Annotated in this window: 37 protein-coding genes (2 of these 37 cut by a window edge); 17 read left to right on the top strand and 20 right to left on the bottom strand. The window is 40.0% G+C overall.

Going from position 1 to position 57671, the window contains the following annotated elements; all coding sequences use genetic code 11:
• A protein-coding gene (locus tag IFO69_RS14630; protein ID WP_192010874.1) for a UvrD-helicase domain-containing protein crosses the window boundary here: on the top strand, positions 1-2785 show its 3' portion. The gene continues 440 nt to the left of window position 1, outside the view; the window shows 2785 of its 3225 coding nt (coding positions 441-3225); its start codon lies off the left edge, out of view; its stop codon occupies positions 2783-2785.
• A 1-nt stretch (position 2786) separates the two neighbouring features.
• The gene (locus IFO69_RS14625) at positions 2787-5648 is read left to right on the top strand and encodes a PD-(D/E)XK nuclease family protein (protein WP_192010873.1); all 2862 of its coding nucleotides are present in this window, start codon (positions 2787-2789) and stop codon (positions 5646-5648) included.
• Between the two features lie 46 nt (positions 5649-5694).
• Here IFO69_RS14625 and IFO69_RS14620 read toward each other — a convergent pair whose 3' ends face one another.
• Positions 5695-6147 carry a YciI family protein gene (locus IFO69_RS14620; RefSeq protein ID WP_192010872.1) on the bottom strand — a complete coding sequence of 151 codons (453 nt, stop codon included), beginning with the start codon at positions 6145-6147 and terminating at the stop codon, positions 5695-5697.
• Between the two features lie 714 nt (positions 6148-6861).
• On the opposite strand from IFO69_RS14620, the gene IFO69_RS14615 reads away from it, so the two are divergent.
• The 4 genes from IFO69_RS14615 to IFO69_RS14600 all read left to right on the top strand — a co-directional run bounded on the left by IFO69_RS14615 (position 6862) and on the right by IFO69_RS14600 (position 10652).
• Positions 6862-8040, top strand: a complete 1179-nt coding sequence (locus IFO69_RS14615; RefSeq protein WP_192010871.1) for a response regulator — start codon at positions 6862-6864, stop codon at positions 8038-8040.
• A gap of 69 nt (positions 8041-8109) precedes the next feature.
• A complete protein-coding gene (locus tag IFO69_RS14610; RefSeq protein ID WP_192010870.1) occupies positions 8110-8907 on the top strand; it encodes an MlaE family ABC transporter permease in 798 nt (265 codons plus the stop codon).
• A gap of 3 nt (positions 8908-8910) precedes the next feature.
• Entirely contained in the window at positions 8911-9660 is a 750-nt protein-coding gene (locus IFO69_RS14605; RefSeq protein WP_192010869.1) for an ABC transporter ATP-binding protein, read from the top strand.
• A complete protein-coding gene (locus tag IFO69_RS14600) occupies positions 9660-10652 on the top strand; it encodes an MlaD family protein (protein ID WP_192010868.1) in 993 nt (330 codons plus the stop codon). Before IFO69_RS14605 ends, IFO69_RS14600 begins: the two co-directional genes overlap by 1 nt.
• A gap of 135 nt (positions 10653-10787) precedes the next feature.
• On the opposite strand, the gene IFO69_RS14595 is transcribed toward IFO69_RS14600, so the two are convergent.
• Positions 10788-11783, bottom strand: a complete 996-nt coding sequence (locus IFO69_RS14595; protein ID WP_225444154.1) for an endonuclease/exonuclease/phosphatase family protein — start codon at positions 11781-11783, stop codon at positions 10788-10790.
• A 208-nt stretch (positions 11784-11991) separates the two neighbouring features.
• Between IFO69_RS14595 and acnA the strand changes: the two genes are divergently transcribed.
• A complete protein-coding gene (gene acnA, locus IFO69_RS14590) occupies positions 11992-14769 on the top strand; it encodes an aconitate hydratase AcnA (protein ID WP_192010866.1) in 2778 nt (925 codons plus the stop codon).
• Between the two features lie 110 nt (positions 14770-14879).
• Here acnA and IFO69_RS14585 read toward each other — a convergent pair whose 3' ends face one another.
• Positions 14880-17741, bottom strand: coding sequence for a TIM-barrel domain-containing protein (locus IFO69_RS14585; RefSeq protein ID WP_192010865.1), 2862 nt, complete (start codon positions 17739-17741; stop codon positions 14880-14882).
• A 212-nt stretch (positions 17742-17953) separates the two neighbouring features.
• On the bottom strand, positions 17954-18685 hold the full coding sequence (locus IFO69_RS14580; protein ID WP_192010864.1) for an energy transducer TonB: 732 nt from the start codon (positions 18683-18685) through the stop codon (positions 17954-17956).
• Between the two features lie 268 nt (positions 18686-18953).
• Here IFO69_RS14580 and pgi point away from each other — a divergent pair, with 268 nt between their 5' ends.
• Entirely contained in the window at positions 18954-20597 is a 1644-nt protein-coding gene (pgi, locus tag IFO69_RS14575; RefSeq protein WP_192010863.1) for a glucose-6-phosphate isomerase, read from the top strand.
• Positions 20598-20702: 105 nt separating this feature from the next.
• Here pgi and IFO69_RS14570 read toward each other — a convergent pair whose 3' ends face one another.
• The 7 genes from IFO69_RS14570 to IFO69_RS14540 form a co-directional block, all read right to left on the bottom strand.
• Positions 20703-20978: a hypothetical protein gene (locus IFO69_RS14570; protein WP_192010862.1), complete on the bottom strand. Its 276-nt coding sequence runs from the start codon at positions 20976-20978 to the stop codon at positions 20703-20705.
• 536 nt (positions 20979-21514) lie between these two features.
• On the bottom strand, positions 21515-22579 hold the full coding sequence (locus IFO69_RS14565) for a beta/gamma crystallin-related protein (protein ID WP_192010861.1): 1065 nt from the start codon (positions 22577-22579) through the stop codon (positions 21515-21517).
• A 276-nt stretch (positions 22580-22855) separates the two neighbouring features.
• On the bottom strand, positions 22856-23191 hold the full coding sequence (locus tag IFO69_RS14560; RefSeq protein WP_192010860.1) for a hypothetical protein: 336 nt from the start codon (positions 23189-23191) through the stop codon (positions 22856-22858).
• A 122-nt stretch (positions 23192-23313) separates the two neighbouring features.
• On the bottom strand, positions 23314-24984 hold the full coding sequence (locus tag IFO69_RS14555; RefSeq protein WP_192010859.1) for an alpha/beta fold hydrolase: 1671 nt from the start codon (positions 24982-24984) through the stop codon (positions 23314-23316).
• 208 nt (positions 24985-25192) lie between these two features.
• Positions 25193-26077: a TraB/GumN family protein gene (locus IFO69_RS14550; RefSeq protein ID WP_192010858.1), complete on the bottom strand. Its 885-nt coding sequence runs from the start codon at positions 26075-26077 to the stop codon at positions 25193-25195.
• A 35-nt stretch (positions 26078-26112) separates the two neighbouring features.
• Positions 26113-26562 (bottom strand): SRPBCC family protein, encoded by a 450-nt coding sequence (locus tag IFO69_RS14545; RefSeq protein ID WP_192010857.1) that lies wholly within the window; start codon positions 26560-26562, stop codon positions 26113-26115.
• A 261-nt stretch (positions 26563-26823) separates the two neighbouring features.
• Entirely contained in the window at positions 26824-27270 is a 447-nt protein-coding gene (locus IFO69_RS14540; RefSeq protein WP_192010856.1) for a DUF4174 domain-containing protein, read from the bottom strand.
• A gap of 636 nt (positions 27271-27906) precedes the next feature.
• On the opposite strand from IFO69_RS14540, the gene IFO69_RS14535 reads away from it, so the two are divergent.
• Positions 27907-32394, top strand: a complete 4488-nt coding sequence (locus IFO69_RS14535) for an ATP-binding cassette domain-containing protein (protein WP_192010855.1) — start codon at positions 27907-27909, stop codon at positions 32392-32394.
• 201 nt (positions 32395-32595) lie between these two features.
• Here IFO69_RS14535 and IFO69_RS14530 read toward each other — a convergent pair whose 3' ends face one another.
• The 3 genes from IFO69_RS14530 to proB all read right to left on the bottom strand — a co-directional run bounded on the left by IFO69_RS14530 (position 32596) and on the right by proB (position 36381).
• The gene (locus tag IFO69_RS14530; protein WP_225444153.1) at positions 32596-33522 is read right to left on the bottom strand and encodes a sugar phosphate isomerase family; all 927 of its coding nucleotides are present in this window, start codon (positions 33520-33522) and stop codon (positions 32596-32598) included.
• A 517-nt stretch (positions 33523-34039) separates the two neighbouring features.
• Positions 34040-35287, bottom strand: a complete 1248-nt coding sequence (locus IFO69_RS14525) for a glutamate-5-semialdehyde dehydrogenase (RefSeq protein WP_192010854.1) — start codon at positions 35285-35287, stop codon at positions 34040-34042.
• A 2-nt stretch (positions 35288-35289) separates the two neighbouring features.
• Positions 35290-36381, bottom strand: coding sequence for a glutamate 5-kinase (gene proB, locus IFO69_RS14520; RefSeq protein WP_192010853.1), 1092 nt, complete (start codon positions 36379-36381; stop codon positions 35290-35292).
• A 310-nt stretch (positions 36382-36691) separates the two neighbouring features.
• On the opposite strand from proB, the gene IFO69_RS14515 reads away from it, so the two are divergent.
• Positions 36692-38047: an alanine/glycine:cation symporter family protein gene (locus tag IFO69_RS14515; RefSeq protein ID WP_192010852.1), complete on the top strand. Its 1356-nt coding sequence runs from the start codon at positions 36692-36694 to the stop codon at positions 38045-38047.
• Positions 38044-39156 (top strand): glycerate kinase family protein, encoded by a 1113-nt coding sequence (locus IFO69_RS14510; protein ID WP_192010851.1) that lies wholly within the window; start codon positions 38044-38046, stop codon positions 39154-39156. The genes IFO69_RS14515 and IFO69_RS14510 overlap by 4 nt, the downstream gene beginning before the upstream one ends.
• 33 nt (positions 39157-39189) lie before the next feature.
• On the opposite strand, the gene IFO69_RS14505 is transcribed toward IFO69_RS14510, so the two are convergent.
• From IFO69_RS14505 to IFO69_RS14495, 3 genes are all read right to left on the bottom strand, one after another.
• Positions 39190-40209 carry a pirin family protein gene (locus tag IFO69_RS14505; protein ID WP_192010850.1) on the bottom strand — a complete coding sequence of 340 codons (1020 nt, stop codon included), beginning with the start codon at positions 40207-40209 and terminating at the stop codon, positions 39190-39192.
• 117 nt (positions 40210-40326) lie between these two features.
• Positions 40327-41730 carry an amidohydrolase family protein gene (locus IFO69_RS14500; RefSeq protein ID WP_192010849.1) on the bottom strand — a complete coding sequence of 468 codons (1404 nt, stop codon included), beginning with the start codon at positions 41728-41730 and terminating at the stop codon, positions 40327-40329.
• Between the two features lie 99 nt (positions 41731-41829).
• Positions 41830-42819 (bottom strand): NAD(P)H-quinone oxidoreductase, encoded by a 990-nt coding sequence (locus IFO69_RS14495; RefSeq protein WP_192010848.1) that lies wholly within the window; start codon positions 42817-42819, stop codon positions 41830-41832.
• 322 nt (positions 42820-43141) lie between these two features.
• Between IFO69_RS14495 and IFO69_RS14490 the strand changes: the two genes are divergently transcribed.
• From IFO69_RS14490 to IFO69_RS14470, 5 genes are all read left to right on the top strand, one after another.
• A complete protein-coding gene (locus IFO69_RS14490) occupies positions 43142-45364 on the top strand; it encodes a sodium-translocating pyrophosphatase (protein ID WP_192010847.1) in 2223 nt (740 codons plus the stop codon).
• Positions 45365-45660: 296 nt separating this feature from the next.
• Positions 45661-48855 carry a SusC/RagA family TonB-linked outer membrane protein gene (locus tag IFO69_RS14485; RefSeq protein ID WP_192010846.1) on the top strand — a complete coding sequence of 1065 codons (3195 nt, stop codon included), beginning with the start codon at positions 45661-45663 and terminating at the stop codon, positions 48853-48855.
• 12 nt (positions 48856-48867) lie between these two features.
• The gene (locus tag IFO69_RS14480; RefSeq protein WP_192010845.1) at positions 48868-50265 is read left to right on the top strand and encodes a SusD/RagB family nutrient-binding outer membrane lipoprotein; all 1398 of its coding nucleotides are present in this window, start codon (positions 48868-48870) and stop codon (positions 50263-50265) included.
• 67 nt (positions 50266-50332) lie between these two features.
• Positions 50333-51628: a D-alanyl-D-alanine carboxypeptidase gene (locus IFO69_RS14475; RefSeq protein ID WP_192010844.1), complete on the top strand. Its 1296-nt coding sequence runs from the start codon at positions 50333-50335 to the stop codon at positions 51626-51628.
• Positions 51629-51739: 111 nt separating this feature from the next.
• The gene (locus tag IFO69_RS14470) at positions 51740-52351 is read left to right on the top strand and encodes a hypothetical protein (protein WP_192010843.1); all 612 of its coding nucleotides are present in this window, start codon (positions 51740-51742) and stop codon (positions 52349-52351) included.
• 2 nt (positions 52352-52353) lie between these two features.
• Here the strand turns inward: IFO69_RS14470 and IFO69_RS14465 are convergent, their stop codons facing one another.
• Complete coding sequence (locus tag IFO69_RS14465) at positions 52354-52833, bottom strand: thioredoxin family protein (RefSeq protein ID WP_225444152.1); 480 nt, start codon at positions 52831-52833, stop codon at positions 52354-52356.
• A 17-nt stretch (positions 52834-52850) separates the two neighbouring features.
• Positions 52851-55220, bottom strand: a complete 2370-nt coding sequence (locus IFO69_RS14460) for a TonB-dependent receptor (RefSeq protein ID WP_192010842.1) — start codon at positions 55218-55220, stop codon at positions 52851-52853.
• Between the two features lie 375 nt (positions 55221-55595).
• On the opposite strand from IFO69_RS14460, the gene IFO69_RS14455 reads away from it, so the two are divergent.
• Positions 55596-56930, top strand: coding sequence for a hypothetical protein (locus IFO69_RS14455; RefSeq protein ID WP_192010841.1), 1335 nt, complete (start codon positions 55596-55598; stop codon positions 56928-56930).
• Between the two features lie 84 nt (positions 56931-57014).
• Here the strand turns inward: IFO69_RS14455 and IFO69_RS14450 are convergent, their stop codons facing one another.
• Positions 57015-57671, bottom strand: the 3' portion of a protein-coding gene (locus IFO69_RS14450) for an MbnP family protein (protein WP_192010840.1). 141 nt of this gene lie beyond the right edge of the window; only the last 657 of its 798 coding nucleotides appear in the window; its start codon lies off the right edge, out of view — the gene reads right to left on this strand; it ends in the stop codon at positions 57015-57017.

Here is a 57671-nt window from a genome sequence, read left to right as displayed (position 1 = left end):
CCGTGTGGTGCAGCATGTATTAGAAGATCCATATTTGCATAAATGGCTGGTAGATTTTGCTTTGACCCAGATTCAAAATGGTAAGTCTTGGGATATCCGAAGTAATATCAAAAGTCTTGGAAGTGAGATTTTCACCGAAAACTTTAAACAGTACCAGCAATTTATCCGTGAGTTTTTGTCAGATGAAGAGCACGTAGAGGGATTTAAATCCTATTTAAAAGGAAAGCAGAAAGAACTTGAATCAGAAGTATTGAGTTTGAAAAAAAGGGCAAATGAGATTCGGGAAAAACAGGGATTAAACTGGACAGATTTTAAAGGTGGAGCAAGAGGTATCTGGGTGGTATTTGACAAATTGGGTAATAAAGATGAGTTAATTCCAGAATTGTCACCTGCAAGAAAAAAGGCTATCATTGACGAAAGCGAATGGTTTACCAAAACCAGTAAAGTGAAAGAGCAAATCATTTCAGCTTATCATGATGGACTGGGAGATACCTTGGGTCAGTTTGAGGCTTTACGGAGGGAATGGTTGACTTACAAAGCCATTGGCAAGAATTTTTATGCCTACGGGGTTTTTAGAAACCTTTTAGATGAACTTAGGGATCTCAAAGATGAGGAAAACCTGTTGATGATATCTGATGCCAATGATTTCTTGAAGGAAATCACCAAAGAAAATGATGCTCCATTTATCTATGAAAAAGTCGGTAACCAGTACAAACACTTTCTGATTGATGAATTTCAAGATACTTCCGGCTTTCAATGGGAAAGTTTTAAGCCATTATTGGAGAACTCTTTGGCCACCAATAACAAAAACTTATTGGTGGGAGATGTTAAACAGTCTATTTATCGGTGGAGAGGGGGAGATATGAAGTTATTATTGGAGCAGGTAGAAGAGGATATAGGAAAGCAGAAAATTGATGTGAAGAATTTAGACACTAATTATAGGAGTCTACCCAATATCATTGGTTTCAACAATGCCTTATTCAATGCACTTCCACTTCAGCTTCAAAACAGTTTTGAGCAAGAAACAGGTCTAGAAAGTTCGGATATTTTGACCAAAGCCTATCAGGATGTCAGCCAAAAAGTATCTTCCAAAAAGCAAGGCAGTGGCTATCAAGGTCGGGTAAGGATGGAGTTCTTTGAGGATAGCAGCGAGGAGGATCTGGTATTTAATGAAAAGGTTCTTGAAAGAATTCCCGAGATGGTGATGGAATTACAAGATCATGGCTATGTACCCAAGGATATTGCTTTTTTGGTTAGGACCAAACACCAAGGAGCCTTGATCAATGATGCTTTGATGGCATATAAAAACGAACATCCGGATTTGGGATACAACTTTGATGTGGTGTCTGACGAATCCATGTTTTTGGATCGTGCGGCTACTGTGAGAGCTTTAATTGCAGGTTTGCAATACCTTTCAGACCCAAATGACCAAGTGCCGTTTCAAACGATGTGGTTTTACTGGAGTAGCCTTCACGGTAGAGAAATATCTCATGAAATATTTTCCTCTGTTTCCAAACCAGATTGGTTGGAGACAAAGATCGCAGGCTTTTTGGAGAAACAACCGCATCTAACAAAACTGCCCTTAATGGAGCTTGTGGAGGAGTTAGTGGTGTTGCTGGATTTTTATACTTTAAAACTAGAACTGGCCTACATATCTGGATTTAAGGAAGCTGTTTTTGATTATATTTCCAATAATAGGGCGGATTTGGTTGGTTTTCTCAATTGGTGGGAGGAAAACAGCCTTAAAAGAACGGTAAAAATTCCAGAAGGTCATGATGCAATGAAAATCATGACTATCCATAAATCCAAGGGATTGCAGTTCAAGGTGGTTTTGATCCCTTTTTTAAGCTGGAAAATTATAGATTTTAAAAAGGATAACATCATTTGGTCCCCGTTTCGTGATGTTGAAAAAGGTGTTGAGGCTATTATTCCCTTGAGCTTGGGAAAAGAACTGGCAGATTCAGTTTTTCAGCCTGTTCATCAGGAAGAAATTACGATGGCCTATCTGGATACTTTGAATATGGTCTATGTAGCCCTGACGAGGGCAGAAGAATTTCTTTGGACACTAAGTCCATACAAAGTCACCAAAAGTAAATCGTCTTCCCTGAATCCTGTGGAGAAAAATATTTATGATATTTTAGAAAATGGCCTTCTAAAGTCTGCTGTTGAGGACTTAGGTCAATATTATGACCACGAGTCAAAAATTTTTGATTGGGGTAATTGGCCTATCAAGCCTTCCATTGCTGTTCGCGAGAAACCTACCGACTCCCAATTTTCCTGGACATATAGAAATTGGGGGGATTTACTCCAAGTTAAGAAATATGCTGTAGATTTTAGTGAAGAAGGCTTAGCCCAAAGACAGAAGAGGAATTTTGGTGTTTTGATCCATGAATTATTGGAACGATCATCTACTCAACAACAGGCTGAAGATTATCTACAGGCTTTTTATTTTGAAGGTCGCTTGGATGCAGATGAAAAAGAAGTGGTCAAGCAGCAATTGGACAAATTATTTGCCAATACCATGTTCAATTCTTGGTTTGAGGGGGAAGGAATCATGCTCTCAGAACAAGGGATCTTAATTCCAGGAGGTAAGCAAAAAAGACCGGACAGAGTAATTATAAGAGGAAATGAGGCAATTGTTGTGGATTTTAAGACTGGAGATGAACAAGAGAAGTACATACAGCAAGTGAGAGAGTATATGGCTTTGGTGGCTGGTTTAGGGAGTTATTTGGTGAAAGGATATCTATGTTATTTGGAGACAGGTAAAATTATAGAAGTAGACTGAGATGAATGGATTTTTAAGAGAGACAGCGGCAGACTTGTTGGATCGCTACGGGGATTTAAGAGGGTTAACCGTAATTTTGCCAAATAGGCGTGCAGGATTGTTTTTTGTGCAGCATTTGGGGCAATTGATTGATAAAGCACAGTGGATGCCGGCCGTGAGGACCATAGAAGATCTTTTCTTTGAGCTTTCAGGTCAGCGCCCCACAGATCAGCTTACTTTGATATTTGAACTTTACAAAGTTTATCAAGAGCTACAGCCCGATCCAGAGCCATTTGATCGGTTTTACTACTGGGGTGAAATGATCTTGAAAGATTTTAACGATGTAGATCAGTTTCTTGTAAACCCCAATAAGATTTATCAACTGCTCTCTGAGATAAAAGAGATAGAATCCGATCTTAGCTTTTTGACTAGTGGTCAAATTGAATTGATCAAACAGTTCTGGAAAGCTTTTGAGAAAGAGGGTAGAGGCCATCAGGATAAATTTTTAAGGTTTTGGCAGCTGCTATTGCCACTATATGAACGATTCAACAAGGAGTTGGATGTACTGGGGATGGCGTATTCGGGTAGACTCTACAGGAAAGTGGCAGAGCGACTTAACGAATTGGAGAAACCCAATAAGCGATATATTTTTGTTGGCTTTAATGCTTTTACAGGAACTGAAGAGCAATTAATCAAACACTTTATCAGTGAATTTGAGGCTGAAATTTATTGGGACTTGGATGCCTATTATACACAGAATAAGCAACAGGAAGCAGGTTTGTTTTTTAGGGATTACCGTAAGGATAAGGTGCTTGGGCCTACTTTTCCGAAAGAACTACCACAATATATCCAAGCTAAGCCGCCTAAGATAAAAGTATATGTCACTCCATTAAAGGTTAATCAGGCCAACTTGATAGGCAAGGTACTGGATGAGATGCCTTCGAATGAAGCACTGGAAGAAACAGTGGTTATTCTACCAGACGAGCAACTGCTATTTCCTGTAATGCACCAATTGCCAGAGCAAATAGATAAGGTCAATGTTACAATGGGTTACCCTGTAAGAAATGCACCTGTTTATGCTTTTTTAGAGGCAGTTTTGGAGTTACAAAGGTATGTGAAGATAGATGATGGAAAGGTATCATTTTATCATCAAGCTATCAAGGAACTGCTTTCTTCCTCTTACCTTAAGGCAGGAAAGGAGGAGTTCTCAGCATCTCTTCTATCCAGTATCCAAGAGCAAAACCAAGTATATATTCCGGCAAGCAAACTAGCTGAAGGAGGTCCGTTGTTTGAATTGATCTTTAAAAAATTAGCTTCAGAGGATATCTTTCCTTATCTCGAGCAGTTGATGATGTCATTGGTTGAAAGATTGGGTGATGACAAACTGCAGCGAAGCTATTTGTATCAATGTCACAAACAACTGGTGAGGTTAAAGGAGATTTTTCAGTCCCGAGGACATGTAAAAATCAGCTTGGAATTCTTTATTAGACTTTTTCGGCAAATTTTTAGAGAAGTTCGCTTACCTTTTGAAGGAGAGCCTTTGGCTGGTCTTCAGGTAATGGGCGTTTTGGAGTCTAGGAATCTGGATTTTAGAAGAGTGATCATCGCCAATATGAACGAGGGGAGTTTTCCTCCCTCTGGAGCAATGAATTCCCTGATTCCTTTCAATGTTAGAAAGGCCTTTGGATTACCCGTTCAGGAGCAAAATGATGCGATCTATGCTTATACTTTTTATAGGTTGCTTCATAGGGCAGAAGAGGTGCATTTGATCTATTCTACCTCATCAGACCAAGGAAAAGTAGGTGAAAAGAGTCGTTATATACAACAGTTGATAGCAGAGTTGGATAAGGGGATAGAGGAGGAAGTGGTGTTTGTTCCTGTTGATGTAAAACCTGCAGATCCAATTACTATCCAAAAAACACCCGAAATAAGTCATTTGCTTTCTAAATATGTTCTCCAGGAGAATGGTACATCCGTGACTGCGTTTTCGCCGTCTGCATTGAGTGTTTGGTTGGATTGCCGACTGAAGTTTTATTTTCAGTATCTGGCCAATATCCGTGAGAAGGACAAAGTAGAGGAGGAAATCAGTGCAGCCGTATTTGGGAATCTGGCACATTACAGCTTAGAATACCTTTACAAGGGATTTATGGAGAGGAAACAGCGGAATGTGATCATTGAGGGTGATTTCAAAGATTTGGAAAACTACGTTTCTCCTTCTATTGAAAAAGCCATTAGGGATTTTTATCATTTAGAGGAAGATGCAGACACGAGCTTGAGTGGTCAACTGGCCATAGTAAGAGATGTTTTGCAAAAGTACATCTTTGAGCTGTTGGAATTGGATCAGTCAAGCGCTCCTATTGAGTTGATTTCATTGGAAAAGGATATGACATATCGTTCTGCAGTGACCATTGAGGTCAATGGAGATCATCATGCGGTAGCTTTGAGAGGAATTATTGACCGGGTTGATAAACAAAATGGAGTGGTCAGGCTGATTGATTATAAGTCAGGAAAGGATATTAAGAGCTTCCCATCTATTAGCTCTTTATTTGATCGGGAAGATAAAAAGAGGAACAAGGCCGCTATGCAAACCTTGATCTACGGTTTGTTGTATCAAGCCAAATTTCCAGAAAATAAACACGCCTTAAAGCCAGCGATTTTCAATCTTCGTGAAATATTCAATGAAGATTTCAATCCTTATTTGCAACTTAAAGAAGGTAGGTCGAAAGGAGAGGAGCTGGAAAATTACCTAGATTACAAAGAAGAATTTGAGGAAAACTTGAAAAAGCTATTGGGAGAGATATTCGATCAGACAGTTCCATTTGATCAAACGGATGATCTCGAAAAGTGCAAATACTGTCCATACAAAGAAATTTGTGGTAGGTGATTTCATCAACAAAAAGGCTGTCCAAAAACAGCCTTTTTGTTGATGTTTAAAAATCTACTTTTTGTATTTTTTTATGAATTTCTGGGATTGCCATAACAGCAGCAGAACCATACCATTCTTTGAGGTCCATGATCAAAACTCCAGCTTTAATGGCGGGATCTTCGGCGGTTAGTTGCTGAGCTTCCTCAATATTATCTACATCAAAAACGAAGATTCCTCTGAGTTCACCATCACCAAAAAAGGGACCAGCTAATACCAGTTTTTCTTTTTCTACCATCTTGCCAATATGGTTCATATGACCTTGTTGAATTTTGCCTCTTTCTTCTTCAGAATAGTTTGCAACATCAGGTCCTCTCTTAAGAAAAGCAATGACATATTTTTTCATACCATAGTCATCGGCTTTGTATTTTTTAGCCAATTCTGGATCGTATTTTTCTTGAGAAAACACTTGAAATGAAACGACGAAAAGTAGATAGAAAATAGTGAGAATTTTATTCATTTTATAAGTTGTTTTGGATGGGGAAATATGCAAGTTCTCTTAATCATTTTTGAAAGAAGATTTCAACTAAATCATTGCGAATTTTAATGGCTATACTCTGGGTAAATGAAAATTTTTAAAGGCTTCAAAACCATAGAAAATTACTGTTTTTTGGTGAAATATAATTTACTCATTAAGGTAATAATCGAGAAGTGTTTTAACATTTATTTGAATTGAAAGAATCCATAGTTGACATGGTCTGACTCTTAATATCGTTTCAAAAAACAGTTACTTATTTAAGGTTTTTTAAAAGGGATTGACTTTTAAAAGAGGAGTGGACCTGCTTGTGTTTTATAGGATTTATAAGGCATGATAATACTAAAAATGGTGTAAAGAAGAAGCCATGATGGAGCAAGTTTTTAAAGGGAATGAAGTAAAGACATACTTTGATTTTGCTTGTTAAAGTGGGGTAAAAGGTAAGTTATTCAATTTTTAGCCATCTATTTTTCCTAATAGTGAGTAGTTTGATTTCTATAAATATTTAACTAAAATAAACTTTAATTAATATTAATTAAATATTTGAAATATAATTATTTATATGTTTTTTAGTTTAATCTAATTTAGTTATAGCTAAATAATTTAGTTCAAGCTTAATCAAAATTGTTTAGCCTATTCGAGCTTTAGGACGCGTTTGTTAAGATATTTTTTTAACTTGTGTATTTAGCTGCATTCTAAATGAAATCAAGTTTAAAAATTACTTTAGTTTACATTGTAATAGGAAGCTGTTGGGTAGCCTTTTCTTCCTTATATTTGGAGCAACTTCAATCATGGTTAAATATTGATAACTCGACTGAACTGGAAATTTTCAAAGCAGTCTTGTTTGTGTTTCTTTCAGGACTTTTGATTTATGTCTTAGTAGACAAATCGATTAAAACTGATTTGCTTGTTTGGAGAAGTTATTCTACGGTGTTTGAAAACATCCCAATGTGCATGTGGATTGTAGACGAGGAGAAGCAAAAAATCGTCTCGGCAAATAAAATGGCTGAGGAGTTTTTTACCACTAGATTGAATGGTGATACAGAGCCGCTTTTACTGGATTTTTTTTCAATGAAAGAAGCTGATGTAAGGATGGTTTTTTCAGGTCGAAATCATGAGATTAGAAACCTGAAAATAAAAGATAAAAAGGGAGAGCTTCGGAGGGTGGATTTATACACTGTGCCTTTTAAAAGGAGAGGCAAAAATAAGGTGATGGTTACGGCTGTTGATAATACGGAATTGCATCAAAACTTGATGGATAAAGTTGAGCTTAATGATAATCTTAAAAAGCAGAATAATCAGCTTAGAATGTTTTCTCAAATGAATTCACACAATATAAGAAGACCTCTTTCTAATATTTTAGGAATTATTCATTTGTTTGAATCGGGCATAAAAGCAAAGGAAGAAGTTATTGATATGTTGAAGAAGTCCTCAGAAGATTTGGACGAGGAAGTAAATAGGATGAATGAGGTATTAAGAGAAGAGAATTTGTCTATGGAAATGTTTAACGGAAGCTTCTCAAAGAGCGCAAAATCGATTTTGATTGTGGACGATGATAAAGTTCAACACTTGATTAATAAGCGGGTTTTACTAGGAGAGAACCCTGATCTAAAATTGTATTTTTTTCAGAATCCTTTGGATGCACTAAGTTGGTTGAGCGATCATTCTGTAGACCTGCTTTTGTTGGACATTAATATGCCTGAAATGAAGGGATGGGAATTTTTGGATAAAATGATAGAATTGGGTTTGAACTTAGAAGTTAAGATGCTTTCTTCCTCAATTGATCCACGAGATGAAGAAAAGAGTAAACAATATGACATGGTAAGTGGTTTTTTGGTAAAACCGTTGAAAAAAGAAGCCTTGGCAGATATTTTGTAGTGGAATAATCTCTTTTATATAAGTCTTATCGGGCTAAAATTATTAGTTTCGCACTTTCATCTAAATTTTATGGCTGACAAATCAACTAACAAAGAGCATTTTCTAAGCCCCAAGATAGATAAAATGATGCTAGGTCTTGCAGACGCTTTTTCGTTTGTGAGGCGCTTCTTTAAAGAGGTGTGGTTTCCACCTTATGAATTTAAGGAAGTTATCAGGCAGTGCTATCAGATCGGATATAATTCATTGCCATTGATTTCTTTGACGGGCTTCATCGTGGGTATAGTTTTTACCAATCAATCAAGACCTTCACTATCGGAATTTGGGGCCACTTCTTGGTTACCAGCATTGATTTCTATTGCTATTGTGCGGGCAATGGGTCCCTTAGTGACTGCACTGATTGCTGCTGGTAAGGTGGGATCCAGTATAGGGGCAGAAATAGGATCTATGAAGGTAACAGAACAGATTGATGCCATGGAGGTCTCAGCCACCAATCCTTTTAAGTTTTTAGTGGTGACGCGAGTATTGGCAACGACCTTTATGATTCCTATTTTGGTGATGTATACGGATTTTGTGGCACTGATGGGAGCATTCCTTTCTGTCAATAGCAATGAAAGTGTGAGTTTCTCCACCTATTTTGTACAGGTATTTGAGGCCATATCCTTTTTAGATATATTTTCTTCTATATTAAAATCATTGGTATTTGGTTTTACCATTGGCATAGTTGGATGCTATAAAGGTTATCATTCTTCAAAGGGTACAGAAGGGGTAGGTAAAGCAGCCAATGCTTCCGTGGTCTTGGCGATGTTTTTGATCTTCATTGAAGAGTTGTTGGCCTTACAGATTGTTAACTTCATTAGATTGTCCTAAGCCATGAGAGAAAAGGTAGTAGAAGTAAGAGGGTTAATGAAGTCTTTTGGGGACCTTGATGTGCTCATGGGCGTTGACCTGGATTTGTACAAAGGTGAGAATGTTGTAGTATTAGGTAAATCTGGAACCGGTAAATCGGTTTTGATAAAGATCATGGTAGGTCTTTTGACACAGGATGAAGGCACGATGCAGGTTTTAGGTAGAGAGGTGTCCAAATTATCTTCAAAGGAATTAAACGATTTAAGGTTAAAGATTGGGTTTTCTTTTCAAGCTAGCGCACTGTATGATAGCATGACAGTAAGGGAAAATTTGGAATTTCCCTTGGTTAGGAATGTAAAAGGTCTTTCCAAAGGAGAAAAAAATAAAATGGTGGAAGAGGTGTTAGATGCCGTGGGACTGTCCCAAACCATCAACCAGATGCCCTCAGAATTGTCAGGTGGACAAAGAAAAAGAATCGGTATTGCCAGGACCCTGATCTTAAAGCCAGAGATTATGCTTTATGATGAACCAACAGCCGGCTTGGATCCAATTACCTGTAGCGATATCAATAATCTAATTAATGAAGTAAGGGAAAACTACAATACTTCGTCAATCATCATTACCCATGACTTGACCTGTGCCAGGGACACTGGCGATAGGGTGGCGGTACTTCTGGATGGAGTTTTTGGTTCAGAAGGCAAGTTTGAGGATGTTTTTGGAAATCCATCCGATCAAAGAGTGAAATCATTTTATGACTATAATTTCATTAAATAATGAGAAATGATAATAAGAAATCAGTAGTTGTCGGGATCTTCGTACTGATAGGGATCATTATTGCAGTATCCGGAATTTTGACTTTAGGTGCTCAACAGAAAATTTTTGTAAAGAGTGTAAAACTGAAGGCGGTTTTTGACGATGTAGAAGGTCTGCAGCCAGGAAATAATGTATGGTTTTCTGGGGTGAAAATAGGCACGGTAACTTCCATTAAGTTTTATGGAGATTCCCAAGTGGAAATCGAAATGAATGTGGATGCCGATACCAAGGAATTTATTAGGAAGGACTCTAAGGCAACCATTAGCTCAGATGGTTTGATCGGTAACAAAATCATTGTGATTTATGGAGGAACCACCCAAGCACCTGCCATTGAGGATGGGGATAGGTTACAGGCCGTGATGCCGTTGGATACGGATAACATGATGGAGACCTTACAAGAGAATAATCAAAATCTGGTTTCCATTACCAATGACCTAAAGGTGCTGACAGGTAAAATAGCCAATGGGGAAGGTATTGTTGGTGCAGTATTGACAGATAGCCTATTGGCTGAAAATTTCAAGAATATCATGACGAACTTGGAACAAACAGCCAGCAACAGTAACAGAATGACTGCCAATTTGAGGAATTTTTCATCAGGGCTGAATAAAGAAGGTACTTTGCTTTATGAGCTATCAACGGATACAACCGTATTCAATAGCTTGAGAAAAACAGCAAATGAATTTGAAAAGACCAGTGAAGAGGCTTCAGAGGCTGCAGCCAATTTCAAAGATGCCAGTGGGAAGCTTACCACAACTGACAATGCAATCGGCATGCTTTTGAATGATGAGGAATTTGCAGAATTCATTAAAAGCTCCTTGGAAAATACTGAAACCACTACTGAGTTGTTAAATGAAAATTTGGAAGCATTGAAATATGCTTGGATCATGAGAAAGGCTCATAAGAGAAAAGAAAAAGCCGAAGCCAAAGCAGCCAAAGAAGCAGCTCAGGAGTAGCATTATTTGTGAAAATACAAAAACAAAAAGGTGTCAAAAGATGCCTTTTTGTTTTTGTATTAAAATGAAAAAGATAAAAGTATTTACAATTAGTAATCTATATTCATCAGTTTAAATTTAAAATTGACGGGTTAATTAAAATTCAATGCCGCTGATTATTTTCTCTTTTGCCTCTATTTTCTCTTCCTGATCAGCTTTTAGTTCTTCATTTTCTACTGTTTTGTCCAATACCAATTCGATGCTAATTGGAAAGTGGTCAGAACCTATTCCAGGTTGTACCTTCAGTTTTTTTACTTTGAAATGGTTACTGACAAAAATATGGTCCAAGGGCCACCTAAGCATAGGGTATTTTGCATGGAAAGTATTGTACATGCCTCTTCCTCTTCTGGGGTCCCCCATTCCGCTAATTTTTAGAAAGAGTTCTGTCGTATAACTCCAGGCGACATCATTGAGGTCTCCCATAATGATACATGGTTTTCCGTAAGCTTTTGCCTTTTCACCTACCAAAAGGATTTCTGCATCGCGTTCGGTGCTGTGGGTGTTTTCTCCAGGCACAGGAGGTGTAGGGTGAATGCCGTAAATCCTAACGACTTGATCACCTAGGTCCAAATCTGTAAAAATGGAAGGAATATCTTCATTAATCAAGTAATTGATAGAGGTGTTTTTTAATGGTATTTTGGAATAAAACAGCAAGCCATATGTATTGTCCAGAGGTAACTCAATATGATAATCATAATCTTTCTTAAGCTTAGCCACTTCATCAGCCCAAGCTTGATCGGTTTCAACGAGCATAAAAACATCCGGTGAAATTTTTTCGATTAAGCCCAAGCATTTAGCATAATCCCTATTGTATTGATAGACATTTCCCGTGAGAAGGGACAAAGTGGGTTTATCCTTCTTATAGGCAGATTTTACCATTTTGGTACTGAAGGGAGAGTAGGGGATGATTTGCTTTAAAAGGTAAAAAAAGAGTAAAATAAGTATTGTTAGGATGGCAAAATCTACTTTTTGTAATTCATTGTAATCTTCAAAAAACCAAAGAATTATCAATGTCGATATCAATATTAGCTTTTGGAAGCGTGGATAATCAAAAACCCTAAAGGTCCAATAGTCTTTTTTTACTAATGGCATGAGAGTTGCTCCAATAATTAATATTGAAAAAACATATAAAGCTACTTTCATTTATTTGATGAATTCAGGTGGTTCTTTGATGATTTGTGGAAGAATTTCCGCTTGTTAAAGTAATGACAATTAATTTAAAAAACACCTTTAAAGGAATCAATCTGATTTAAAGGTAGTTATTAATATGCAATTCTTTTTAACCAATAACATCTAACATATGTCACTCGATCCGTACAACATCAAAAAACAACTTGAGTCAGCAAAGGGTACCTTGAATTATTGGAGTCTGGAAGCATTGGAGAACCAAGGTCATGAGGTCAAAAAACTTCCATTTTCAGTGAGAATTCTGCTGGAAAATGCCCTCAGAAACTACGATGATTTTGCGATTACCAAGGAACATACTGAAACACTTTTAAACTGGAAACCTGAGCGGTCAGACAAGGATATTCCTTACAAACCGGCAAGAGTGCTGATGCAGGACTTTACTGGTGTACCGGCTGTTGTCGATATTGCTTCCTTAAGGGCTGAGGCAGTCAGAAAAGGGAAAGATCCACAGAAAATCAATCCGCTTATTCCTGTAGATTTGGTGGTGGATCATTCTGTTCAGGTGGATTATTTTGGTACAAATTATTCCTACAAGAGAAATGTAGATGTCGAGTACGAGCGAAATGGAGAACGCTATGAGTTTTTAAAGTGGGCCCAAAAGTCATTTGATAATTTCTCGGTGGTTCCACCAGGCATGGGAATTTGTCACCAAGTAAATTTGGAATATTTGGCACAAGGTGTAATAGAACGCGATGGAAATGTTTTTCCGGATACTTTGGTAGGAACAGACTCACATACCCCAATGGTCAATGGAATAGGTGTCGTAGGTTGGGGAGTAGGAGGTATTGAAGCTGAAGCGGCACTTCTGGGCCAACCCATCTATTTTATCATGCCTGAAGTAGTGGGTTTAAAGTTGACGGGGAAACTGCCTTTAGGAACCACCGCAACAGACATGGTATTAACCATTACCGAATTGCTTAGAAAACATGGAGTGGTAGGTAAGTTTGTAGAGGTATTTGGGCCTGGATTAGATAACCTGACTGTGCCGGATAGGGCAACCATTTCAAATATGTCTCCTGAGTTTGGCTGTACAGTGACTTATTTTCCAATTGATGACCGCACCTTGGATTACATGGAGAAGACCAACCGCCCCAAAGACCAGATCAAACTGGTGGAGGATTATGCCAAAGCCAATATGCTATGGAGAAAGGATGAAGAGTTAATTAATTATAGCAGTTTGGTTGAGCTGGATTTAGGTACCGTAGAGCCAACTGTTTCTGGCCCTAAGCGCCCTCAGGATAAGATTTTGGTCAGGAATTTTAAAGAAAAGTTTGGCGAACTTCTTCAGGAGGTTCATGGAAGAAAATATATTCCAATCGATAAAAGAGATAAAAGTAGGTGGTTCAGTGAAGGAGGTGGCCAGCCAGTGGATGAGCCTGGTGATTTACCAGATGATGTAGAAATTGCCACCAAGACCAAAAAGGGGCTCAAAACGGTAGAAGTAAAAATCAATAATGAAGAATTTGCATTATCGGATGGAAGCATTGTCATAGCAGCCATTACTTCCTGTACCAATACTTCCAATCCAAGTGTAATGATCGGAGCTGGCCTGGTCGCTCAAAAAGCCCGTGAGAGAGGTTTGGATGTTAAACCATGGGTCAAGACTTCTTTAGCTCCCGGCTCAAAAGTGGTTACAGATTATTTAGAGACTTCGGGCCTTTTAGATGATTTGGAGGCCTTGCGGTTCCATGTGGTTGGTTATGGTTGTACATCCTGTATAGGGAATTCAGGACCATTGCCAAAACACATAGCTCATGCAGTTGAGGAAAATGACTTAGTAGTGGCCTCAGTCTTATCTGGGAATAGAAACTTTGAGGCGAGAGTTCACCCACAGGTAAAAATGAACTACTTGATGTCTCCCATGCTGGTGGTAGCCTATGCTTTGGCCGGAAGGGTGGATGTGGACCTCAATAACGAGCCATTGGGTTATGACCCTAATTTAGAGCCTGTTTATTTGAAAGATATTTGGCCAAGTAATGATGAGATTTTTGAGGTGATGGGCAAAGTGCTCAGCCCAGGTGATTTTGAAAAGAATTACGGAGAAATCTTTGAAGGAAATGAACAGTGGAAAAGCCTGGAAGCACCCAGTGATAAAGTATACAAATGGTCAGATAAATCGACTTACATCAAGGAAGCTCCATTTTTCAAGGGGATTTCCAGTGAAGTACCAATTCCTCAAAACATTGTGAATGGTCATGTGTTACTGAAGTTGGGAGATTCCATTACCACGGACCACATTTCTCCAGCAGGTGCTTTTGCGGAGTCCTCTCCAGCAGGTCAGTATTTAGTAGGAAGAGGGGTGGAGAAGAAAAATTTTAATTCATATGGCTCTAGGCGTGGTAATGATGAGGTGATGGTCAGAGGAACTTTTGCCAATGTTCGGATAAAAAATCAATTGGCAACCCGCGAAGGAGGTTACACAACCCACATCCCTTCTGGTGAAGAAATGACCATTTTTGAAGCTGCAGAAAAATATATAGCAACAAATACGCCGTTGGTGGTGTTGGCAGGAAAAGAATATGGCAGTGGCTCCTCAAGGGATTGGGCAGCCAAAGGGACTAATCTTTTGGGAATTAAAGCGGTCATTGCTGAAAGCTATGAGCGTATTCACCGCTCTAACTTAGTTGGAATGGGCGTATTGCCATTACAATATCAAGACGGGCAGTCTGCTGCTAGCTTGGGTCTAGAAGGAAATGAAAAGATCAGTATAGGGGGGATAAGTGATGGATTGAGTCCATTAAAAAAACTGGAAGTGACAGCAGAAAAAGACGGGGATACCAAAGTAAATTTTGAAGTAATTTGTCGATTGGATTCAGAAGTGGAAGTGGCTTACTATAAAAATGGAGGCATCCTCCATTATGTATTGAGACAATTCCTAAAACAAGATTAAATAATAGTTTAACTTCTTACAATCCATAAAAAAAAGGGCCTATTTCTCAGATGGGCCCTTTTTAATAAACATAAAACCCAAAATTAACTTTTATTTAAATAAATTGAATATTATTCAATTCCAATAGTCTTAGCTTCTCCACTATAGTCAACAATCACTCCTTCCATATGATCAAAACTTAATGGAACAGGATGGTCATGAGTGACTAAAACAATTTTGAACCTTCTTTGCTCAAGCATCCCAGGAAAATCACCTTCCCTGCTACCAATTGTTAATGTCTTGTTTTGGTCATTGTATCGGATTGGAATGATAGTGTATTGTCCTTTTTCATAATTATAGTTAGTGTTTTCATCCTCATATAAATCAAATTCCCCATCCTTTCCAGCATATACCATCAAGGTGATTTCATCAGCAGGTTTTTCTCCAGTATACTGGATGGAAGGGCCAAATGGAATAATACTACCCTCCTTAACAAATAATGGAATCTTTTCATATGGCGCTGACACTGTTTTAGTTTCACCACCAACGTAATGTTTGCTAGTAAGCAAGTCATACCAACCGCTTTCTTTTGGAAAATAGATTTGACGGCTATCTGCCTGATATTTGTAAACAGGATTTACCATGAGAGCTGGTCCAAACATAAATTGATCTTTAATTTCTAAGGTTGCAGGGTCATAATTAAAATCCATAACCAAAGGCCTCATGATCGTATAATCCTCATGATAAACTTTTCCAGCAACTGAATAAATATAAGGCATCAATCTGTACCTCAGTTTATTATAAAAAATAATCGATTCGTATGCAGGATGTCCTTCTGAGGCAATATTAAACACTTCTCGATAGGGATATTGACCATGTGATCGATAGAGCGGTGTAAAAGTCCCATACTGATACCAACGGGTGTTGAGCTCCCGCCATTCTTCCAAATCCGCCCCTTGAGGATCTGGTCTGTCATATTTGTCCTCCACAAAGAAACCTCCAATATCCGTCGTCCAATAGGGAAGGCCCGAAAGGGAGAAGTTGAGTCCGGCTGGGATTTGCTGCTCCAACTCATCAAACCGCGATGCAATGTCTCCACTCCAGGTGGCAGCACCATAGCGTTGGATGCCAGAGAAGGCAGATCTGGTGAGGATAAATACCCTTTTATCTGGGTTGGTGCTGCGTTGCCCTTCATAAATACCCTTAGCATTTACCAAAGGGTAGCCATTGAAAAACTCAGTAGCTGACCCTTCGGCTGTGGGGTTCATTAATGTCTTTCGGTGTTTGATGGAAGCATTGGAAAGGATGTCAGGTTCTGTAGCATCCAGCCACCAGGCATCGATTCCCTTACTGTACAATTTATCATTGATTTGTTCCCAGAACATTTTTCTGGCTTCAGGGTTGTAAGCATCATAAAATGTACTGATATAACCTTCTCCGATCCAATCCCGTTGTTGGTTTTCTATATTTTGTTTATAAAGCCAACCATGCTCTTCAAATTGTTTATAGTGCTCAATACCTTCATAAAACTTTGGCCAGACAGAAATCATCACATGGGTATGGTAATTCTTGTGAAGTATATCGATCATTTTATCAGGATCTGGAAACCTGATGCTGTCAAAATCATGACTTCCCCAAGCTTTTTCAGGCCAATAAGACCAATCTTGAACGATGTTATCGAGGGGGATTTTCCTTTTACGGTATTCGGCCACCGTATTTAATACCTCTTCTTGTGTCTTATACCGTTCCCGGCTTTGCCAGAAGCCAAATGCCCATTTAGGCATGATTTGAGCTTTTCCCGTCAATTGGCGGTAACCTGAGATAATGGCATCCATATCTTTCCCAGCTATAAAATAATAATCCAGTTTTTTTCCTGCATCTGATTTAAATGTAAAAGTATCATTGGTTTTTATAGGCGAAGGTGGCAAATATTTAAGACTGATAAATGATTGGTTGGATTCAGGAATCCACTCGATTTTAAAATCAATAGGTTCTGCATTAAGTTCATGGCCAAAAACAACTGGACCTGGATTCCAACTTTCTCTCCATCGGTCTACCAACAGCTTTCCATCGAGCCATACTTTCAAGTATCCAGAGTAGGTCATATAGAATTGATGTACACCTTTTTGATGCCCTTGGATTTTTCCTTTCCAGGTAACCACTCCATTGGCCATATCAAAGGCTTCTGGAATTTTATCCATATCATCTAGGAATTGGTAAGCAATATTACCTTCCTTTTCTACCAAACCCTTTTCTGAAGCATTGCGGTCACTGGCATAAATCGCAGTCAAAAATCCCTCTTTTCCTGACTGGTCAAATAACCTCAACTCGGACAAGGGAACTGGCTCCCGGTCATCTCCGAATTTGGTAATGGAGTAATTGTCCCATAGAATTCCATAATTTTTGCTGGACAACATAAAGGGAACGGCAACTACAGAGTTGTACTGAGTCAGATCAACATGGTAACCTTTATAGTTGAAAAGTCCCGTTTGCTGCTGGCCAAGGCCATAAAAAGCTTCCTCATCTGAGCTATCAAAACTTTGGGAAAAGGTATAAATATTTCCATTAGGAACTTCAGAGTTAATAGAAAATGATTTTCCGTGTTTGGCTTCCCTAAGGAGGGTTTTGCCCGTGGAGTCTTTAAAATTTACTTCTCCAGTAGTTTTTGATACCGAGGTTTGGAGGTAAGTTGTTTGGATAATCAAAGAATCTGCACTTTCCGTTAGCTCCCATTTTGGAGTTTGGGGAAGCTTGTTAGTGATCATTAGGCTTTCATCTGCTGCTATTTCATAGCCTTTGGCAGCGGATACCCTGATGATTTTTTCACTAATGACTTCCAGTCTTATGATTTCGGGCGCCGAATCATCATCTGATGGCGGAAGGGTGAGGATAATTCCTTTTTCTGTCTGATGATACAGGTTTTGCTCTGGAGTAGAACATGCCTCAATAAGGACCAAACAGCAAATGGCCATCAACAACTTTTTGGTATTCATATTCAGGTCTATTGCTTTAATTCATAGACCTAAGTTATCAATTGCCCAAGTCATAATCGGGCTGAAATGTTTTTAAAGGAGGGCTAAAATGTTAACAGCATCTATCTTTCTGTATTTTCAAATTAAAAGTTAAGTGTAAATGGATTGAAAGAAGTCTGAGATTCATTTTGAATTAGCTTGAATTTGTAAAATAAAAATAGTGGAGATAAAATTTAACTCAACTTAAACCTAGTAGGAACGATGAAATAAGACTCAATAGGGTTTCCTTCCAAGTCATAAGCTGGGTAAAATTTCCCCTTGTACTTACTCCATATTCTAATAACTTCATTTTGAAGCTTTACAGAAACTTCTTCTGGGTTGGCTATTACTATTTTGTTAAGTTTACCTTCTTTGGATATATGTAGTGCTGCTTTGACCGTACCCATTTCTCTATGATACCTGGCATTGGCGGGATACCTAAGGTTGTCTTGAACGTGTTTCATAGCTTGTTTACTATCTTCAAAACTACATTCTTCAAGGATTCTGTTTAATTCTGTGATTGCGTCTCCTTCGAGTTTTTGTCCTGTGACAATGGTTCCTTTGATGAAATATTTCCGAACTATTTCATTGTTTTCATAATAGTGTATTTCATTTACCTTATTGATTCTATCGGTATGGACTGTTTTTGATTTCTGACCAAGACTATCATATTCAGTCCTGATGGTAAGGTAATTTCCTTTTTCGGGATCTTTTAGGTTGATTACCATGGCAGTTATTTTAAGATCATGATTAAAATAATGGTTGATCGATTTTTCATTATCTTCAAAAAAATGTTTCCTGTATTTCTCAGGATGGAATTTTATGGTATCTGTGATTTTTTCACCGTATTGGTTTAGCGGAATTAGGTGTTGCCCAAACGATGCATTGCTCAAAAAAAGAAGGATGCCAATTATTAGATGTTTCATGAAGTTTTTTAAAAAAGGTTCATTGCGTATAAAAGGTATCGATCACTGAAAAAAAACAATGAAAATGTACCTAAATTTAGCATAATGTTAATGTAAACAAATATTGATTAATTTTATGGGGTAAATATAAATCTTATTTTTGCTCAGCAAACCTTGATAAAGGTAGATTTTAGTAAAGCCTATTTAGAAGAAGTATCATTAAACTTTTATCGTGATTTCTTTCTGAACGGGTTCCAAATGACGACCAATTAAAATAATCCATAAACACATGAAAAACATTAATCCAACCCAAACAACAGCTTGGAAAAAATTAAAGGCTCTCTCTGAGGAGAAAAAGGAGCAGACTATCCAGTCACTTTTTACAGACGATGCACGATTTGACAAATACTCCCTTCGTTTTGAAGATATTTTGGTAGACTATTCCAAAAATAGAATAGATGAAGATGTTTTAAATGTACTTTTTGAGTTAGCGGAAGAGACTGGTTTGAAAGCTGCTATAGAAGCCATGTTCACCGGCGGTCATATCAACCAAACAGAAGACCGAGCAGTTTTGCACACTGCACTAAGAAATAGAAGTAATTCGCCTATAGAAGTTGACGGAAAGGATGTTATGCCCGATGTTAATGCAGTTTTGGCACAAATGAAGGGCTTTGCCGATCAGATCAACGCAGGTGAATGGAAAGGCTATACGGGGAAGCCTATCAAATCTTTGGTCAATATCGGGATTGGTGGGAGTGACCTTGGTCCAGTAATGGTGACTGAGGCGTTGAAGCCTTATCAAAATGAAGCATTAGAGATTTACTTCGTTTCCAATGTGGATGGGACCCATATCGCTGAAACCTTGAAAAAAGTGGATCCGGAAACCACTTTGTTTTTTATTGCTTCTAAGACTTTCACCACACAAGAGACTATGACCAATGCGCATTCCGCAAGATCATGGTTCCTGGAGGCTGCAAAAGATGAATCAGCTATTGCCAAGCATTTTGTGGCCTTGTCTACCAATGCTGAAGCTGTAGCTGTTTTTGGTATTGATACCAAAAACATGTTTGCTTTCTGGGATTGGGTAGGGGGAAGGTATTCCCTTTGGTCAGCTATTGGATTGCCTATTGCCTGTGCCATTGGTTTTGACAACTTTGAAAAGTTATTGGAAGGAGCACATGCCATGGACAATCACTTTAAGGAAACTAAACTCGAGTCAAATATCCCGGTGATATTGGCTCTGATCGGTATTTGGAATACCAATTTTCTTGGTGCATCATCTGAAGCTATACTTCCTTATGACCAATATTTGCACCGATTTGCAGCCTATTTCCAACAAGGAAATATGGAAAGTAACGGTAAATACGTTTCCAGAAATGGTGAAAAAGTAGATTACACCACTGGCCCAATCATTTGGGGTGAGCCAGGTACAAACGGTCAGCATGCTTTTTATCAATTGATCCATCAGGGCACTCATTTGATCCCTTGTGATTTTATTGCGCCTGCTATTTCTCATAATCCTGTTGGTGATCACCATGTGAAGTTATTGTCCAATTTCTTTGCTCAGACAGAAGCTTTGATGAATGGCAAGTCTTTGGATGAAGTGAAATCAGAATTAAACAAAGCTGGTAAATCAGCTGAAGAAATTACCAAGCTGGCTCCTCACAAAGTGTTTGAAGGAAATCGACCAACCAATTCCATTTTGGTGAAAAAAATTGATCCATATACCTTGGGAAGCCTGGTAGCGATGTATGAGCATAAAATCTTTGTTCAAGGCATCATTTGGAATATCTTTAGTTTTGACCAGTGGGGAGTGGAATTGGGAAAAGTACTGGCCAAAAATATTCTTCCAGAATTGGAAGGAGATGAAAAAGTAAGCGCTCATGACGCTTCTACCAATGGCTTGATCAATGCCTATAAATCCATGAGGTAATTTAAAGAATGTTTAAACTATATTGAAAGCCCGTCAAATTGTCGGGCTCTTTACTTATAAAGGTTTGTATTGGATTAATCAATCAATCAAGCAGAGAAAGAAAGTTTATCGTGATTTAATGAGCCTTTCCAGTAGCCAACTTCCAACCAAATAAGCCCCTAAATAACAGAAAAAGGAAAGAAAGAAAAGGGCATTCCAAATGCCATGACTTGGGTCTGTATTAAATTGCCAACCCATTAAGTTAAAGTCAACTTGCATTCCCTGAATATTGCTATTGAATGCTTTGAAGGCGAAAAAGGCGTAGAAAGCCATTAGCACACTCAGCAAAAATTGAAAAAGCTGAATTAAGGCCAAACTTATAGGTTTTATAATGTCCTTCATAATCAAAAAGTTAGTTATTTTAAATCAATGATCAAATTCAGTTATATTAAAGATTGACATATATTTAATATGACTATTCGCAATGTTGCACGTAGCTATATTTTCTTTGGTTTATGCTTTTATGATTCTTTTTCTGTCCTTTTCCATTGATGAAAAGGACCAAATCCAGATAGCTATCGGGACTAGGCCTGTGGTGCGGCATTTAAATTGGGTATACCGATTTATCTCTAATATAGGAATCCTTTATCCCAATTTAATTTTAAGAAACCGTTCCGGCCTAAAAATGAGCGGATCTCGCTGTTCCACGACGCGAGCTAGCTCATTTTCTTAACAGCCTGCCCATTTTCCTTAAAACCTGCCCCACCAAGGGCCATCCTTACTTTCCAATACCATATTTTGCCTATAAACCAGTACGTGCAAAATTACGGATACACATAATATTTAATATAATTCCATATAAGTAAAGAGTCCTTTCCAAATATTATACAAAAAAGTCCAACTAAACTAAAGTTGGACTTTTTATGATTTTAGAGAACTTAAACTTCTTCTACCTCTATGACTTCCATTGGCCTTACAGATATTCTGGCTTCACCAACTTGGAAGTCATCCACCTCGATTGCTACATCTTGTTTAAATGTATTTTCAGTGCCTTTCAGCCTAAAAGTGTAAATGGCGTCTAAACGGACCTTTTTAGGTATCATAAACAGGGTAGCCTCCCCGACAGACCTAGGAGGAATTTTAACCGCAACGGATTTACTGAAAGTACTGGTCTCACTGACGGTTTCCTCTTCACCAATGGTGAAGGTATTTTCTAAGGTAGTACTTATACTGGTTTCCTGCTCTGCTGAGATCGGCCCTTTTTCTATTCCTATGGTGGTACTGGTGGTTACAGTGATTCCAATTAAGGTAGAATTACTCCAACTTCTAGTAGTGGATTTAGTGATTTCCCTCTCCAATGTCAAGGTATTGATTTGTTCAACTTCACTATTGTTGATAGTGGAGTCTGAGAGTCCAATCGGGTTGCCGTCTGGGAGTACCACTTCATTGATGTATTCAATATTGATCAATTCTAAATCAGGGCGGAGGATTTGTACACTAGAAGCATTGTCTTGAAATCCAAAATGCACGAGGTTGCTGTATTCTCCAGGTCCGAACTCCTTGCTGTTACCCCTTAACTGACTGTCCTTGTACAGTACTACTCTTGTGCCCTCAGGTACTTTCATGGAAGTAATGCTGTCGTTTTTCAAAAAGGGGAAATTATAATCGGTACTTGCTCCCAACCCCGCAAGGTTTTGCTTAAAACCTCCGAAGTTGGCATGCTGGTAGAAGCTTACAAGAGGATACAGGTTAGGATCATGTTCAAAGATTTCCATTGAACTGATTTGGTCATTCCAGTCCTCTACATAAGGATAGTTTCCACCAAACAAAACTAATCTTGGACCTCTAAAACCAGTATCTCTATATAAATAAACAAAATAACCTGGTTCAACTTTAATTGAGCTGATTTGGTCATTACCAATGGGAATGGTGACGAATTGACCTGTGCCATAGGTAGCGGATGTACCTTTAAAATGTGCGTGTTTAAAAATGGAAACTGACATAATAAATGAAATTTAGGTTAGAAAATAAATGAAACTCAAAATCTCTTAGTTGAATTTTCAAAGCTTTTAGGTTCTTTGTCAAATGAACAAAACCAATAAAAATTCTTTTTTCATCTTCCCGGGAATTGAGATTTAGTGATGCTGTATTACAAAGGTAATTCCGCAAGCTTCTTGATTATTAGGACTATTACGACAAAAATTATAATAATTGCGACATGTTAAACCGAATTGCAATTAGGGTATCCATACAAAATTGTGACAGAAGTATTGGTTTTGTTATGCTACTATCCATTTTACAAGGGAAAAAAGAGCCATTGAGAAAAGAGTAAGTTGTAGCCCGCCCAAAAACCTATGCTTATTTTTTAAGGTGAAGTCATTACCTAGCTCCATGGACAGTAACAAATTGAAGATTACTGAGGTGAGGACAGTAAGGGTAAAGAGTATGATCGCGTTCATCAACCAGAATGAGATCGTGTCAGCTCCACTGGATTTAATATCTCTAAAGACAACGACACATCCTGTTCCCGCAGAAAAATTGATTCCGATCATCCATCTACTCCAGCTGATGAGTTCTCTGGGAATTTCGATATTTGATTTTTGAATGGTATTCATGACAATTTTAGTTTAGAAGTGCTTTCTACAAGGTTACTTGAAATGGGTTAAAAGTACTATCACTTTTACGCCAGAATTCAGCACAAAACCGACAAGAAAAAATGGAAAAAACTAGCTTTGAACTATTGCAGGAAGGAGGAGGGGCTGATCCCAAACTCCTTCTTAAAGCATTTGGCAAAATAAGAGGGGTTGGAAAAACCAGTTTGAAAAGCTGTTTCAGAAACACCATACTTTCGCGTGCTGAGTAATTCTTTGGCACGATGTAGTCGAACAGAGGAAATAAGTTGGTTGGGTGATTTGTTGCTGATTGCTTTAAGCTTTCTTTGAAGTTGCCTTTCACTCACGGCCAATTCTCTTGATAACGCTACCAAATTAAATTGTTCATTATTTAGATTGGCATCTATACATTGGATCACATCTTCCAAAAAAGACTCATTGAAGGATAAAGCTGCAAGTGAATTTTCAGATGATAAAGAATCATAGGAAGCAGGGTCGGAAACTTTGAATAGATCAAGAGCTAATTTTCTCTTCTTTGACTTGAGAACATAAGGACTGGCAGTAATGCTTAGACCAGCCCCAGGGAGTAAATTTTTAACTGTATTGGTTATCAAAATGTGTTTGGCTAGGGATTGCTTGAACATTTCATCAATTTGCTGCCTCACTTCAACATTTTCCCAGGAGGATTGCAATATTAAGGGTACTAACATCATGTGAATGCAGATGGCCAGATTTTTTCCTTCTAGCTTGGCTTTATCTAAAATGCTAAGTCCATAATGAACTGCTTTGCTGGGGCCTTCAAATGTGAGTACCGCATGCTCATTATCGCTGTAAATGATAAACCCTTTGAATTTTTCAATGAGTTGGTGAATTGCATGCTTATCTAATTTTTCTTCCTCGTTTTTAGAAGCATTTGTCTTTAAAGTAAGTACAGTAGTGAGCCTTTTATGGATTGCTGATTCGTATTTAGCTTTTTGAATGAAATTTCGCATTGTTTGAAGTACTTCAAGATTATCTCCTGTCCAAAAAAGATGATCACTGCCTTGCATTTCTATAAACTTGGCATTTTTTATTTGGTTGGAAATGAAACGACCTTCTTCAATTTTGACATCGATATCATTTACTCTTTGCATCATCAGTACCGGAACTTGAATAGTTTCAAGTATGTCCAATATGTCGACTGTGGTATTCATTTTGGTCAGGACCAAGGCTGCACTAGGACTAGCTCCAGAACGAAAATATTGAGCAAGCCATTCCATAAACTCAGCATCTTTAGCTCTTGAGGGTGCTAAGTCCTCCAATTTCATATCTCCACTTCCCCAACAGTATTCAATCATATCATAGACTTTTTGTCTTTCTTGATCGGTAGGAGCCCAGGGGTAATCAGGAGAATATCTTCTTTTTGCAAAAATCCCAAAAGTGATCAGCGCAATAGTTCGCTGTGGGTAGGTAGCAGCAAAAAGTGCAGAGACAGAGCCTCCCTCAGAATGGCCAAAAAGAAAAGCTTTTTCTGATCCGACAGCATCCATCACCACTCGTATGTCATCCATACGGTCTTCCAAGGTGGAGAGCTCTATGACCCGGTCTGAAAGCCCGGTTCCTCTCTTATCGAAAAGAATTACCCTGCAGATTTTACCCAGTTCCTCCAAAAATTCAGCCAATGAAGGACAGGCCCACATTAGATCGATGTTGGATACCCATCCAGGTATATATACCAAATCTACAGTCCCAGATCCAAAACTTTGATAAGCAATATTAATGCTGCCGCTTTTGGTGTACATCGTGGTAGGCTTCATAGAATCTAAGGTTAAAAATACCAGCTGACTTTTTGAAGAATAGATTCCTAAAATACTAAAAACATGCCTTATGGATTGGTTGTTAGTGATTTATTTAAGGTGAGCTGCCTAAAGAAAAATGGTTCGTTAGTTTTGAGTTGGTTCATTTTGAGCTGTTCCTTCGACTTTTGCCTATTTTGAAATAGTTGACTTACATCAAATTACAGTTTTACCTTACCGGAATGGGAGAAACGTTGTAGCCCAATTTCTGCAGCTGTTTGATCAAGCCACATTCATACATCAAATGGCTCAACCCCACAGCAATAAAGCAATTGTTGGTTTCCAATGATTTTTGGATCGTCTTCATCCATTTATCATTTCTGTCTCTTAGCATCAGTGTATTACGACAAGGCTGGTCCAATTGATATTCAATATCCATTTGGTCATACCAATCAGTCTCCGCACAATTTTGGGAATTGTTTGAGCGGATCTGTTCTATGATCATCGAAAGCCTTCTTTTGTGCACTTTTCTGGGCATTCCTTCCACATCTTTATTGATCAGTTCAATTTGATCTTCTGAAGTTTCTAGACCTAACAGCTCCATGTCGAGTTCCTTGGCTTTGGAACCGATGTAATCATCCAGGGAGAGGTATGTGGATGCTGAATCCTTGCCCAAACAGGCTTGCTCTTTGAAATACCGGTTCAGGAAAACATATAATTCAGTAGGGCTCATTTTTTGAAAATCTGTTGGACTGGAAGCGAACAAATTTTCTATAAATGCCATATCTTCTTGGTCCAGCAATCTGGTCCATTTGGTTTTTTCAATTCGACGATTGATAATATCCTGAGCCATGTGGCCTGGAATGTTCAAGTTTTCTTTTATCAAAACATCGCATGCTGCCAAGACCTGATTGGCATTGGTCAAAGAGTCAAAAAATGGCTTTCCAAAGGCGTGATGAGTGCCAAATAGGTAGGAGGTTTTACTGGAATTAGATTTGGTCACTTTAAATAAAACTGTGCGCAGGGGTAAAGTTTCATTACAGGACTTTCCTGAAACCGTAGCTGTAGTGAACAACAAAAGTAGAAAAACAAAAACTTGTCTTATGATTTCCATCACTCTAAAGGTTTCACAGAAGTTTTCTAAATGACTTAAGCATCAGGGATTTCAGGCTCCACTAACTTGATCAATTTTTCGAGTGATTCTTGCCACCCTAAATAGCACATTTCGGTCGGAATTACCGACGGAATTCCTTCTTGCAATACTTTTAGTTCCGTTCCACAGGACACTGACTTGAACCAAATGCTCGTTGTCATCTTTCCCGGAAGCTCTGGAGTATCAAACTCATCCGTATGCTTGATCAACTCGTTGGCTTGGATTTCTAAGAAAGTGCCGCCAAATGAATGTTCATGTCCTGTAGAAAAATTCCTAAAGGACATTCTGTAAGTGCCACCTACCTTAAAATCCATATGATGAAGAATGCCCAAAAATCCGTAAGGCGGTATCCAATTAGAATAGGCAAGAGGATCAGAAAAAGCTTTGAAAACCTTTTCAGGTGAAGCTTTAATCACACGGTGGAGGGATACACTGTTGTTTTCCATTCAATAAACACATAAAAGTTTCAATCTAATATTAACCTTAATGTAATTAATAAAAAGTTAGAATCCACAGGTTCAGATTTACTGTTTTTAATAAAGTACATCCTGCTCCTTAATTTTAGGTTTACACAGTCAAAACGCAGCTCTTTTCATTCGGGGATTAAAATGTTTTTCTCAAAAGTCATATTCAAACTCCCTAAGGCCTGATCATGAAGCCAGAGAAGAATGGGGTGTTGAACAAGTAAAACTATATTTAATTACAATTCAATTATGCCTTTCTGACTCCATTTCTTGCCTACGCATCGGCATGGCATCTATGGTGCCAAATAATTCATTTGGGGCTAAAAACTGGGATTGTCTCCGTTTTATTTGCCCATCCAGCCCGATTAAGATGATTTCAAACTCATTATTGGTTAGTTTTAAGGCCTCAACCCATTCTTTATTTTCAGTGTGTTTCCAAGCTTTCTTAGAATCGAGCCCGGTTTTGAACTTATCCTTGTGGAATTGGTAAACGACCAACTTACGTTCTTTAAGTTCTCCTAAGTTTTTCTGAAGTGCATTGATTTGTTTTTTATAGATTGAGTCGGAGAGTTCAATTGTTTTGATGATCAATAGCCGATCCTTCCATCGGTGCTCGGACATTTCTTGGGCGTGCAGGTTGTTGGAAAGGTTGAATACAAACCATAAAATCAACAAGTGTAGGTGTTTCATCGGTAAAGTGTTCTGTTTTAGTGTTATAACTGGTTTGATAACCAGATGTTTATTCAAACAATGCAAAAGGAAATATTTCTTTTGGCAAAATGGAATTAAATTATATGAGTATCCATAATTTTGCACGTACTGGTTTAAAGGCATAATATGGTATCGAAAAGTAAGGATGGCCCTTGGTGGGGCAGGTTTTGAGGAAAATGGGCAGGCTGTTAAGAAAATGAGCTAGCTCGCGTCGTGGAACAGCGAGATCCGCTCATTTTTAGGCCTGAACAGTTTTCTTAAAATTAAATTGGGATAAAGAATTCCTATATTAAAGATAAATCGATATACCCAATTTAAATGCCACACCACCGGCCTAGTCCCGATAGCTATCGGGATTTGGTCCTTTTCATCAATGGAAAAGGACAGAAACAGAATCATAAAAGCATAAACCAAAGAAAATATAGCTACGTGCAACATTGCGAATAGTCATATTAAATTATGGTTGGGGTAAAAGTCTGTATAGATATTGATGTCAATGAAAAGGAAAAACTTGAAGACTCCAACGGGTTCAAATTGAATGGTCAGCTTTATTGGCCCGCTGAGATTCTTTTTATCTTTGAGATTCCAAAATTTAAATGAAGACCCCATCTTTTTATGCGCATTACCAACGCCCATCAAAACAATCTCAAAAACATTTCATTGAACATTCCCGAAAACCAACTGATTGTCGTGACCGGCTTATCGGGTTCGGGAAAGTCTTCTTTGGCCATGGGGGTAATCGCCAATGAAGGGTATCGTTATTTTTTGGAAAGTCTGCCTGCTTATAGCCAACAAAATGGACAAGCTATTCCAACTGCTGAGGTGGATGAAATTGCCGAATTGCCACCTGTGATCAAGGTGGAGCAGTCCAAGCGCTTTCAATCCATCAATGCCACTTTTGGTACTCTTTCAGAGCTTAGTCCAATTGTCAGACTATTGTTTGCCCGCTTTGCAGGCGAGGAAACCATGAGCAAATCTCTTTTTTCATTTAACCACCCCAAAGGTGCCTGTGAAAAATGCAGGGGCATTGGTGAGGCTGAATACATCGATATTGAAAAGTTGGTGGGTGATGCGAACAAGACTTTGCGAGAAGGAGCGATCACCACCACTTTACCCAACGGTTATATCGTCTATTCCCAAGTGACTGTAGAGGAGCTAAACAAAGTATGTGAGGCACATGGTTTTTCAGTGGATATACCTTGGAAGCATCTGAGCAAAGAGCAGCAGGACGTCATTCTCTATGGCAGCGATCGCATTAAAGTCTTCTATGGTAAACACAGCCTGGAATCACGCCTCAGATGGGAAGGGTTTAAGGCCAAACCTCGTGAGGAAGGCTATTATAAGGGGGTTATCCCGATCATGTCGGATATTCTTAGACTGGATAGAAATGTAAGTATTCTACGTTTTGTAAGCGCAAAAAAATGCCCTTCTTGTCATGGGGCAAGGATAAAAGCCGATCACTTGAAATATAAATGGAAGGGCTTGAATTTTCAGCAGTGGACGGACCTGCCCCTACAGCAACTATATGACCGACTCCAGGAGCAAGTTTTGTCAGCAGGTGAAACTGTGCTGGTTGATAAGTTGTGTACGCAGTTGCTTGACTTGATCAACTTAGGGATGGGACACTATCAATTAGGTACTCCCAGTTTGGATATTTCTTCTGGAGATGGCCAGCGCATAAAGCTGACTAAACAGGTAAACAGCAACCTCCAAGGCATTTTATATGTTTTTGATGAGCCCTCAATCGGTTTGCCTACTGCTTATCAACGACACCTTCGCCATGTTTTTGACAGGTTGATCCGTGGGGGCAATACAGTAATGGTGGTGGAACATGATCTGAACTTTATTCAATCAGCTGATTGGATCTTAGAATTAGGTCCGTTGGCGGGCATAAAAGGAGGAGAAGTGATCTACAATGGCCCAGTTAAAGCATTTTTGCGGGCAAAAAAACTTGAAAGCCCTACTTTGACCGCCATTCAAGAAAAGGAAAGGCATGTTGGAAATCACGTTTCTTCTGTACTGGAAGCTACTTTTGAACCTCAGGTTCAAAGCTTATCGGTCATCAGTCGAAAGACAAGTGAGTTACTTGATAGAATAAATTCATTTTGTGAAATACATGACTTGAACTTCCTTTCTGTTACAGATCAACCGATTGGAAAGACCCCACGTAGTAATCCATCGACTTATACAGGTCTTGCAGACAGGGTTAGGGATTTATTAGCGAAGACACCGATGGCAAAGCATTTAAAATTGTCAAAAGGCGCATTTTCTTTTAACAATAAAGTTGGTCGATGTCCAAACTGTGAAGGAGCTGGGGTTATTACCCTGTCCATGAGTGTGATGGGAACGATTAATCAAGTCTGTCCTGTCTGTAATGGCAAGCGATTTAAACCGGAAGTACTGAAAGTACAATGGAAAGGGAAAAGCATAGCCGGAATCTATGATTTAAGTGTGCAAGAAGCGGCGGATTTTTTCAAGCAGGAAAAGAAATTGGCAGAGATATTGGCCTTGATGCTTCAGCTGGGATTGGGATACATCAAACTTGGACAGCCTTCGAATACCCTTTCCGGTGGTGAGGCCCAGCGGATCAAGCTGGCCAAACACTTTGCCAAGCCCTCTAAAAAGACCATTTTAGTGTTGGAGGAACCCAGTATTGGACTTCATCAGCAGAATGTCCGACAATTGTTGAATGCTTTGAAACAGCTAAAAAAGCAGACAGCAGGGATTGTGTGTTTCGAGAATCACCCGCTTTTCCAAACCCATTGTGACACCTTACTCGACAATGCATTGATTGCTCAGGCAGTGGATATCCCACAACCTCCAATACAACGACAGGACATTGTGGCGATCAGCGGAGCCCGTACCCATGCGCTCAAAGATATCAGTTTGAAAATCCCAAAGAATCATTTGTCTGTGGTTACTGGCATTTCTGGATCTGGAAAATCTTCCTTGGTTATCGATACTTTGCACGGGTTTGGCCTACAGGAAATGACCAAGCAGTTTTCCAGTTATCAGCAGTCGAGGGTCGGTGTGAATTATCAGCTGGAAGTGGACCATATTGAAGGACTTACTCCTAGTATTTGCATTACCCGAAAGGAAAAGAACTTTTCTGAAAGATCGGACATTGCCCAACAAACGGATTTTGATAAAACCCTGCGTTTTGCCTTTTCCCGCAAAGCACAATATTCTGGTTTGGATTGGTCTGCAAGCCACTTTTCGAACAATCATGAACTGGGAAAGTGTGTGGTTTGTGATGGCATAGGAAAAGAATTGCTTCCTGATTTGGGTAAAATTGTAATTGATGGAAACTTAAGCATTGCCGAAGGACTGTTTGAGCATCATAAAGGCTTGGCTTATTATGGGCAAGCCAGCGGGCAATATATGGCTGTGCTGGAAGAAGTAGGAAAAGAATACGGTTTTGACCTGAACACTCCATTTAATGAATTGACCTCTGGTCAAAAGGCGGTGGTTTTTAAAGGCGTAGCAGGGAAGATCTGGGAAGCAACATGGAAATTTGAGACCAAGACCAGAAAAGGAACGCAGCAGGTCAAGATGAAGTGGGCCGGGCTTTTCAAGTACCTGATGGATGAATATTTCTTGACCAGAAAGAACAAATACCAACCGCTTAAAACTTTACTTTCTTACACCAAATGCAATCAATGCGAAGGGAGTGGACTGAAAGCTGAAAGACTTGAAGTGCTGATTGGTAAAGCATCCATCCACACGCTAAAATCCATGGATTTCAAAACACTTGACCACTGGTTAAATACTTCTGATGTCAATGAAGAAATCGATCAAAAGCTTATTGAAAACATCAGGGCGCGTCTTTCCAGTACACTCAAAAGATCCCGGCAGTTGCACATTGACCACCTTCAGCTCAACCGAAAGTCGGTAAGTCTGAGTGGTGGTGAGCAGCAGCGTGTCGCCTTGATCAAGCAGCTCAACAGTCCACTAAAGGGGATTACCTATCTTTTAGATGAGCCTTCTGCAGGCTTATCAGCAGAGAATATTCCGGACCTTGTGCAGCTACTGAAAGAATTGGTGGAAAAGGGAAACACGGTGATTGTGATTGAACACAATAAGGAAATCATGATGGCAGCAGAAAATTTGGTGGAAATAGGTCCAAAAGCAGGAAAAAACGGAGGATACGTTACTTTTCAAGGTAGCCCAAAGGAGTTTTTGGAGACAGCTCGTTGTCATCCATTTTTGAAACTGCCTTCCAAAAAGGTTGATTTAAAAACAACAGAAAACCGCATCAAATTGCAGAAATTGGCCAAACACACTTTGGTAAAACATTCCTTGGAAGTGCCAGTGGGAGGGATTACGGCCATTACTGGAAAATCAGGGATTGGGAAGACGACTTTAGTAAAGGATATACTGATTCCAAGTATCGAGCAGGGACAGGCTGTAAATTGTGGGCGTATAGAATGGCCCAAAACTTACAGTGGAGCACAGTATTTTGAGACCAAAAAGTTGCAGGCACATAACAGTACATTGTTGATAGCATATTTGGATTTGTTAAAAGACATCAGCAAGGTGTTTGCAAAGGAATCAGGTTTGAAGACAAAGGACTTTTCTTATAAAAACAAAGCAAGCCAATGCCCCAATTGTAAGGGCAGTGGTGTGCTCAGCACCAGTCTGGATGTGGCGGCCAATCATATCGAAACATGCGAAGTCTGTCATGGACGGAGGTACCAAGCAAGATTGTTGGAGCACAGAGTAGGAGGACTTGACATATCAGAAGTGTTGTCCCTATCCATCATAGAACTGAATAGATGGCTGACCGACCAAGGAGCGGCCACTTCGAAACTGTCATTTATTCAACAGCTGGATACTATTGGCTTGGGACATCTGAGCTTGGATCAAAAGGTCAAATCTCTCTCCTCGGGAGAAGAACAACGTTTGTTATTGCTTAATTGGCTCAATAATAAAAAACAAGACCAACTATTGGTTTTGGATGAGCCAAGTACTGGTCTGCATTATGCGGATATCGATCAGCTCTTTGATATCCTTCAGACGCTAAGTAGAGACAATGACCTCCTAGTGATCGATCACAACCCATACTTATTAGAAAAAATAGGTGCTGGGATGATATTGAAGTGAAATGGAGGGGAGATGTGGATTAATTTTAAATGGTACCTCAGGGCAACAAATTGACTATAATTCTGCTTTGGCAAAGTAATATTGTCGCATTATAAATACTATGATTCCCCAAACCGTCTCGCAGGGTTGCATTGGGAAAATAACATCATCTTGAGTTTTCGATCTGATTATTGGCAACCTGAAGACAGCATTTACCTAGAGTCAAAGTTCCAAGTTGGGCAAAACAAAAGATTTGGTATTGGGGTTGAGCCTGATCCATAAACCAGGGTTTGCATTTAGCTGTTTCAAGGCTTCTGAGGGGTCGGCACTGATAGGTGTTTGGAGAACTTTGCTGTAGGTTTGAACTTTGGCTGGAGCGGAATCTGCATCAACTACTGACTGAACCACCTTTTTGGCATGGATAATTGCGGCAGGTCCCAGGGTAAGAATGTATGCTGCAGCGCGGCATTCCTTTTCGTCATCTTCACTTACCAAGCTTCCTCCTGCTTTGAACTTGCTGATATGATGCTCCAGGATACTACTTGAAATAGGGATCAGGCCAGCCACATGTGGAGGTTTGGCTCCTGAAAAGGGCTTGATATAGGCCAGATGGGATGCTTGGTTTTCTTCAGGGCCATGGCCAATAAAAAATATGTCCAACCCTCCTAAAGATTCCAGTTTATTTAAGTACTGCACAAGTTCGGATTCCAAATCATCTGTATCCGTTTGCATGGGGGTAAAGCTCTTTATTTTTTTAAAAAATGCATCACCCAAAATACGTTCAAAATCCCTGACAAAGCTAAAACCATTGCCCATGCTCATTGGAGCCAAAGCATCTTGTGTAAAGACGTTCAATCTGGAGAGTAGCTCATCCTTTTCACCAGACAAAGCCAGTTTCCCCAATTGCCTATGCAGTTCCTGAGCGCCTCTGCCGCCAAGCAAGGCAATATTGATATCCCCTTCCTTTGCTTCAGCGGTAGCATACAATTCATTTAACATGGCCTTTCCTACTTCTGCTTCACTGGCAAGGACTGTAGGTGCAAGACCGTGATCCACCAACTTAAAGGCTTGGTCATTTCCTTTGGATAACCATATATTGTTGTTTTCTTCTTCTCTCAGGAACTGTTTTTGGTTATTGTTCATGCTCATTGCTATATTTTTTTAATTAATTCAGTTCAATTGCTTGTACAAGGTTCTAAAATACTGTGTTCAGTAGGAAATGCGGCATGGAATTTAAACTTTTATTGTTGGGCTATATCGTAAAAAAGGGGAGGAAAAGGGTAGCTCCGCTATAGCAGTCTTGGGGATGCCTTGGGGTCTAGTAGTATATACGTTCCCTTTTGGCTATTTTCTTAGAATTCATGGTATTTTACCGTAATTGAAACCACATGAAAGTAAATAGATTAGAATATGATTATTTTTCAATTAATAATTTTTCAAGAAACAATAAAATTTGTTTTGAAACCTTATGAGACATTGGAAATAAAAGGATTAATACTCAAACAAGCCCAATATAAGGGCATCTCCTTCATTTTTCAATCAAAACACGGTTTTCCCGACTAATGAGATGATAAAAATCAGGTGGCCATTCTAAGCTTTCTTTTGGAAGTGCGGATAGTACATGAGGTCAACACTTCCAAAAGAAAACAATATGATTTCACTAGCATCAGTCCCTTATTTGCCCATTTCCTCTGACAATCCACTTATAGGAAGTGAGTTCTTCCAGGGCCATAGGACCACGGGCGTGAAGCTTTTGGGTGGAGATACCAATTTCTGCTCCCAGCCCAAATTGTGCGCCATCAGTAAAGGCAGTGGAGGTATTGGCATATACAGCGGCAGCATCTACGGATTTTAGAAACAAGTCAATCGCTATCTCATCTTCTGCCACAATCGCCTCACTGTGTTTGGAACTGTGTTTGGCGATGTGATCCAATGCGCTCTCCATATCGGGAACGGTTTTGATGGACATGGTCATGGCCAAAAATTCGGTACCGAAATGAGCTTCCTCAGCAGGCATAAGTAAGTCAGCAGGGTAGTGGCCTTTTAGGGTTTGATAGGCTAATTCATCTGCATATACTTTTACCTTTTTTTCTCCTAGCGACTTGGTAATTTCCGGTAGTTGGCTGATTTTATCTTGGTGGATGACCAGACAGTCCAAAGCATTGCAGACACTCACCCGGCGGGTTTTGGCATTGGTAATAATATTGGCTGCTTTCTGGTTATCTCCAGATTTGTCCAAGTAGGTATGCACAATACCAGCACCGGTTTCAATTACTGGAACCTTGGAATTGTCCCGCACAAAGTTGATCAATCCTTGGCTTCCCCGTGGGATAATGATATCAATATAATCCACAGCTTGGAGCATTTGAGCCGTAGCCTCACGGTCAGGAGGAAGCAAAGCTACCATATTAGGGTCTATACCATTTTTCTCCAGTACTTGGTGGATCAATTTGACAATCGCCGTATTGGAGTCATGGGCATCACTGCCTCCCTTTAGCACCAAAGCATTTCCTGATTTTAGACAAAGGCTGAACACATCAAAAGTTACATTGGGGCGGGCTTCATAAATGATCCCGATGACACCCAGAGGTACAGCGGTTTTGGTAAGTGAAAGACCATTTTCCAAGGTCTTTTCGGTCAAGATCCTTCCCAAAGGAGAAGGAAGTTTGACTACATTGAGAATATCTTCAGCAATGGCTTCAATTCTTTCCTCTGTCAATTTAAGCCTATCAAATTTTGGATCATTGGGATCCATGCGTTCCAGGTCTTTTTGGTTGGCTTCCAAGATCGCAGGTATGCCTTCCCAGGTAAGCTTGGCCAAATCCTCTAAGGTTCTATTGATTTTTTTTTCTGTCAGCAGAGGCATTGATCTGCTGGCTTTTTTGACAGTAGCAAAGGTATTCTGTAAGTTCATTTTCACTGGTTGTTTTGATGAAGGTAGAGGTAATCATAATGGATGATGGGTTTTTGATTACTCTGACCGATTTTCTCTGAAGCTACTTTGGCTCCATATGCGGCCTTTCCTAAACCAATTTTCCTGCCATCCTCACTGATGATACGAAGAATTTCACCTTTTATAAAATCTCCCCTTACTTCCAGTACACCGATAGGGAGTAAGCTGGTGATTTTGTTGGACATCAGGGCATTTTCAGCACCTGAGTTGATGACCAATTCCCCTTTGGAGTAATGGTCACTGTGGGCAATCCATTTTTTCGGGTTGTGTTTGGCCCTTGAAGGCTCAAAAAAGGTACAACGTAACCTATTGTGGAAGTAGTCAATAAGCACATCTTCCCTCTTGCCATTGGCAATGACCACGCCAATTCCAAGGTCGGCAGATTTTTTGGCCATGTTCATTTTGGTGAGCATACCACCTCTGCCAAATGATGACTTGCTGCTGGAGATATAATTGCCCATGGATGGGGTATTGGCATCCACCCGCTCAATTAGTTCGGCATCAGGATCACTTGGATGGCCTTTATAAATCCCGTCCACATTGCTGAGCAACAATAGAATTTCGGCATCCATCATGGCTGCCACTAGGCCAGCAAGCTCATCGTTGTCTGTAAACATCAATTCAGTAACTGAAACGGTATCGTTTTCATTGATCACGGGAAGGATGTTGTTTTTCAAAAGTCCCTCTAAGCAATTTTTCATGTTCAGGTAGTGCTTCCTGTCCCTAAAGTCACTTTTGGTAACCATGATCTGCGCGATAGGAGTCTGCCGATTGCCAAAAAAAGATTTGTAAGCATTGATAAGTTCAACCTGCCCTACAGCGGCAAGGATTTGTTTTTGAACTACTGGGTCGGTTTTTTCTTCAAAAATGGTTGACTTTCGTCCAAAAGCAACCGCGCCAGAAGTGATCAGGATCAATTGAAGTCCTTGCTCACGAAGATAAACCATCTGACGAACAAGGGACTCCATGCGGGATTTGTCCGGCTGACCATCCGCTTGGGTCAGAACGTTGGAGCCAATTTTTATTACTACTGTTTTACCCTTTTGCTGTACCATAAAAATGTTTGATCATCGAAAACCAAAATTAATAAGGAATATTAGATTGTACTATGGTTTTTTATTTTGAGAACAGCTTGAACATCAAAAAATATACGGCAAAGCAGGGAGGGACTAGTTGGGCTTGTGCCTGTAGGTGTTCAAGAAAACTGGTGGAATTTGGAATTCCGTGAGAATTAGTGGAATAAAGGGAAGATTGCAATGGCTTTTGATTGATGGTTTGGATTAAAGGGAAAATGGTAGTAATATTCCTTTTTATGAATTTAAATGAGGGATGATCCCTTTTATAATAGGACGATATACATAGCACATGGGGCAATTAATTATTGATTTTAGCAACTGGATATGGGGCTGGCCACTGCTCTATCTTTTATTGGGGGGTGGAACAATTTTGTTTCTTTATTCTGGATTGATCCCGTTCCGTGGGTTTGCTCATGCCATGAAGGTGGTAGGCGGTAAGTATGATGATCCAAATGCCAAAGGGGACATTACTTCTTTTCAAGCTTTGACCTCTGCCATTGCCGCGACGGTGGGACTGGGAAATATCAGTGGTGTGGCGCTGGCAATCAGCACTGGTGGCCCTGGAGCCATTTTCTGGATGTGGGTCTCTGCTTTTGTGGGCATGGCCACCAAGTATTTTACCTGTACCTTGGCCATCATGTATCGGGGTAAGGACAGCTCTGGGCATGTTCAAGGCGGACCTATGTATGTGATTGAGGAAGGAATGGGCAAGAAATGGCGGTTTTTGTCCGTCATCTTTTGTGTAGCTGGGATCATGGGCTTGTTGGCGATTTTTCAGGCCAATCAGTTGACCGATGTTACCCGCGTTGTGTTGTTGAAACCTTTTGGACTGGACCATGGAGCAAGCACCCGATGGATTTTGGGTATATCGATGATGTTATTGGTGGCAATAGTAATCTTGGGAGGAATTAAGCGAATTGCCTCTGTAGCTTCCAAATTGGTGCCTTTTATGGTGACCCTTTATTTTTTAAGTGTTTTGGTCATTCTGATCAAATTCAATGACCAGATAATTTCCTCGCTTTGGTTTATTGTGGAGGATGCCTTTACTGGAAAAGCAGTTTTAGGAGGATCCGTAGGGGCGGTAATTATTACAGGAGCAAGGCGTGCAGCGTTTAGTAATGAGGCGGGTATCGGTACGGCACCAATGGTACATGGTGCTTCTAAAAACGAAGAGCCGGTACGTGAGGGACTGATCGCCATGTTGGGGCCATTTATAGATACCATTGTGGTTTGCACATTGACTGCCTTGACCATTATGGTGACAGGGGTTTGGGAGTCTGGAGAAAAGGATGGGGTGTTGATGACTTTATCGGCTTTTGAGAGTGGGATTCCCGGCTTGGGAAAATATTTTCTGATGGCAGCGGTGCTGGTTTTTGCACTCTCTACCATGTTTACCTATAGCTATTATGGCCATAAGTGCTTCAATTATCTTTTTGGAGCAGATAAAGCAGACTATTACAACTATTTCTATTTGCTGACGATTGTAGGGGGAGCAGTGGTTTCCCTTCAGGTAGTGATGAGTTTTGTGGATGGAATGTATGCCGTGATGGCTTTTCCGACCATGATCTCAGCCATTTACCTCTCCCCAAAAGTTGTTGCAGCCACCAAAGATTATTTTAAGCGCATGAAGCAAATGAATCAATGAAATTCCTGATTGCCCCAAATGCCTTTAAAGGAACCATTCCAGCTGATCAGGCGGCTCATTTGATCAAAGCTCAACTATTAAATGATTTCCCTGAAAAAGATCTTATAACAAGTCCTATTGCCGATGGTGGTGATGGGACTTGTGCTTTATTGGCCTCAGCAAAAAGGATGAAAGTGGTAGAAGTAATCGCTTTGAACGCTATTGGAAGACCAAAGCCAGGGAAGTTGTATTTGGATAATGGGAATGCTACAGCTATGATTGACATTTCGGAAGTCAGTGGTCTTCAAGGATTGGAACTTACCGAAATTGATGCTAAGCTTAGCAGTTCTTATGGAACTGGAGAATTGATCCTTGAAGGGATAAGTCAAGGAGCAAAGCATATCGTATTAGGCTTGGGCGGTAGTGCCACAGTTGATATGGGAACAGGTATTTTAAAGGCTTTGGGATTTATATTTTTAGATCAAAATGGAAGAGAAATCCCGTTATTCAGCACCGGTTTTTTAGGAAAAATAGCCCATATCCAAAGTTCTATAAAAAAATACCAAGTTCAGTTTACCTGCTTATGCGATGTCAACAATACTTTTTTTGGTGAGAAGGGGGCTATTCCTGTTTTTGGACCTCAAAAGGGTTTGGTAAATGAAGAATTATTACCCTTTGAGGCAGGTGCAAAAAGGGTTTTCCAACTGCTAAAGAAAAAATCAGGAGGAGGGTTAAAAGACCGAGAAGGTTTTGGGGCAGCTGGAGGAATTGCCTTAGGCTTGAGTGCTTTTTTTCCTGTGGAAATCAAGATGGGAGCCAAATTCTTTTTTGATCAGGTCAAAATGGAACAAAAAGTCAAAGAGACAGATATTATTATCACTGGAGAGGGGAGGTTTGACCAGCAGTCAGCTGGAGGTAAGGGAAGTTTTGAATTACTGCAACTGGCGAAAGAAATGGGGAAAAAGTGCTTTTTGATTACTTCTGGAGAAGCTGAGGAAGCAAGGGACGCTGGTTTTGATGAGGTAATTCTATTGCCCTATTTGGATTTTAAAAAGAATGACTTCACAAGGATAGCTATTGATAATTTCAAGAAAGCTTTGAATGGATATAAGTGGAAATCTTGGACATAAAAAGTCCCTGAAATTTATCAGGGACCTTAAATTTTAACCTTTTACTTCTTCTCGGCCATCGGCGTGGATGGCAAAACGACCCCTTTCCTTAGGATGGGTAGGCTCATAGTTGGGCCATGGCCAGCCTCCAAATTGGGTCTTTTGAAAATCAGACATTGCCTGGTGAATTTCTTGGGTACTGTTCATCACAAAAGGACCATGCTGCACCACTGGTTCATTGATCGGCTTTCCTTGCAAGAACAACAGTTCAGCAGGTTGATCTCCATTTTCGAAAGTGATCTCTTTCTCGGAGAATAAATCCAAAGAATGACCTTCTGGAATTTCAAATCCCTCTGTACCAAGCTGAGCACCCTTATAGAAGAATAAAGTTCTATTGATGCCCTCATCAGTGGCTTTTAAAGTCCATTTAGCATGAGGCTCCATCTTGATGGTCCAAATAGCTACCTGATTGGTAGGATCAGCTGCCCAAGAATCTGGATTGGGAGCGGGTGCTTTGGTATCACCAATCTGGCCAGCAATAACTTTCAAGACAGTTTTATTACCGTTTTCATCCACCTCGGTATGGTAAGGAATGGTATCTGCCCATAGCATTTTGAAATGTGGGGGCACATTTTTATTGGCTTTAGGGAGGTTCAGCCAGAGTTGAAACAGCAATAACGGATTTTTTTCGTCCTGGTTGAGCAAGGGAAACATTTCACTGTGCATGACACCTTTTCCTGCGGTCATCCATTGTACATCGCCTTCCCCAAACCGGCCAGCAGCTCCCAGTGAGTCGGAATGATCAGCCAAGCCTCTTTCCACCAATGTTACGGTTTCAAATCCCTTGTGCGGGTGTGCCGGGAATCCCGGTACCTTAGAGCCATGGTACATTCTCCATCCGTCTTTGATGGTGAAATCCTGTCCAATATTTCTGCCTTCCAAAGAAGCTTTTGGCCCAAGATGCTCATTGCCGGCAGGGTAATCATCCAAATGGTAAGCACAGAACAAAAATGGGTCTTGTGTTTGCCATTGAAATCCCAATTGTCTAATTTTTTTGACTGCTGTATTTTTCATGATATCCTCCTCGAATTTTTAATGTATTTGAATTTAATGTATATACATGTAATTAAGGAAAAAGGTTTCAATTTGAATAGTTAAAATAATAAGTATCTGATTATTAATTGACTATATTTATGGTGTTGCTTCTTTGAATTTATCGGAGAGTGCTTTTAACTTTTGGTCAATAGTTTCTCTACTGAGCCATTTTCCTCTAACCATTACCCCGGCGGGGTGCTGCATGTTCTTGATGTCTTTCAGCGGATTTTGATCAAGCAGGATCAAATCAGCGCTGGCTCCTTCGATAATTTCTCCAAAATGTCCTTCCTGGTGAAAATATTTTGCGGGATTCAAGGTACCGATTTGCAATGCTTCCAAAGGGGACAGGCCAGCATCTACCATGGCCTGAAGTTCATGTTGGATGGAAAAGCCAGGAACATTGAATACCTGTGGGGCATCTGAGCCCAAAAGCAATCCATATCCATTTTTATGCAATGCCTTAATCAACTGCTTTCTGATAAGCATAAAATCCTCCCATTGACCTGCATCATAATCTTCACTTTCGGTGAGGTTGTTTTTATTGTTGACCCAGTTTTCAATAACCTCCTTTGCCATGTATTGCATTTCAGGTTCCTCGGCGAGCCTTTCAGTAGGTGTTGGAGAAAACCAACGGGTAAATAGGCTTTGGGTGGGGACTACCCAAACCTTGTTTTCCTTGGCCATTTGTGCAAGTTCTGCTATCAAGTCAGGATCGGCTTTTTCGGTGAAGTTATAACCGAAAAAGCCGTTTTCAGTTGGGTTAACATGGGCAGATTCCGGCACCAATCCCTCCAGAAATCCATCGATATGATCCACGCTAGCATAACCACTTTCCAAGGCGTGTCTTATACCTACCAAGGTAGAAACATGTCCTGCATATGGAATACCAACTTCTTTGGCTGTCTTCACGATTTCATCAAAAACATGTAAACGGATTCCAGGGTGAAGTTTTAAAAAGTCATAGCCCTCTTTTTGGTAATTTGTCACCATTTCTTTCGCCATTTCTGGCGAGGTGACGGTATTGCCATTGAGAGAAGGGCTTGAAGTATAGATTCTCGGACTCAAGATCTCATTGTTGGCCGCCTTGGTTCTTAGTTCTAAATGGAGTGGATGTCCCAACATGCCTCGAATGGTGGTCACCCCATTGGATAGGTAGAGGAATAAGGTTTCTTCCATTTGTGGATCATTCCACATGACCGAGGGAATGTGTGCATGCATTTCGGCCAAACCAGGAAGAAGATATTTTCCTTCACCGTTGATGAGTTCACCATCTTCCCAATCTTTTTCTGGTAGGTTGGGGAGAATCTCTTTTATCCTTCCTGAATCGATGACTACATCTCCTTTGGAAATACTGCCATCATGGATATCAATGATATTTACTGCAGTAATGACCGTTGCAGTGGAATAGACTTTTTTCTCTTGTTCACTTTTGCCGTTCTGGCAGGAGATGAGAGTGGCTGAAATAAAAAATACAAGACATGCTCGGAGAGACTTTTTCATCGGTTTGAATTTTGGTTATTCTAATTTACAATTATTGTTCTTATTGAAAATGAGTTGAATAACTGAAAGTTGACTATTATTTAATTTTATTGAATTAAATTAAGCTTCTTCACTGGTTTGAAGCAGTATTTTTCCTATATGTTCGGAACTTTCCATCAAGGTGTGGGCATCCGCTGCTCTGAATAGAGGAAAGGTCTTATAAACGACTGGCTTGATTTTATCATTAAAGAAAGGCCAAATGTGGATCTGTAAGTTTTTAGCGATTTCCCCTTTATATTTAATAGATTGGGGTCTTAAAGTAGATCCTGTAAGCGTAAGCCTGTTTTTCATGATCCTGATGAGGTCTACCTCACCCATTTTTCCTTTCATGGCATTGATCATGATCAATCGACCAAATGGTTTCAGAATATTGATGTTCTTAGAAGTATAATCCCCGCCGATCATATCCAAAATAATATCCACCCCGTTTTGTTTCGTGAATTGGAGGACTTCTTCCTCAAAGTCTTTTTCTTTATAATTGATGGCTAAGTCAGCTCCTAATTTAGTGCAATATTGGCACTTGTCTACTGAACCAGCAGTAACGATTACCTTTCCACCCAAGGCATGGACCATTTGAATGGCAGCCACTCCAATGCCACTACTTCCCCCATGGATCAATACCGTATCACCTTCTTGGAATCTTCCTATATCAAAGATATTGTTCCATACAGTAAAAAATGTTTCTGGAAGCGAGGCCGCTTCGATAAGCGAAACCCTATCAGGCACGGGAAGGCACTGAAGAGATGGTGCTGTGACAAACTCTGCATATCCTCCTCCCGACACCAAAGCACAGACTTCATCGCCGAGTTCCCAATTTTTTACTTCAGCACCTAAAGCTTCGATGGTTCCAGAGACTTCCAGGCCAGGAATGTCCGCAGGAGCATCTGATGGGGCAGGATAGTATCCTTTTCGCTGGGCGATATCGGGTCGGTTGACTCCGGCTGCTTTCACCTTAATGAGGACTTCATTTGCTCTGGGTTTTGGGATATCTCTTTCCTGGATTTGCAGTACTTCAGGTTTTCCAGGTGCTGTGATGACTATTGCTTTCATAATGATTTTGATGATTGCGATAAATGACTAAATATAAGCGAAAGTACTTTTGTCTAAAAAGATAAGAGCATGGACCGTACCAAAGAATTGTGAAAAAAGATCATTACTCCTGATTTTCAATAAAAAGACACTTTGGTTTCATTTTTTTTAATAGAAGTAGGGATGAGATTCTTGATAAATAAAATTTTGTGTAATGTTATAATATATTTCTATTTATATGGTTGTGGAATGGTATTTATACATGATTATGTAAGTTGTTTCATAGGTTAATAATAATATATTTGTTGAGATATATTTCATTTAAAAAACCGCTAATACACGTATGGAACAAGTTATTTACATTGTCCCCGCCTTGGGGATTTTGGGTCTAATCGTAATGGCCATAAAGTCTGCTTGGGTAAATAAGCAGCCTACCGGAGATGAGAACATGGTGGAGCTGGCTGGGCATATCGCGAAGGGAGCGATGGCATTTTTAAAGGCCGAATGGAAGGTGATGTTTTATTTTGTGGTCATTGCAGGGATTATCCTGGCTTGGTCAGGAACACTTGTTGAAAATTCCACTCCAGTGATTGCCGTGTCCTTTGTGCTGGGTGCATTTTTGTCAGCCTTTGCCGGTTATATCGGGATGAATATTGCAACCAAGGCGAATGTACGCACTACGGAAGCGGCCAAGACCGGCTTGGCGAAAGCCTTGAAAGTTTCCTTTACCGGAGGTACTGTGATGGGGCTTGGTGTTGCAGGTCTGGCGGTTCTGGGAATGGGGTCACTGTTTATTGTCTTTTATAATGTTTATGTTGTTTCCACTGGTGGTGATGTGAATGGCCTGGCCATGGAGCGTGCCTTGGAAGTTTTGGCTGGATTTTCCCTTGGGGCAGAGTCCATCGCCTTGTTTGCCCGTGTGGGTGGGGGGATTTATACCAAGGCGGCTGATGTAGGTGCAGACTTAGTAGGTAAAGTGGAAGCAGGTATTCCCGAAGATGATGTTAGAAACCCGGCAACGATTGCAGATAATGTTGGGGATAATGTGGGTGATGTTGCGGGGATGGGAGCAGATTTATTTGGCTCTTATGTTGCGACAATTTTGGCTTCCATGGTCTTAGGCAGAGAAATTGTTTCTGATGATCAGATGGGAGGTATAGCTCCTATATTATTGCCTTTGGTCATCGCAGGGATGGGCTTGGCTTTTTCTATTTTGGGAACGTTTTTCGTTAAGATCTCAAAAGAGACGGATAGTGTGCAGACTGCCTTGAATAAGGGCAACTGGATCTCTATTTTATTGACTGTAGCAGCATCTTATTTTTTGATCGACTTTATGCTTCCGGAGGGAGATTTGGTCATGATCAGGGAAGGTTCACCCACTTTTACTAAAATGGGTGTTTTTGGAGCCGTATTTATAGGCTTGATCGTAGGGGCATTGATGAGTATGATTACAGAGTACTATACCGCAATGGGCAAGCGTCCTGTCAATAGCATCATCAAACAATCTTCCACTGGGCATGCCACCAATATTATCGGTGGGCTTTCTATGGGGATGGAATCCACCGTATTGCCTATTTTGGTTTTGGCAGCAGGAATATATACTTCTTTTCTCAGCGCAGGGCTATATGGAGTGGCCATCGCAGCTGCCGGGATGATGGCTACCACGGCCATGCAATTGGCCATTGATGCGTTTGGGCCTATAGCTGACAATGCGGGTGGTATTGCTGAAATGTCCGGCTGTGACAAAAAAGTGAGAGAGCGTACAGATATTTTGGATGCTGTGGGAAACACCACGGCAGCTACAGGGAAGGGGTTTGCCATTGCGTCAGCAGCCTTGACTGCCTTGGCATTATTTGCTGCTTACGTAGGTTTGGCCGGAATCAATTCCATTGATATCTATAAAGCCGATGTTTTGTCAGGCTTGTTTGTTGGAGCCATGATCCCCTTTATCTTTTCTTCATTGGCCATTGCGGCCGTGGGAAGAGCAGCCATGGATATGGTCAATGAGGTGAGAAGGCAGTTTAGGGAAATCCCCGGTATCATGGAGTACAAGGCCAAGCCGGAATATGATAGGTGTGTACAGATTTCTACCAAAGCATCCATTCGTGAAATGATTGCCCCAGGAGCCATTGCTTTATTGGTTCCCATCATTGTGGGCTTTAGTTTTGGTCCTGAGGTTTTAGGAGGTGTTTTGGCTGGAGTGACCGTTTCAGGCGTATTGATGGGGATTTTCCAAAATAATGCCGGGGGAGCTTGGGACAATGCGAAGAAGTCCTTTGAAAAAGGGGTGGAAATCAATGGGAAGATGGAGTACAAAGGGTCAGAACCGCACAAGGCTTCAGTAACAGGAGATACGGTAGGTGATCCTTTTAAAGATACTTCGGGTCCTTCCATGAACATTTTGATTAAGTTGACTTCCATTGTTTCTTTGGTGATTGCACCGCATATCGCCGAGGGTCCGGATGGTTCAGCAGAAGCCATGCAATCTGTTGAAAAAGAGATCAAATCAGAAGTGGTTCAGATAGAAATGGCTGCTTTGGAAGAACCATTCCGCATAAAGGAATAGGTGTGAAAGTAACCGATAAGCATGTATAATTAGTAATAGTGTAAACGAAATACCAAAAAGCTCCGAAAAGGTTTCGGAGCTTTTTTTGTTTTTTAATAAATTCAAAAAACCTAATCAGAATGATTAAATAAAATTTATTTTAGTGGTTTGTTTCTTAACAAATTATTTACAAAATTGAAGTATTATGTTTTGAATATATTGAGTGTCAAGATGTATTCAGTTCATAATTTCGGTTTTCTTATTTGTTAAGAAATATTATTTTGAAATTATTTTAATAACTCACAAATCAAGTTTCAATGAAAAAAATCTTTACGAAAATGTCCCTGCTTGTTTTCGTTTTCTTTCTTGTTCTTCAGGTAAGGGCTCAGGAGGTGACGATTACAGGCAAGGTGACTACACAAAAAGATGGTTCACCCCTTCCTGGAGTGAGCGTTCTTTTGCAAGGAACTACTCGTGGTTCAGTGACAGACTTAGATGGGATGTATTCCATTGATGTTTCTGGAGGGGGGGGGACTTTGGTATTTTCTTACCTTGGCTTCGTGTCCCAAAAGATTTCTATTAACAACAGGACCAAAATAGATGTGGTGATGGCTGAAGATGTTTCTCAGCTCGGTGAAGTGGTAGTAACTGCCTTGGGAATTACCCGGGATGAAAGGTCTATCGGTTACGCTACCCAAGAAGTAGATGGGGAAAACCTTACTTTTACCAAAGAACAAAATGTGCTGGGATCCTTATCTGGTAAGATTGCGGGAGTTCAGGTAGAAGGTGCTTCTGGAGCCAGTATGGGAGGAACTCAGAAAATCAAAATCAGGGGAGTCAACTCCATTTCTGGTGGTAGCCAGCCACTTATCGTTGTAGACGGTACTCCTATTTCAAACTCTAATTTCTCAGGAAGTTCGGGAGTAGATTATGGTAACTTGGGTCAAGATGTAAACCCTGAGGATATCGCCTCTATCAACGTCCTGAAAGGACCTGCAGCTTCTGCCCTGTATGGGATCAGAGGGCAATATGGTGTAGTGATGATCACGACGAAAAAAGGCCAAGAGGACTCTAAAGTCAAAGTAGAATTGAGTTCTGCGGTCTTTGTGGAAAGTGTCTATAACCTGATGCCTTATCAGAATTTATATGGGGGAGGTTCCAGCCAGACTTGGCGAACTTTGCCAAATGGCGACAAGTATGTAGATATGTCGGTGGATGAGAGTTGGGGTCCGCTTATGGATGGCACAATGGTAAGGCATGTGGAAAGTTTCTACCCACAGGATCCTGAATATGGCCAATTGGCACCTTTTGTTCCTCATCCTGATAATATCAAAGATTATTATGAAACGGGTTCTAATGTAAACAATGGTGTAACCATTACAGGTGGTGGTAAGAACTCCAACTATAGAATTAGCTTAAATGATACCAGGATCCAAGGTGTCGAGCCTAATACTATGTTGAAAAGAAATAATGTTGGGGTGAGTGTGGGAACCAATTTATCAGAGAAGTTGAGAGTAACCACCAATATTAATTATGCTGCCAACAGAGGTAGAAGACCTGGCCAAGGTTCAGAAGATGGCTCTAGATATATGGGGCAGTGGTTCCAAAGAAATTTGGACATGGAGAGACTTAAGGATTACAAGTATGATGATGGCAGCTTTTTTCACTGGAACTTAAGGAGACCAAGTACATCTACAGGAGAAGTGACCAACTTTTCTCCTTTATACTGGGCAAACCCTTATTTCTTAGCCTATGAAAACTTCTCTAATGATAGTAGAGATAGACTTTTCGGTGATGTAGGATTAACTTACCAGGTTCTTCCTGAACTGAAGTTAAGTGGCTTTGTCAGATCTGATATGTACACACAGAATATTGATTCCAGAGCTGCTTTTGGCGGTCGTGGAAATCCAGGTTATTCCGTAGGTAAATACCAGAACAAAGAGATGAACTATGAGTTTTTGGCCCAATACACCAAGACTTGGGAGAAATTCTCATTGGACGCTAACTTTGGTACCAATTTCTATGATAGAGATTATTCTTATCTATCCATGGCTACTGTTGGAGGTTTGTCCTCACCAGGTTTTTATAATATTGATGCTTCCATTGATAGGCCATCGACAAACTCTTATAAATTGAGAAAACAAATCAAGAGTATCTACGGAATGGTTTCATTAGGGTATGATAATATCTATTTCCTTGATGCTTCTATTAGAAATGACAATACTTCCACTTTACCGCAAGGAAATAACTCTTATTGGTATCCTTCCTTGTCTGGTAGCTTTGTCTTTAGCGAGCTGATAGACTGGACTCCTTTGACTTTGGGTAAATTAAGATTGAGCTATGCACAGGCGGGATCTGACCTATCACCATATGGTACAACATCTTTCTATAATGTAGGATCGATTTATTCTGGTTCATCCACTGTAAATACGCTTTCAGTCCCAGATAATCTCAACAATCCGAATGTAGAACCTTCTTTTGCGCACTCATATGAAGCAGGTTTGGACTTGAAATTCTTCGAAGGAAAATTGGGATTGGCGTTTACCTATTACCAACAGATCAACAAAAACCAAATCCTAAGCTTGGATGTGTCTGGAGCAAGTGGCTATGGATCAGCCACCATCAATGCTGGACAAATCGAGAACAAAGGCTTTGAGTTGGCCATTACAGCATCTCCCATCCAACAAAGTAAACTCAATTGGGATATTGCATTTAACATCAGTAGAAATAGGAACGAAGTAGTAGAACTTTACCCAGGCATTGATGTGTACCAATATGGTAGTACCACGTATTCATCGACCTCCAGTTATTTGAATTCATACGTGGGTAAGTCTTTTGGAAGCCTAGTTGGCCAAGCATATCAAAGAGATGAGGCTACCGGTAAGATTTTGCTGGACGGCAATAATCTTCCGCTCTATACGGATGCAACTCATGACTTTGGTACTGTATTGCCTGATTTTAATGGTGGTTTTCAAAACGTGTTTTCCTACGGAAATTTTGATCTAGCTGCGATGATTGACTTTCAGATCGGAGGCCAGTTCTTTAGTCGATCTAAGATGTTGGCTGTTAGAACTGGACTTGATCCTTTATCTGCCGAAATTAATGACAAAGGATTTAACGTTCGTGATGAAGTAGCTGATGGTGGTGGCGTGAGAGTAGAAGGCGTTTCTGCTGAAACAGGAGAAGATGTAGTCGCTTATGTTAACCCTAGATCGTATTATGGCGTGGTAGCGAGAAGAATTTATGAAGATTGGTTGTATGATGCTTCTTATGTAAGATTGAGAGAAGTGCGCTTGGGTTACAACTTCACCAAAAATAAGTTGGGGAACTTACCTGTAGAAAATGTAAGGGTAGCACTTGTAGGCAGAAACTTGGCGATGATTTTCCAAAATGCACCAAAGGGCATCAACCCTGCTGAAATTTCCACTGGAAGCCAGTCGATTGGTTGGTATGAATCAGGTCAGTTGCCTTCTGTACGTTCTGTTGGGTTTAATCTAAATGTTACCTTTTAAAGAGAAGAAACCATGAAGAAGTTAAATATATTTATATTAATTATAGTGTTATTTTCGAGCTGTGACCAGTTTGAGGATGACATCAATGTCAATCCAAATGCCCCTAGCCAAGCTTCAGGTACGCAGCTAATTGCAAATGCCATGTTGTATTTGCCAGGATTGAGTTCATCTCCTTCGGCTCAATTTATGTCTCAGTACCTTTCTGAAACACAATATGTCAATGCATCCCTTTACCCTCAGTCCAGTACCAGTTTTTATGGTTTGTACCAAGGACCATTGATGAACTTGGAAACCGTATTGAATGCAGATGACTTAAGTGGTAATGAAGGTCCAATACCCAATCAATTGGCGGTAGCGAGTATTCTTAAGTCATACTTTACTTGGCATATCACGGATAGATGGGGAGATGTACCCTATACCGAGGCACTTCAAGGTGCTGATGATTTTACACCAGCTTATGATACACAAGAATCGATTTACAATGATTTATTAAGTGTTTTGACAGCGGCCGATAATCAAATTGTAGCCGGTAGCATTAGTAATGACATCATTTATAATGGAGACATGTCTAAGTGGTCCAAATTGGCCAATACTATTAGAATGTTGATGGCACTTAGGTTGTCTGAGGTAAATCCAGGTCTTGCTCAACAGGAGTTTACTGCAGCGATGCAGGCTGGCGTAATGGAATCCAATGATGATAATTTGGTTTTCAAACATCTGGCAGATGCCAATAACCAGAATTATTGGTTTAGCCAAATTGACTTGCAAGGTAGAGATTGGTGGGCATTGAGTGAGACTTTGGTAGAAAAAATGAAACCATATGGTGATCCAAGACTTTATGTTTATGGAGATCCTAACAGAACAGATGGTGATTACACAGGATTGCTTTTCGGAGATACTGAGGATTTCGATACTGATAAATATGCGCTTTTGGGAAGTGCCATTCACCAACAGGATGCTCCGGTTTATCTGGTGACTTATGCCCAGGCTTTATTTGCCATGGCAGAAGCAGCCAAGTTGGGATGGATTTCAGGAGGAGATATTGAGGCAGAAAATTACTACAATATGGCTATTGAAAACTCCATGATGCAATGGAATGCTGACGTGAGTGGTTTGGATGCATTTATGATGCAAGCAGATATTGCTTATGATCCAGCTAGAGCCATCGAACAGATTGCTACGCAAAGATGGATTCACTTGTTTATGCATGGATATGAAGGGTGGGCAGAATACAGAAGAACCGGTTATCCTGATAATATGGTTTCTCCTGGAGGTGCTGATGTACCTAACCGACAGATTTATATTGAAGCGGAACAGTTCAATAATACTGACAACTATAATGAGGCCGTTCAGCGCCAGTTTGGTGGCTCGGAGAGCCTTTATGGCAAAGTCTGGTGGGACGCTAATTAATTAAAGATAAGATCAACTAAAATCTCCTGTATTTTTACGGGAGATTTTTTTATTGACTTCTAATGTTATGAGAAATTTTCTATTTGCAGCCCTCATATTGCTTTCTGCCTGCAAAGTCCAACATATAAAAAAATCTGTTCGAGACTCTGAAGTCTTTAATCAAGGCTTTACAGGCTTTATGCTTTTTGACCCAGAAAAGGACAAGGTACTTTATGCCATGAATGAGGATAAGTATTTCACTCCAGCGTCCAATACCAAAATGTTTACCTTTTATGCTTCCTATAAGATTTTGGGAGATCGGGTGAACAGCTTGGATTATATTGAAAGTGGCGATTCCCTGATTTTCTGGGGCACTGGTGATCCCGCTTTGCTCCATCCTGATTTTGAAGATACTTCTGTGTTGGATCTACTGAAAAGTACAGATAAGAAGCTTTATATGGCAGACAATTTTGATGAGGTGGCGGCGTATGCTTCAGGTTGGTCCTGGAATTGGTACCATTACTATTATGGCCCAGAGCGATCTGCGATGCCGATTTATGGTAATATTATCCGTTTCAAAAAAACAATGAAAGAAGATAGGATGAGCTTTTCACCGAGGTTTTTTAACAACAATATTAAGGAAGACCGGTATATACCTACACGGAATTATAGCATCATCAGGGACCAAAGGATGAATGACTTCAGGTATTATCTTAAATCCGATTCCTTGAGTTTTGAAACCGACAAGCCTTTTGTGACTTCCAGTCAATTGACCAAAGAATTACTTGTGGATACCCTTGGAAAAGTGATGACAGTGATTGATTACGAACCGTTTAAGAACAGACCACATCAAACATTAAAAGGGATTGCCACCGACTCATTATACAAACAGATGCTGACCATTAGTGATAACTTTTTGGCTGAACAGTTGATGGTTTTGGTTGCAGATGAGTTATTTGATTCGCTAGAGGTTAGGAATGCCATTCAATACGTCACGGAGAATTACCTAAATGACTTACCTGACAGCCCCCAATGGGTGGACGGTTCAGGACTTTCCAGTCAAAATAAGTTTACTCCAAGAAGTATCGTGAAGTTATTGGAGAAGATCAGGGCAGAAGTTCCAGAAGAAAAGATCTATGCCTACTTTCCCTCAGGAGGTAAATCTGGAACTATTCGGTCTTGGTATAAGTCTGATGATGAAAATCCTTATGTTTATGCTAAAACAGGTACTTTGAGCGGTGTCCATTGTTTGAGTGGATACTTACTGACCAAATCTGGAAAAACACTTTACTTTAGCTTTATGCACAATAATTATGTGATCAGTTCCAGTGAACTGAAACGCGAAATGGAAAAAGTATTGTATCAGATTTATACAAAGTATTAGGTTTGAGGCTGTGAGAAAATTCTTTCTATATCCTTCGGCCATATTTATTTGGAGGAAGTTTTTTATTAGACTGAATAATGATAAATTTAGTTATACTAAAACTTTTGATAAATGAAGAGGGTATTTTTTATATTACTCTATTTGGTATCTACACAAAGCCTTTATGCTCAGTTTTTTGACAATAATTTCATCTATTATTCAGGCGAAATTTATGGAGGCAATTATCTGGGTGGAGAGATAGCCCTTAATTGGATATATAAAGAAAAACATGCCTTTAAATTTGGCTGGGTGGCCAATGCAAAAACACCAGAAAACAGGCCTGAGGACTATAAAATAGGCTTAATAGATGCTTTGATGCTGGGTACCACAAAACCTTATGATTTGATGGAAACCTATCAGGTCGGTTATGGCAGGATCGTTCCAATAAATCCTTCTGGGACCATTAGGGCGAACCTGTCTATTGGGCTGGCCTATTCGAAAATAGAAAAGCCGACCAATTGGGAAAAAGTACAAGATAATTTTCTGGTTCAGAATTATACTTGGGAGTATGAAAGAGAAAACCATATGAGTATCGTTGTCAGCCCAAAGATTGAAATTCCTTTCTCGCGGTATTTTGGCTTTACCGTAGGACCCATTTTGGTCATTAACAAACAGGGAACTTTTGTAGGAATAGGAGCGGGTACAATGATGGGCCTGCTTCGCAGAGAGAAAAAACGACCCTGAAATCACTCAAAACTGCTAAGCCATTCCATTAATTTTTCACTATATAGGTATTCAAACCTTCTGTCCAATACCTTAAATTCATTCTCCAGTATAATCAGAGTTGGAGGGGCAAATATTCCATTTCTTTGGCCCAATAACATGGCCAGGTCGTGGATACCAGCCCTCTTGTCAGTCGCCAGTCGATTGAAAAATACATGCCCATCAAACTGGATGGTGTCCCGGTTTTCAGCATCCATTCTAACTGCATAGAATTCAGTGTTAATTTTTTGGATGACTTCAGGCTTGGTAAATACTTTACGGTCCATCTTTTTACAATAGGTACACCAATCTGTATAGAAGTCGATGAAAACTTTCTTGGGTTGCTTAGCAAGGGAGTCTTCCAATTGCTCAAATGAGAGCCAATGAATGCTTTCCTGGGCAAGGACATTCTTGCCCAGGAAAAACATTACCAGCAACATGAATATGGCTTTTGAGTGTTGCATTTTTTTGTTGGGAAACATTAATGGAAGTTTCCTATTTTAATTCCAAAGAAATAGGTTCTTGGCCTCGCCGGTCCATAAATGTAGTTGGAATCCCTTAAAGGGCCTTGATCAAAATCACTTTGATAACTGTTAAACATATTTTGTACTCCACCGCTTAGCTCTAGGTGAAAATCTTGCATCAGGTCAAAATGGTAGGAAAGCTTAATATTGGCATCTAAAAAGGCTTTGCTGTCCACCAAGTCAAGGTAACCGGTAGGACTGATCACATGGGGAACGATCATGGAGCCCGTATAGGTACCAGTCAAATCTAGTGCAAGGTGCTCATTGATTGCCCAGTTGGAAGCGAGGTACCCATAGGCATTTGGTGAACGGACAAACTGTTTGGTGTTGACCATAGGCTCTGTTTCATTGTCTTCTTCCGGTTCAAAAAGGACTTGTTCATTTTGGTATTCGGACCGCTGAAGTGTTCCGCCTGCTTGGAAAAGAAGCTTCGAAGAAGGGGAGAGGCTCAATTCAAAATTCCCTCCCTGCACAGATGCACTTGTTCCGTTTCTGACTTCTTGTAAAATAGAACCATTGGGTAAAGTAGCCCCTGTGCTGACCGTGGTAAAGGGTCTTTTCAGTTTGGTGTGGAATCCCTCTGCCAAGAAGCTGAATTGGGTATCGCCAAAATTACTGGAGTAGTTTAGAGAAAGGGTATAGGCATCCGATAATTCTGTTTTTAGATCGTCAGAAAGGATTACAAAGGTTGGTTCACCACCTACAGAAGAGATATGAAGGTCTTCATTGAAAGCTTGTGGAGCCCTGAACCCTCTTGCATAGCCAGTTCTCAGCTGGAGTTTGGGATTGATGTCATAGAGGATATTGGCCCGTGGACTAAGCACACTAGTTGACATATCTGAAGACCTTTCTATATCACTAATGCGATAAAAGCCGTCCACCAATGTATGGTCAAGCCTTCCTCCAGCCAAGGCTGTAAGTCTTTCGTTGGGCCGCCATTCATATTGTCCATAGAAACCGATGGACTGGACACGTTGATCGACCAAGCGGTTATAGCCTGCAATTTCATCTCTTACTTTGCTCAATTGGTATTCCGACCCAAAAATGACTACGTCATTATTGGTAAAGCTTCTTGAAAACTGAGAGCCAGCAACCAAGGAAAGGTCATCCGTAATACCATAAGCATTGGCAGCCAAAACACTGTCAGCTTCAGTTCTTCCTCCTCCAAGTCCGCCATAGTAACTGTTTCTCTGAGTCGTTTGGCCAGAAATATAAGAAGAGAATTTGTTGCGGTGGTCTTGGCTGAAAAGCTCATAAGTCAAGCCTCCAATAACTGTATTATGCTCCAGTTCCTCGGTGATATCCGTGAAGTGGGGAGCCAAATCCAATGCATTGCCACCTCTTCTATATTCTTTAATCGCACTGAAATCCAAGGTGATTTTGCTCAGCTCTGAAGGTTTGATAAAGGATTTCAGTCCGAATGTGTTGTTCTCTAAGGTGGTGAGTTCTGTAAAACCATCATCGTTGGCATCATAGCTGTCCCGGTTTCTAAACATCCCATAAAAAGTCACCCCGGTTTTAAGGTCTTCACTGGTGATGGACCCATTGAAATTAAGCATTTTGTCAGGAGATTGTCCATCGATCAAGGCAAGGTTGGAACCGACCTGCCAGGTGTTTTCTACCGGCTCTTTGGTAATGATATTGATGGTGCCAGCAATGGCATTGGAACCATATAAAGCTGATCCACCGCCTCTCACCACTTCCACTCGCTCGATGATATTCGTCGGAATCTGATCCAATCCATAAACACTGTTTAGGGCACTAAATACAGGGCGACTATTGATCAGGATCTGGGAATAGGCACCTTCGAGGCCGTTGAGTCTTACTTGCGTAAAACCACAATTCTGACAGTTGGTTTCTACCCTTACTCCAGGCTGATAGTTAAGCCCATCAGAAAGGGCCAGAGATTGGGTGGCATTGAAAAGTTTAGGGCTGAGAACATTGACCACTACAGGGGCTTCCTTTCGGTCAAGTTCATATCGGGTAGCACTCACTACCACTTCATTGAGATTGAGCTTATCCTCTTTCAATTCCAAATCAATATGGGTGGCTTTTCCGGTTAGGATGGTGATTTTTCTTTGGATGGTTTGGTAGCCTATCCATTTCACTTTTAGAGTTTGTTCACCCGTTGGAACATTCTTAATCTGAAATGAACCATCAGCGTCCGTCATCGCTCCAAGCTCTGTACCCAATACTTGAATAGCGGCGTAGATAGGGGCCTCGTCTTCCACATTGATTTTTCCAGAAATACTCCCAGTTTCTTGGGCAAAAGCAATAAGAAAGCTGTTTAAAAATAGAATACTTGAGGCAATGGATAACTTTATCATGTTTTAATATTTTCTAAAATATTTATTTAGATAAACGAAATTAAAAATTAAATAAACAGAAAAAAAATATTAGATAAGACTAAAATTAAATTTTGACTAATTTTTAAAATCACATAACTCCTTTAGAATCTGTATAAACAATTCTTGAACAGTTATGGTATGACAATTTTGACATTGTTAAAAGGTTTAGACTTGCTTCTTTTAGAAGAACCTTTCAATACATGGACAAGAGCCAGTCAATTCTCCTCTTACCGTTTATAAGGAATAATGCTATATTCACATAAAAAATAGGCAAAATATGGATGGGAATGGAATTTTGACGTAGGCTATGTCAATAAGATTACCAACTCATAATTTTCTTACATTAAACTCAAAATGAAATATTTTAGCATTTTGCTTACAGGGCTAAGCTTAATTTGTGGAGAAATGCATGCGCAATCTTCTAAAGAGGATTCCAAAGAAAAGAAAGAATTGAAGTTCAATTTGAATGCGGATGGCTCCCACTATGTAAAGGGTACTTTTTTGAATCAAGTTTGGCTTCGGTATACTCAGGCTAACCCTGGGTCGGAAGTTTACGGAACCCCGGATAATGACTTATTTGATATTGGTTTGAGGAGAACCAGAATCCAACTTTATGGGCAACTTTCGGATCAGGTTTTCTTTTATACCCAGTTTGGACAAAACAATTTATCCTATCGGTCTCCAAGAAAGCAAGGACTATTTTTCTTGGATGCAATAGGGGAGTATAAAGTGATGCAGGAGAAGCTATCTTTGGGAGCAGGTTTGACCGGATGGAATGGGCTGTCAAGATACTCTTCGCCTTCCATTGGCTCCATACTTTCCTTGGATGCACCGCTTTATCAGCAGGCTACCAATGATGTCAATGACCAGTTTGTGCGAAAGTTGAGTGTTTATGCAAAAGGGCAGTGGGGAAAGCTGGATTATAGGGTAGCCGTATCCAAACCCATGTCCATCCAAAATTCAGATGTTCAAGGCCCGGAAATTGGAGAAAATGCCTTGTTTTCATCAGAACCTGGATATGCTCAATATCATGGATATTTCAAATACATGCTGATGGACAAGGAGTCTAATACCACACCCTATCAAGTAGGTTCCTATTTGGGAACCAAAAGTGTGTTTAACATCGGTGCGGGTTTTATGACCCAAAAAGAGGCCATGTGGCATTATGCTGATAATGGTGTGGATACTGTCCGTTCTAACCTCAGACTACTTGCCGTGGATGTTTTCTACGATAAGCCGATTGATACAAGTAAAGGAACGGCAGTGACAGCCTATGCTTCTTTTAGCCATAATGATTATGGAAAGAACTATGTCAGGAACATAGGTGCCATGAATCCTGCCACTGGAACCAATGAAAATGGAAGTTTCAATGGTTCAGGCAATGCATTTCCTATGATTGGTACGGGAAATACCATTTATGCCCAATTGGGTTATTTGTTCCAAAAGGATTTATTGGGAAAAGCAGGTACGCTACAGCCTTATATTTCCAGCCAATATTCGGATTTTGCGCTTTTCTCTGATCCCATGGTCATGTATGATGGAGGGATAAACTGGTTGATCAATGGGAACAGGGCCAAGTTATCTTTCGGTTATCAAAGCCGTCCTATATTCACACAGAATAATTCGGGAGCATACATTAGCAGTGATCGAAAGGGAATGGCAGTGATGCAGTTTCAGGTGGCCATATAGCCATTAAGATTTTATATAAAGGTTAATAAAACGTAAAAGGGAAAGCTGCTGGCTTTCCCTTTTATTTTTGTCTAGAACAATGACTTATTCAACTGTAAAAGCGGCTTGGTAATTGTTGGACAATTTCATCATCAATTCAGGCTTGGTAGCCCCAATAACATACTGGGTTCCTGACATAAGGTCACCATCAAAATTAATATCGGAAAATAGTTTTTCAATGTCGTTTTGAACGGTGATTTCATCACCCATCTTATCCGAAATCATAATCGGTTCCTCTAGTTGCAAGTTGATGTTTCTATAGCAGTCATTCGAACCGGTCTCAAAAGAGAAAGCGACTTCTTCTCCACCCTGAGAGGTTGTTCCTTTTAACTTGGTGAAGATATAACTGGTGAACCACATCCAGGATGAATAAGACATGTTTTGCAGTGCATTTAATTCCCCTGCAGTTTGAGTCAGGTCATCATTGTACATAGGGTCGATACCGACTGCAAAACTAATTCCCGTATAGGTTCCTGCGGGGATGTTTTTTAGTACGACAGTTTCCCTTACAGAATCAGGAAGAACAAATCTATCTTGAACCACCTGTTCTTTCATGTTTTGGATTAGGTAATAGGAGTCAGCTACTTTGAACGTTTCTCCATTTTCTTTGGTCAGTTCCACATTGGAAATCCAGTATCTCAATTCGTTGAACTTGAATGTAGCACCATTAGTAGCAGTGTATTCTTGATCCAAATGGAAGGC

Source organism: Echinicola arenosa, from assembly GCF_014841125.1.
Lineage (GTDB): Bacteria > Bacteroidota > Bacteroidia > Cytophagales > Cyclobacteriaceae > Echinicola > Echinicola arenosa.
Note: the sequence above shows the minus strand (reverse complement) of the source record. Positions and strands in the feature narration are given on the sequence as shown.

Bases quoted from the DNA above. Each gene is read 5' to 3' on its own strand.
- IFO69_RS14625 (WP_192010873.1), top strand. From the start codon at position 2,787: ATGAATGGATTTTTAAGAGAGACAGCGGCAGACTTGTTGGATCGCTAC.
- IFO69_RS14620 (WP_192010872.1), bottom strand. From the start codon at position 6,147: ATGAATAAAATTCTCACTATTTTCTATCTACTTTTCGTCGTTTCATTT.
- IFO69_RS14615 (WP_192010871.1), top strand. From the start codon at position 6,862: ATGAAATCAAGTTTAAAAATTACTTTAGTTTACATTGTAATAGGAAGC.
- IFO69_RS14610 (WP_192010870.1), top strand. From the start codon at position 8,110: ATGGCTGACAAATCAACTAACAAAGAGCATTTTCTAAGCCCCAAGATA.
- IFO69_RS14605 (WP_192010869.1), top strand. From the start codon at position 8,911: ATGAGAGAAAAGGTAGTAGAAGTAAGAGGGTTAATGAAGTCTTTTGGG.
- IFO69_RS14600 (WP_192010868.1), top strand. From the start codon at position 9,660: ATGAGAAATGATAATAAGAAATCAGTAGTTGTCGGGATCTTCGTACTG.
- IFO69_RS14595 (WP_225444154.1), bottom strand. From the start codon at position 11,783: ATGCCATTAGTAAAAAAAGACTATTGGACCTTTAGGGTTTTTGATTAT.
- acnA (WP_192010866.1), top strand. From the start codon at position 11,992: ATGTCACTCGATCCGTACAACATCAAAAAACAACTTGAGTCAGCAAAG.
- IFO69_RS14585 (WP_192010865.1), bottom strand. From the start codon at position 17,741: ATGAATACCAAAAAGTTGTTGATGGCCATTTGCTGTTTGGTCCTTATT.
- IFO69_RS14580 (WP_192010864.1), bottom strand. From the start codon at position 18,685: ATGAAACATCTAATAATTGGCATCCTTCTTTTTTTGAGCAATGCATCG.
- pgi (WP_192010863.1), top strand. From the start codon at position 18,954: ATGAAAAACATTAATCCAACCCAAACAACAGCTTGGAAAAAATTAAAG.
- IFO69_RS14570 (WP_192010862.1), bottom strand. From the start codon at position 20,978: ATGAAGGACATTATAAAACCTATAAGTTTGGCCTTAATTCAGCTTTTT.
- IFO69_RS14565 (WP_192010861.1), bottom strand. From the start codon at position 22,579: ATGTCAGTTTCCATTTTTAAACACGCACATTTTAAAGGTACATCCGCT.
- IFO69_RS14560 (WP_192010860.1), bottom strand. From the start codon at position 23,191: ATGAATACCATTCAAAAATCAAATATCGAAATTCCCAGAGAACTCATC.
- IFO69_RS14555 (WP_192010859.1), bottom strand. From the start codon at position 24,984: ATGAAGCCTACCACGATGTACACCAAAAGCGGCAGCATTAATATTGCT.
- IFO69_RS14550 (WP_192010858.1), bottom strand. From the start codon at position 26,077: ATGGAAATCATAAGACAAGTTTTTGTTTTTCTACTTTTGTTGTTCACT.
- IFO69_RS14545 (WP_192010857.1), bottom strand. From the start codon at position 26,562: ATGGAAAACAACAGTGTATCCCTCCACCGTGTGATTAAAGCTTCACCT.
- IFO69_RS14540 (WP_192010856.1), bottom strand. From the start codon at position 27,270: ATGAAACACCTACACTTGTTGATTTTATGGTTTGTATTCAACCTTTCC.
- IFO69_RS14535 (WP_192010855.1), top strand. From the start codon at position 27,907: ATGCGCATTACCAACGCCCATCAAAACAATCTCAAAAACATTTCATTG.
- IFO69_RS14530 (WP_225444153.1), bottom strand. From the start codon at position 33,522: ATGAGCATGAACAATAACCAAAAACAGTTCCTGAGAGAAGAAGAAAAC.
- IFO69_RS14525 (WP_192010854.1), bottom strand. From the start codon at position 35,287: ATGAACTTACAGAATACCTTTGCTACTGTCAAAAAAGCCAGCAGATCA.
- proB (WP_192010853.1), bottom strand. From the start codon at position 36,381: ATGGTACAGCAAAAGGGTAAAACAGTAGTAATAAAAATTGGCTCCAAC.
- IFO69_RS14515 (WP_192010852.1), top strand. From the start codon at position 36,692: ATGGGGCAATTAATTATTGATTTTAGCAACTGGATATGGGGCTGGCCA.
- IFO69_RS14510 (WP_192010851.1), top strand. From the start codon at position 38,044: ATGAAATTCCTGATTGCCCCAAATGCCTTTAAAGGAACCATTCCAGCT.
- IFO69_RS14505 (WP_192010850.1), bottom strand. From the start codon at position 40,209: ATGAAAAATACAGCAGTCAAAAAAATTAGACAATTGGGATTTCAATGG.
- IFO69_RS14500 (WP_192010849.1), bottom strand. From the start codon at position 41,730: ATGAAAAAGTCTCTCCGAGCATGTCTTGTATTTTTTATTTCAGCCACT.
- IFO69_RS14495 (WP_192010848.1), bottom strand. From the start codon at position 42,819: ATGAAAGCAATAGTCATCACAGCACCTGGAAAACCTGAAGTACTGCAA.
- IFO69_RS14490 (WP_192010847.1), top strand. From the start codon at position 43,142: ATGGAACAAGTTATTTACATTGTCCCCGCCTTGGGGATTTTGGGTCTA.
- IFO69_RS14485 (WP_192010846.1), top strand. From the start codon at position 45,661: ATGAAAAAAATCTTTACGAAAATGTCCCTGCTTGTTTTCGTTTTCTTT.
- IFO69_RS14480 (WP_192010845.1), top strand. From the start codon at position 48,868: ATGAAGAAGTTAAATATATTTATATTAATTATAGTGTTATTTTCGAGC.
- IFO69_RS14475 (WP_192010844.1), top strand. From the start codon at position 50,333: ATGAGAAATTTTCTATTTGCAGCCCTCATATTGCTTTCTGCCTGCAAA.
- IFO69_RS14470 (WP_192010843.1), top strand. From the start codon at position 51,740: ATGAAGAGGGTATTTTTTATATTACTCTATTTGGTATCTACACAAAGC.
- IFO69_RS14465 (WP_225444152.1), bottom strand. From the start codon at position 52,833: ATGCAACACTCAAAAGCCATATTCATGTTGCTGGTAATGTTTTTCCTG.
- IFO69_RS14460 (WP_192010842.1), bottom strand. From the start codon at position 55,220: ATGATAAAGTTATCCATTGCCTCAAGTATTCTATTTTTAAACAGCTTT.
- IFO69_RS14455 (WP_192010841.1), top strand. From the start codon at position 55,596: ATGAAATATTTTAGCATTTTGCTTACAGGGCTAAGCTTAATTTGTGGA.